At 63.8% G+C, this 57,671-nt stretch carries 46 protein-coding genes (1 of these 46 cut by a window edge); 25 read left to right on the forward strand and 21 right to left on the reverse strand.

All coding sequences use genetic code 11. From position 1 onward, the window contains the following. On the forward strand, positions 1–589 hold the 3' portion of the coding sequence (locus AC0IYS_RS16960; RefSeq protein ID WP_471706264.1) for a DUF6708 domain-containing protein. Its footprint begins 383 nt before the window's first position; 589 of the gene's 972 nt are visible here — the last part of the coding sequence; its start codon lies off the left edge, out of view; it ends in the stop codon at positions 587–589. Between the two features lie 787 nt (positions 590–1,376). Here AC0IYS_RS16960 and AC0IYS_RS16965 read toward each other — a convergent pair. Genes AC0IYS_RS16965 through AC0IYS_RS16990 form a run of 6 tightly spaced genes read right to left on the reverse strand, consistent with a single transcriptional unit; the run spans position 1,377 to position 8,705 of the window. Then, a complete protein-coding gene (locus AC0IYS_RS16965; RefSeq protein ID WP_471706265.1) occupies positions 1,377–3,389 on the reverse strand; it encodes a phospholipase effector Tle1 domain-containing protein in 2,013 nt (670 codons plus the stop codon). Continuing rightward, positions 3,379–3,867 carry a hypothetical protein gene (locus AC0IYS_RS16970; RefSeq protein WP_471706266.1) on the reverse strand — a complete coding sequence of 163 codons (489 nt, stop codon included), beginning with the start codon at positions 3,865–3,867 and terminating at the stop codon, positions 3,379–3,381. Before AC0IYS_RS16970 ends, AC0IYS_RS16965 begins: the two co-directional genes overlap by 11 nt. 53 nt (positions 3,868–3,920) lie before the next feature. Next, positions 3,921–4,808, reverse strand: a complete 888-nt coding sequence (locus tag AC0IYS_RS16975; RefSeq protein WP_471706267.1) for a DUF4123 domain-containing protein — start codon at positions 4,806–4,808, stop codon at positions 3,921–3,923. Positions 4,809–4,810: 2 nt separating this feature from the next. Beyond that, the gene (locus tag AC0IYS_RS16980; RefSeq protein ID WP_471706268.1) at positions 4,811–5,026 is read right to left on the reverse strand and encodes a hypothetical protein; all 216 of its coding nucleotides are present in this window, start codon (positions 5,024–5,026) and stop codon (positions 4,811–4,813) included. Between the two features lie 2 nt (positions 5,027–5,028). Then, complete coding sequence (locus AC0IYS_RS16985) at positions 5,029–7,884, reverse strand: type VI secretion system Vgr family protein (protein ID WP_471706269.1); 2,856 nt, start codon at positions 7,882–7,884, stop codon at positions 5,029–5,031. After that, positions 7,881–8,705, reverse strand: coding sequence for a hypothetical protein (locus AC0IYS_RS16990; protein ID WP_471706270.1), 825 nt, complete (start codon positions 8,703–8,705; stop codon positions 7,881–7,883). The genes AC0IYS_RS16985 and AC0IYS_RS16990 overlap by 4 nt, the downstream gene beginning before the upstream one ends. Before the next feature lie 233 nt (positions 8,706–8,938). Here AC0IYS_RS16990 and AC0IYS_RS16995 point away from each other — a divergent pair, with 233 nt between their 5' ends. Genes AC0IYS_RS16995 through tssA form a run of 7 tightly spaced genes read left to right on the forward strand, consistent with a single transcriptional unit; the run spans position 8,939 to position 18,429 of the window. Further along, a complete protein-coding gene (locus AC0IYS_RS16995) occupies positions 8,939–9,784 on the forward strand; it encodes a M15 family metallopeptidase (RefSeq protein WP_471706271.1) in 846 nt (281 codons plus the stop codon). A 9-nt stretch (positions 9,785–9,793) separates the two neighbouring features. Then, positions 9,794–10,063 carry a PAAR domain-containing protein gene (locus tag AC0IYS_RS17000; RefSeq protein WP_471706272.1) on the forward strand — a complete coding sequence of 90 codons (270 nt, stop codon included), beginning with the start codon at positions 9,794–9,796 and terminating at the stop codon, positions 10,061–10,063. Between the two features lie 36 nt (positions 10,064–10,099). After that, positions 10,100–11,545 (forward strand): hypothetical protein, encoded by a 1,446-nt coding sequence (locus AC0IYS_RS17005; RefSeq protein WP_471706273.1) that lies wholly within the window; start codon positions 10,100–10,102, stop codon positions 11,543–11,545. 49 nt (positions 11,546–11,594) lie between these two features. After that, a complete protein-coding gene (gene tssM, locus AC0IYS_RS17010; RefSeq protein WP_471708897.1) occupies positions 11,595–15,542 on the forward strand; it encodes a type VI secretion system membrane subunit TssM in 3,948 nt (1,315 codons plus the stop codon). Beyond that, positions 15,539–16,522: a type VI secretion system-associated protein TagF gene (gene tagF / locus AC0IYS_RS17015; protein ID WP_090313439.1), complete on the forward strand. Its 984-nt coding sequence runs from the start codon at positions 15,539–15,541 to the stop codon at positions 16,520–16,522. Before tssM ends, tagF begins: the two co-directional genes overlap by 4 nt. 35 nt (positions 16,523–16,557) lie before the next feature. Then, complete coding sequence (locus AC0IYS_RS17020; protein ID WP_471706274.1) at positions 16,558–17,337, forward strand: OmpA family protein; 780 nt, start codon at positions 16,558–16,560, stop codon at positions 17,335–17,337. A 27-nt stretch (positions 17,338–17,364) separates the two neighbouring features. Continuing rightward, positions 17,365–18,429 carry a type VI secretion system protein TssA gene (gene tssA / locus AC0IYS_RS17025; RefSeq protein ID WP_471706275.1) on the forward strand — a complete coding sequence of 355 codons (1,065 nt, stop codon included), beginning with the start codon at positions 17,365–17,367 and terminating at the stop codon, positions 18,427–18,429. Positions 18,430–18,652: 223 nt separating this feature from the next. Here tssA and tssH read toward each other — a convergent pair whose 3' ends face one another. The 8 genes from tssH to AC0IYS_RS17065 all read right to left on the reverse strand — a co-directional run bounded on the left by tssH (position 18,653) and on the right by AC0IYS_RS17065 (position 28,213). After that, positions 18,653–21,322 (reverse strand): type VI secretion system ATPase TssH, encoded by a 2,670-nt coding sequence (gene tssH, locus AC0IYS_RS17030; RefSeq protein ID WP_471706276.1) that lies wholly within the window; start codon positions 21,320–21,322, stop codon positions 18,653–18,655. 52 nt (positions 21,323–21,374) lie between these two features. Continuing rightward, entirely contained in the window at positions 21,375–22,457 is a 1,083-nt protein-coding gene (gene tssG / locus AC0IYS_RS17035) for a type VI secretion system baseplate subunit TssG (protein ID WP_471706277.1), read from the reverse strand. Next, positions 22,421–24,265, reverse strand: coding sequence for a type VI secretion system baseplate subunit TssF (gene tssF, locus AC0IYS_RS17040; protein WP_471706278.1), 1,845 nt, complete (start codon positions 24,263–24,265; stop codon positions 22,421–22,423). Before tssF ends, tssG begins: the two co-directional genes overlap by 37 nt. Before the next feature lies 1 nt (position 24,266). Next, positions 24,267–24,758, reverse strand: a complete 492-nt coding sequence (gene tssE, locus AC0IYS_RS17045; protein WP_471706279.1) for a type VI secretion system baseplate subunit TssE — start codon at positions 24,756–24,758, stop codon at positions 24,267–24,269. Between the two features lie 269 nt (positions 24,759–25,027). Beyond that, positions 25,028–25,519, reverse strand: coding sequence for an Hcp family type VI secretion system effector (locus AC0IYS_RS17050; RefSeq protein ID WP_090313453.1), 492 nt, complete (start codon positions 25,517–25,519; stop codon positions 25,028–25,030). A gap of 44 nt (positions 25,520–25,563) precedes the next feature. Next, complete coding sequence (tssC, locus tag AC0IYS_RS17055; protein WP_471706280.1) at positions 25,564–27,048, reverse strand: type VI secretion system contractile sheath large subunit; 1,485 nt, start codon at positions 27,046–27,048, stop codon at positions 25,564–25,566. A gap of 3 nt (positions 27,049–27,051) precedes the next feature. Beyond that, positions 27,052–27,561 carry a type VI secretion system contractile sheath small subunit gene (gene tssB / locus AC0IYS_RS17060; RefSeq protein ID WP_471706281.1) on the reverse strand — a complete coding sequence of 170 codons (510 nt, stop codon included), beginning with the start codon at positions 27,559–27,561 and terminating at the stop codon, positions 27,052–27,054. 67 nt (positions 27,562–27,628) lie between these two features. Then, positions 27,629–28,213: a hypothetical protein gene (locus AC0IYS_RS17065; protein ID WP_471706282.1), complete on the reverse strand. Its 585-nt coding sequence runs from the start codon at positions 28,211–28,213 to the stop codon at positions 27,629–27,631. A 272-nt stretch (positions 28,214–28,485) separates the two neighbouring features. Between AC0IYS_RS17065 and tssK the strand changes: the two genes are divergently transcribed. The 12 genes from tssK to AC0IYS_RS17125 all read left to right on the forward strand — a co-directional run bounded on the left by tssK (position 28,486) and on the right by AC0IYS_RS17125 (position 42,195). Beyond that, positions 28,486–29,832: a type VI secretion system baseplate subunit TssK gene (gene tssK / locus AC0IYS_RS17070; protein WP_471706283.1), complete on the forward strand. Its 1,347-nt coding sequence runs from the start codon at positions 28,486–28,488 to the stop codon at positions 29,830–29,832. A 10-nt stretch (positions 29,833–29,842) separates the two neighbouring features. After that, positions 29,843–30,625: a type IVB secretion system protein IcmH/DotU gene (gene icmH, locus AC0IYS_RS17075; protein ID WP_471706284.1), complete on the forward strand. Its 783-nt coding sequence runs from the start codon at positions 29,843–29,845 to the stop codon at positions 30,623–30,625. After that, complete coding sequence (locus AC0IYS_RS17080; protein WP_471706285.1) at positions 30,625–33,342, forward strand: type VI secretion system Vgr family protein; 2,718 nt, start codon at positions 30,625–30,627, stop codon at positions 33,340–33,342. The genes icmH and AC0IYS_RS17080 overlap by 1 nt, the downstream gene beginning before the upstream one ends. Positions 33,343–33,369: 27 nt before the next feature. Beyond that, positions 33,370–34,302, forward strand: a complete 933-nt coding sequence (locus AC0IYS_RS17085; RefSeq protein WP_471706286.1) for a DUF4123 domain-containing protein — start codon at positions 33,370–33,372, stop codon at positions 34,300–34,302. Positions 34,303–34,327: 25 nt separating this feature from the next. Beyond that, positions 34,328–35,335 carry a polymorphic toxin type 15 domain-containing protein gene (locus tag AC0IYS_RS17090; protein WP_471706287.1) on the forward strand — a complete coding sequence of 336 codons (1,008 nt, stop codon included), beginning with the start codon at positions 34,328–34,330 and terminating at the stop codon, positions 35,333–35,335. A 9-nt stretch (positions 35,336–35,344) separates the two neighbouring features. Continuing rightward, positions 35,345–35,992, forward strand: coding sequence for a GAD-like domain-containing protein (locus tag AC0IYS_RS17095; protein WP_471706289.1), 648 nt, complete (start codon positions 35,345–35,347; stop codon positions 35,990–35,992). Positions 35,993–36,481: 489 nt separating this feature from the next. After that, positions 36,482–37,105, forward strand: a complete 624-nt coding sequence (locus AC0IYS_RS17100) for a GAD-like domain-containing protein (protein ID WP_471706290.1) — start codon at positions 36,482–36,484, stop codon at positions 37,103–37,105. A 203-nt stretch (positions 37,106–37,308) separates the two neighbouring features. Then, positions 37,309–37,446: a hypothetical protein gene (locus AC0IYS_RS17105; RefSeq protein ID WP_471706291.1), complete on the forward strand. Its 138-nt coding sequence runs from the start codon at positions 37,309–37,311 to the stop codon at positions 37,444–37,446. Then, the gene (locus AC0IYS_RS17110) at positions 37,434–37,766 is read left to right on the forward strand and encodes a hypothetical protein (RefSeq protein WP_471706292.1); all 333 of its coding nucleotides are present in this window, start codon (positions 37,434–37,436) and stop codon (positions 37,764–37,766) included. The genes AC0IYS_RS17105 and AC0IYS_RS17110 overlap by 13 nt, the downstream gene beginning before the upstream one ends. A gap of 103 nt (positions 37,767–37,869) precedes the next feature. Then, complete coding sequence (locus AC0IYS_RS17115; protein ID WP_471706293.1) at positions 37,870–38,307, forward strand: hypothetical protein; 438 nt, start codon at positions 37,870–37,872, stop codon at positions 38,305–38,307. A gap of 302 nt (positions 38,308–38,609) precedes the next feature. Continuing rightward, positions 38,610–39,935, forward strand: a complete 1,326-nt coding sequence (locus AC0IYS_RS17120; RefSeq protein WP_471706294.1) for an MFS transporter — start codon at positions 38,610–38,612, stop codon at positions 39,933–39,935. Between the two features lie 127 nt (positions 39,936–40,062). Continuing rightward, positions 40,063–42,195, forward strand: a complete 2,133-nt coding sequence (locus AC0IYS_RS17125) for an ATP-binding protein (RefSeq protein ID WP_471706295.1) — start codon at positions 40,063–40,065, stop codon at positions 42,193–42,195. A gap of 15 nt (positions 42,196–42,210) precedes the next feature. Here AC0IYS_RS17125 and AC0IYS_RS17130 read toward each other — a convergent pair whose 3' ends face one another. The 3 genes from AC0IYS_RS17130 to AC0IYS_RS17140 form a co-directional block, all read right to left on the reverse strand. Next, entirely contained in the window at positions 42,211–43,206 is a 996-nt protein-coding gene (locus tag AC0IYS_RS17130; RefSeq protein ID WP_471706296.1) for a lipid A-modifier LpxR family protein, read from the reverse strand. A 136-nt stretch (positions 43,207–43,342) separates the two neighbouring features. Then, the gene (locus tag AC0IYS_RS17135) at positions 43,343–45,121 is read right to left on the reverse strand and encodes a glycoside hydrolase family 9 protein (RefSeq protein ID WP_471706297.1); all 1,779 of its coding nucleotides are present in this window, start codon (positions 45,119–45,121) and stop codon (positions 43,343–43,345) included. 98 nt (positions 45,122–45,219) lie between these two features. Then, a complete protein-coding gene (locus tag AC0IYS_RS17140; RefSeq protein WP_471706298.1) occupies positions 45,220–46,719 on the reverse strand; it encodes an efflux transporter outer membrane subunit in 1,500 nt (499 codons plus the stop codon). A gap of 91 nt (positions 46,720–46,810) precedes the next feature. Between AC0IYS_RS17140 and AC0IYS_RS17145 the strand changes: the two genes are divergently transcribed. The 3 genes from AC0IYS_RS17145 (at position 46,811) to AC0IYS_RS17155 (ending at position 51,757) form a co-directional block, all read left to right on the forward strand. Then, complete coding sequence (locus tag AC0IYS_RS17145) at positions 46,811–47,428, forward strand: TetR/AcrR family transcriptional regulator (protein ID WP_471706299.1); 618 nt, start codon at positions 46,811–46,813, stop codon at positions 47,426–47,428. An 85-nt stretch (positions 47,429–47,513) separates the two neighbouring features. Then, positions 47,514–48,641 (forward strand): efflux RND transporter periplasmic adaptor subunit, encoded by a 1,128-nt coding sequence (locus tag AC0IYS_RS17150; RefSeq protein WP_471706300.1) that lies wholly within the window; start codon positions 47,514–47,516, stop codon positions 48,639–48,641. Continuing rightward, positions 48,638–51,757, forward strand: a complete 3,120-nt coding sequence (locus AC0IYS_RS17155; RefSeq protein ID WP_471706301.1) for an efflux RND transporter permease subunit — start codon at positions 48,638–48,640, stop codon at positions 51,755–51,757. The genes AC0IYS_RS17150 and AC0IYS_RS17155 overlap by 4 nt, the downstream gene beginning before the upstream one ends. Here the strand turns inward: AC0IYS_RS17155 and AC0IYS_RS17160 are convergent. From AC0IYS_RS17160 to AC0IYS_RS17175, 4 genes are all read right to left on the reverse strand, one after another. Then, the gene (locus AC0IYS_RS17160) at positions 51,705–52,289 is read right to left on the reverse strand and encodes a TadE family protein (RefSeq protein WP_471706302.1); all 585 of its coding nucleotides are present in this window, start codon (positions 52,287–52,289) and stop codon (positions 51,705–51,707) included. The two genes, AC0IYS_RS17155 and AC0IYS_RS17160, sit on opposite strands and share 53 nt — an antisense overlap. Positions 52,290–52,292: 3 nt before the next feature. Continuing rightward, positions 52,293–52,748, reverse strand: coding sequence for a TadE/TadG family type IV pilus assembly protein (locus AC0IYS_RS17165; protein WP_471706303.1), 456 nt, complete (start codon positions 52,746–52,748; stop codon positions 52,293–52,295). Next, the gene (locus AC0IYS_RS17170; protein WP_471706304.1) at positions 52,745–54,211 is read right to left on the reverse strand and encodes a pilus assembly protein TadG-related protein; all 1,467 of its coding nucleotides are present in this window, start codon (positions 54,209–54,211) and stop codon (positions 52,745–52,747) included. Before AC0IYS_RS17170 ends, AC0IYS_RS17165 begins: the two co-directional genes overlap by 4 nt. 127 nt (positions 54,212–54,338) lie before the next feature. Continuing rightward, on the reverse strand, positions 54,339–55,205 hold the full coding sequence (locus AC0IYS_RS17175; protein WP_471706305.1) for a MipA/OmpV family protein: 867 nt from the start codon (positions 55,203–55,205) through the stop codon (positions 54,339–54,341). Between the two features lie 173 nt (positions 55,206–55,378). Here AC0IYS_RS17175 and AC0IYS_RS17180 point away from each other — a divergent pair, with 173 nt between their 5' ends. Both AC0IYS_RS17180 and AC0IYS_RS17185 read left to right on the forward strand, forming a co-directional pair. Next, positions 55,379–56,134 carry a 4'-phosphopantetheinyl transferase family protein gene (locus AC0IYS_RS17180; RefSeq protein ID WP_471706306.1) on the forward strand — a complete coding sequence of 252 codons (756 nt, stop codon included), beginning with the start codon at positions 55,379–55,381 and terminating at the stop codon, positions 56,132–56,134. Between the two features lie 143 nt (positions 56,135–56,277). Continuing rightward, positions 56,278–57,576 (forward strand): MFS family transporter, encoded by a 1,299-nt coding sequence (locus tag AC0IYS_RS17185; RefSeq protein ID WP_471706307.1) that lies wholly within the window; start codon positions 56,278–56,280, stop codon positions 57,574–57,576. Positions 57,577–57,671: the final 95 nt, after the last annotated feature.

The following is a 57,671-nucleotide window of genomic DNA, read 5'->3' on the forward strand; positions in this document are numbered from 1 at the left end:
TTACAGAATCTTGAGTGAGACTAAACCCGGATGGAGAGGATTGTTGGCATCGTGGCCACTCAAAGTAGTAATGCATGATTGGGATCTAGTGAAGGCAGAGCACCACGTGGCCTTCAATGCAGACGGCTCCACACTAAATCGTATGCATGCGCTAGTTTTCAGCGTTCAGAAGAGTGACAGTGATCAAACTATTATCGACAGCTTTATGTTAGGCAATAGTATCTATCATGGTGAGCAGACTGTTCCGGCGGTGTATGAACACGTGCGTAGATTTATGGAAGAAGGCGGTCCGCGCTTGCCACCAGGAGAAATGATCAGAAATATTGAAAAGCCAGCCAGCTTTCTCCAATCTATGGCGCGGTCTGGGCCATACGGTGAAAACTTCAAAAAATGGTGGAAGAACGCGAGATTCTTAACCATTCTTTGGCTATTTTTTTTTCCAATTACAATCCCTATATTTACACTGCTGGGCATATTTTCGTGGCTCAGCTACTCGACATCAACCTCAATAAGTTGGCCCGCTGAAGTGCTTACGGCGATAGGACCTGAGCTAAACGAGAGTAATAATCATGACTATAGTCTCAACTGATAAAACTTTGGGCAGCGCTGATCAGTTAGCTCGTTTATCATGATCCTCGCAGTTGTAATGTTCTTAGGTGCAGGCTTCTTGTTGCGAAAATCAGATTTCCTGTGTGGCGCTTTTAAGCGACGCCATCCTCCGAAGTAGCATGGGTTTTGGCAGTAACTGTCGCTATGAGTTGGAAGATTTTATTTCTTCCACACGGAACATCGACAAGGTGGCGGCAGCATTAGGGCTCGCGTTACCCATACAAATGGACATTAAATTGACGAAAAAATCCGAGAAGCTAGCTAAGCCGCCCCCCAATTGGAGATTATTATCTCTACGAAGCGGCCCTATGACGAAACTTTGAAGAAGTGTCGCAAAGACGCACGGTTTAGCCTATTTAAGGGATTTCGAGTCCTGAGCCCCAAGAACACGGGCATATTTCGTCCGATAGAATAAATTGAGGCACTGCCCGCTTGGATAGCACTTCAAGCGCGCCATAGTGCCAAGAGACCGAGGCACCGTGCCTGTCGCTGTCAAAGGTCATTTCAACTTTCGGATCACATCCGGATAGTCGGCCAGTACTGTGCTCTCCGGCACCACATCCGCATAACGCTCACTCTCTTCCCAATAACTCCGGCAAGTCGTACAACGGTAAAGACGCGAGTGTAGCTCTAAATTGGTGGCTAACTGCGGAGGCCGGCCGCCCGACTCCCACAGATGCCGGCACGCGGCACAACCTTTAGTTTGCCAAGTCAATATGCTCATTGATGAGTATCGGGCCATATCCTCGGAAGGTTGAAGACCACCATCACTGTCCCCTCACTGTACGCTTAATCCAGTTCATACCCCGGTCGTACAACCTCTCAGCCCCGTCCTCGATATCACCAATTTTTTTAGCCCCAGCAGCGGCCGCATCTCTACCGGCCTTGGTTGTGGCGTTATAGGCGCCCTCCACCGCGTCGGATGCCTCCTGCGCTTTCCGTCGCGCATAGGCCGCAGCCTCTTGCGCCTGGTGCTGGGCGGCCTCGGCAGCGTCATTAGCCGCCTTCGCGGTGGCGTCATACGCCCGCTTGGCCGCTGCTGCCGCCTCATCGGCTTTTTGCCGCGCATAGTCGGCCGCTTCCCGCGCTTTGCGCTGAGTGTAGGCCGCCGCCTCCTCGGCTTTACGTTTGGTGTACGCCGCTGCCTCTTCGGCCTTGCGCTGCGCCGCTTCGGCGGTGTCCTTGGCGGCCTTGGTAGTGGCGTCGACCGCTTCTCCGACCTGCTGTTTGCCGGAGTCGTAGGCATCCCCGACGGTTTTGCTCACGGCATCGCTCTTGGCAACAACCCAATTACCCCATTCGGTCCAGACACTGACGTTCGATTCCCAGACCCCGCGTGGTTTGAAGTAGCTGAACGGCTCGATATTGCCGATGAAGTCGACCTTCGAGTCATGGATGAACGTGGAGACGAAGTTCACCACGCCGTTGTTCGCCGGCTTATCCCAAGCGGACAATTGCCAGTCTTCGGGTTTAATATACTGCGCATAGCTATTGACGGCACTACCGCCAATCCGCAGCCATTCACCGGTTTTAGCCACTTCGCGGTAGCGGTCCACTTCCCATGCCATTCCTTTTGGGCCCAACGATTTAAACGTACTCGCCGCACGGCTGCGAGCGCCCGGCGTTTCGATACCTCGGCGATGTATGGTTCCACTGGCGCTGTAGAACACCTCGAGGTGGCGTTTCATCTGGTTTTCTACTGTCCCACTCATGGCGCCGCAGGCTGCAATATAGTCGCGATATGCAGCCTCCGTGGTTTCCAGACATTCAAACCGCTCAGTGAAGAGCATGTACGTCTTGGCCTCGATCTCCTTATAACTTTTCATGCGGACGCCGTTAAAGACGGCCTCGCGCATCATGTCGCGCATCGGAATTCGAGCGTAATTATTCTTGATGCCTTGGTCGTCCGCAGCATAACCGCCGCCGACATCGGAGTGGACGCCCGGATAAACGTTCTCCACCCACTCGCCGGCCAGCTTCCCATTTTTCCTGATCAGATCCACCGGGAATGCGACGCGCACCTCGTGCGCCGCTATATAGTGAACACAACGTTCTATCAACGGCGAAACGACCAGTTCACGATCACGGAAAGGTAGCTGGACATTGTGCGCAGGAAGTCCGAAAGACGCGACGGTGTCGAAAATGCCGAGGAAGCTGGGGCGCATCGGATAATTTTCGAGCAACAGATCATTGCCGCTTTTCTTGCAGTTCGTGATGATGCGATGGGAAAACGCCCTGGCTAGCGCCGCGCCGCGCGAGAAACCAAAGAAGGACATGTCGATCATTTTGATCAGACGGTGTTTTGCCAGGGCTTCGTGGACCTGCGCCATGCCCTTGGCGCTAGCGGCAGCGGCGTATTTTTCCACCTCAAGGCCTTGCGCTTTCGCCTGCACAAGAAGCGCATCGAACATGCGTTGGTTGACTGCGTCCTCACCCTGCCGAAGCCTGCGCTCGCCACCACCACCAAAGCCTAATCCTTCGATGTGATCTTCGATCCACACCCCGGCGGAATCCAGCCAATTACCAGCCGTGCCGTTGAATTTCGTACCCACGCCGGAGATGTAGACCGGATATACGTTGTCTTGCTGGCGCATGGCCATCAACAGACGTCCGACATTGCTCCATTTCTTGTCCGCGTTATCGGCCTCGCGATTGTTGCCGGTGCCATCAAAGAACAGGCTGATATGCACAACATCGCGACAGTCCTGGAATGGACCTGCCGGTTCATCGGGAACATCGCGGGAAGCAGCCGCTACCGCAGGTATCGCTTCATTTCCCATGCCGATCGTCCATTTTTGCGGCTACCTTTTCACCCCGCGCGGTTGCGCGGGGGAAGTGGGCCGAGGTTACGAGCTCAACTGTGTCGTCAGGATAAATGTGAACAGAGATAAACTTCGCACCGGGTACGATTTCGCTCTGGGTCAGCGCTAAAGCGTTCTTGTTATGAACCGTTTCGCCGTTGCGAGGCGTTCCTTTCGGTCCATCAAGCTTCCACGTGACGACTTTGGGGCCCAGCGTCAACGCAAAGCCGGTTGTCGTGCTTTTGCCGGTCTCTGGATAGGCGCCAGACACCTCGTAGCCGACACCGTCCACGTTCACCGCGAAAATCGGTCGGTCCAGGTAGTTGAACAACACCAAATCCAGTACGACACGCATATCTTTAGCCTCACAAGCGTTAAGTAAAAGAAAACCGCAAGCGGCAAGCATGATCTTGCGCCGCTTTGCTCCAGTAACCTTCGCCATTTTTGTTTTCAACATATTCCAATCCATTATTCAATGGGGGATCGAGATCAGTGGTCGATGCGCACCGACTATTCAGGCATCAGACTCATTGCGGCGGAGAACCGCATTTCGCCGCTTTTCACCCGAGCCAACAGCGCTAACAGGTCTTTATCTTCCCGCAGCCGAGAGCCATAGATCAGCGACACGCAAACGTAATTCACCAAATCTTGCATGGTCTCCAGACCAATTTCCCGCGCGCCTGTCAAAGCCTTCGCCACATAGGAATAGTGGTCTTTCGGCGGAATGTCGTTCAATAAGAATGGCTGGTTCAAGTCGACATAAAACAGCACGTGGTCGGGCAAGCTGGCCTCAACCAAGTCATCTACTTGTCCTTGCCCGAGCATCAATGGTTTTGTCAGGCGAACCGTGGGCGCCTCGCCACCGATTTCGACGGAATGCTGGGTGCCGTCGCGGTCCCAATACCACCAACCAGACAAGCCGCCGAACAACATCTTGCGCTGCTCCTCATCAAGCACCGGGCCTGGTACATGCAAGGTGGCATCGTCCTTTTGGCCGATCAGCGTGCCGAGGATGGCCGGGTCCCAGAAGGCGAAGAACATTTCGGTGCCGTCGGGCAGGCGGATCTCGGCAAACTGCTTTAACTGCTCGAAAAGCACGTCAAACGGCAACCGGCTGGCGATCACGGTCACACAAGGCTGACGCTTGGCTGTGTGGCCGATCCACTCCCAGGCACCGCCGCCTCGCGCAGGACTGGGCAGCGCGACCAGATGGGGCGACTTTTCCGCCAACGGACTGCCCTGCGTGGCGCCCAGCAGGCATTTCACCTCACCGCCGGCTGCCGTCAGCGCACCCGGCAAGTCACTATTCTGCGCGCTGTCAGCGATGGCGTACCAATTCCACTGGGGATGATTTGAAGCCACTGTGGCGAGCGCATCGACATGCTGATACTTTTCCATACTTACACCCACTTATTTATAAAGGCCGTGCGCTGCTTTGCGCGCTTGGCCAGACATTCGATGCACAGCTCCTGTGGCGGCGGCGCGGGCGCCGGCTTGGCAACGCTGTCACCCTCGCCCGCAGAAACGTTCTTCTTTCCGACGCCGAACACTAATAATAGACAACCGGCCGCGCCCAATAGCACGCGCCGGGTAAGCCGTTTAGATGCCTGGATCATGCCTACGACCCCTTGTTAATGAACGCGGTACGCTGCGCGGCCCGCTTGGCAAGACATTCCACGCACACGGATTGCGGCAAAATCGGCAACTTATAGTTGACCTCCTGACCGCCGGAGAAACTCTTCTTCGCCGCGTGAATCGTGATCTTGCCCGGGCACTGGATCGTGATGTTGCCGCCAGTGATGGTGATATTCGCCCCGCCCGCCGTCGACAGGCTGATGCTCTTGGCCGCCGCCCAGTCGATGTGCGCGTTGGCGCTGACGATGTTGACGTCGTCGCGCGCCTGCACGTTGAGCACGTCGCCCTGCGCCTGCAGATCGATCGCATCCTTGGCCGCGATCAGTTGCAGCCCCATGTTGTTCTCGCCGGCCTTGACGGCCCCGCCCAGCATGCCGATGGCCTGGCCGCTGTGCACGCGCATCTGGCCGCCGGTGACGAACTGCGTGTCCTGCCCGCTCATCAAGGTGATGGTCTCGCCGTTGGCCATTTGCAAATTCTGGCCGGCCAGAACGCCCAGCCCGGCCTTGGCGGCGATGGCGATGATGGCGCCGCTCGTGTGCGGCAGCTTGTCGTCGGCCGGCGCGATCGGCTTGTCCGGCGCGTCGGCCTGGGCCGCCTCGATGCTCTCCTGGCTCAACATGCCCGAGGCGGCGGTCAGCATCGCCTTCAATGGCGCGGCCTTCTCGTCGAGCTTGCTGGTGTCGGCCTTGGCCGCGCCCAGATGGCTGGCGTACGCCACCGTCTCGTGCGTCTTTGCCGCGCCGCTGAAGGTTTCACCCAGCTTCACGGCCTGCTTGAGCAACGCCATGCCGGCGACGTTGTCGCCGGCCGGCTCGCGCGCGTCGGCCGCGTGCGTGATCTTGTAGCTCGACACCAACAAGCCGGCGCCGGCGCGCACCGCGCCGTAGCCGTCGGTGCGCAACTCGGCGCCCGTGCCGCGCAGGCTGCCGCGATAGTTGTCGGCCGAATGGATCAGGTGGCCCAGATTCAATTCGCTGGCCGCGTGGCTGCTCTTGAGCTGGATGCGCCCCTGGTTGTCGGTGTCGTCGAACAGTAGCTGGTTGTAGCCGGCGCCGCCGAATTCCTTGCTGCGAATACCCCATTGCGCGGCGCTGTTGCGGTGGCCGGCGGTGTCGGCGGCGGCGCCGTGCCACAGCGGGCTGTTGCCGCCGGCGACGTTGCCCTGCCCCGAGACGCCATGGTCGTGCGCCGACTGGAACACGGCGGTGTCACTGTCGCGGTCGCTCTTGCCGCCCGGCGTGGGCGCTTGGCCGCCCTCGCCCTGCCCGTTGTAGAGCGCGCCGACGATGATGGGCCGGTCGATGTCGTTTTCGAGGAATTGCACCAGCACTTCCTGGCCGATGCGCGGCAGGAACTGGCTGCCCATGCCGCCGCCGGCCGAACGCTGCGCCACGCGCACCCAGCAGGTGGCGCTGGCGTCCTGCTGCCAGTGGTAGCGGATGCGTACCCGGCCCAGCTTGTCGCAATAGATCTCGTCGGCGCCGTTGGCGCTGCTGCCGCCGTCGACGCCGACGACGATGGCGCTCTGGCTGCCGTGCGCGGTCGGTTTCGGGTGGTGGCGCAAGCCGTTCTCGCCCACCACAGGACGCCATGGCGTGTCGGCGGCGATCGCCTCGAAGTGGTTGGCGTAGCCGCTGTCGCTGGCCTGCGCGATGACGGCGGCAAAGTTCTCCGGCTGCTCGCGCAGCGATTCTTCCAGCAATTCCGGTATCGGCCCGAACAATTCCTCCAGGCCCTGTTTGGCCGGCGTCGGCAGATTGTTCACGCCCACGCTGACCACGCGCAACACCACGTAGGCCGCCTCGGCTTCGCCGCCGGCCAGCGGGCCTTGCGTCAACGTGAAGCGAGTGCCGGGGCGCAATGTGCGCACCGTCGAGCGCGCGTCCCACAGGTGACGGCGCGCTTCGTTGGCCTCCATTTGCAGCAGAGCGTAGCGCTGCGCCTGCGCGCCGTCGGCGAAGAAATACTGGCCGGGCGTGTCATAGCTTTCCAGCATTGGCGCGTTGGCGCCGCCGATCGGCTGATTCGTTGGCACGCTGGCGCTGACGGCGCTCTTGGCCTTGTAGTCGTAGCTCAGAACGGTGCTGAGCGCGGCGCGCAGGCTGCGGTGGGCGCGCAGCGCCTGGATGGTGTCAAACGATTCACCGACGCGCGCGCCATGGAAGCGGATGCCGCCGCCGGCCGCGCTGCTGGCGTCCTCGGGCGTGGCGCTGGTTTCGACGCTATTGGCGAACAGCACCATGCCGTGGCCCTCGCCGGTTTCCTCGAAGCGCCAGGCCAGGCCTTCTTCGGTCAGCAGCCGGGTGATGAAGTCGAAATCGGATTCGCGGTACTGGCAGCAATAACTGCGCGCGCCGGCGGCGGCCATGAACGGCGCCGTCTCGTCGCTCCAGCGCCACACCGCCAGCGGCGCGTGCTCCTGGAACACCGCCTCAACGATCTCGATGACGGTTTTGTCTTGCCATACGCGGCTGTTGCGCACCTGGCTCAGGCGCCACAACCACGGCGTCAGGCGCAGGCGGTAGCGCGCCAGGCCGCCGAAGCTGCCCAGCATCGCCGCCTCGCTGACCAGGCCACTAAAGCGGGCGCGGGTGCCGTCGGCCAGGCTGGTTTCCAGAGTGGCCGGCTTGCCCAGCAAGGGCGCCAGGTCGATGTGGGCGTCGGTCGACAGCGCGATGATGTCGCGCGCGCCAATCGCCTGCAAGCCCTCGTCGGCGGCGAAAGCCTCGACCATCAGGTTCGGGCCGTCGTCGCCGAAGCTGAGCGCGTACAGCCGGGTGGCGCTGGTGAATTCCGCCAGCGCGCCGACAACCTGATCCACCAACGAAAAGCTCATCGCGCCACCTTGCAGTCGCCGGTTTTGGTACGGCCTTCGCAAATGCGCGCGCGGCATTCTGCAGCCTTGGTCTTGCCGAACTTTTTGCACTGGGCCAGCTGTTCTTTCACGCTGAGCTTGGGCTTCTTGGGCGCTTCGGCCTTCTCGGCGGCCTGTGCGTGCGCGACCAGTGCCGACAGCAGGGCGATATCGCTTTCCTGTTCGGGCGTGGTGGCCGGTTCGGCCGGGGCCTTCTTGGCTTCCTTGGGCGCCGGCTTAGGCTTGGGCTTGGGCACCGGCTTGGCCGCGCTTTTCGCTGGCGCCGGGGATGCGCCCGACGGCGTCTCCAGCGCTTTGCTGAGCACATCGTGGCCCGGCTTGGCGGCCGGCTGTCCACCGGCGTTGAGCATTTCGCTCAGGCTTTCCTGCTTCACGGGCGCCTGCTGGGCGGCTTTTTCGTCGTTGATGACGGCCGCCGGCGCGGCGGACGCCAACACTTCGTCGGCCGACACCTCGGCGGCGGCGGCCGGCGCGGGCGCGGCTGCGGATGCTGGCGCTGGCGCTGGCGGCTGATCCTTGCTGGCCGCCGCGACCGACGTCATCACTTCGTTGTTCGCGGTCTCGCGCGTCACCCATATGCCCATGCCTACCGCCGCCGCCAGCAAGGCGACGCCCAATCCCACCACCACCGGGCGCGTGCGACCGCGCTTGGCGGCCGGCTTGGCTGCGCCACCGCCGGACTCAAGCGTGGATAATATGCGGTTGCGGTCCGCCTCTTCCTGCTGCGCCGGGGTCAACAAACTCGGCCGCGAGGACTTGGGACTCTCATCTTTTCGTTGCAAAATACGAACTCCTGTCAGTTATTGCAATACTTTACTATATTCAACAGCGATGCGACGCATGTTAGAACGTTAACTGAACGCGCACTCAACCTGCGCACAATTGAACGGAATAGTCATCCCATTATCAGACTAGTAAGATATACTCTCAAGCAATAATTAATCTAGCGGTAAAGAAAGTTTATAAAAGTGGCCGCCGCAAGGCGCCGATGAACGTTGTCCGGGTTGAGGTAGTCGTGTTTTTACTGGCGGTGGTGCTCTATTTTCTGCTGGCTTGCCTGATCAGCTGGCTGGTGCTGTTCCCGGCCGGCCGTGCCTACGTGTTGCAGCGCGCGGCGCAAGCCGAATCCGCGCTGCACCGGCGCTTTGCCGGCATCAAGCGTCGGCAGACGGCCGGCGCCGAGGTGTTGCTGCAGTCGGGCGCCGCCTCGGCGCAGGGCGTGGCCGCGTTCGCCAAGCGCCACTACCTGCTGTGTTTGGCAGGACTCTTGCTGCTCAGCCTGCCGCCGACCCTGGCCTTCCTGGTAAGCGGCAAGAATATGCTGGGCGGCTACGACGTCTCGACGCGCGAGGTCAACACACAGGTGGCGGAATTGTTGCAGGGCGAGGAACTGGTGCCGCCGGTGGCGCTGCCGCCGACCGTGTTCGCCACGGCCGAAATCGAGCGCGAGCGTCCGATGCTGGTCTCGGCCAGCCGCAACTGGTCGCTGATGAATCAAGAGTACACGCAACGTTTGTTAACAGTATTTAAGATAATGAAAGAGCAACACGGTTATGATATGGCGATTCTGGAGGGCTACCGCAGTCCCGAGCGTCAGAACATGCTGGCTGGGATGGGCAGCAATGTCACCAACGCGGCCGCCTTCCAGAGCTGGCACCAGTATGGCCTTGCTGCCGACTGCGCCTTCCTGCGCGACGGCAAGCTGGTGATCTCGGAGAAGGATCCGTGGGCCATGCGCGGATACGAACTGTACGGCCAAGTGGCCGAGTCGGTCGGCCTGACCTGGGGCGGCCGCTGGAAGATGATGGATTTCGGGCACACCGAGTTGCGCGTGCCCGGCGTAATGAAACGAAAAGGTTAAGGAGACGACATGGCTGGTCCGGTGATACGGTTGGGAGACAAGACGTCGCACGGCGGCGTGGTGGTGAGCGCGTCGATGTTGAGCGACAGCGGCGGCATTCCGATCGCCCGCGTCGGCGACATGGTGGTGTGCCCGATTCCCGGACACACGCCGGGCGTGATCGTCAGCGGCGACTCGACCATGATCGTCGACGGCATGCCGGTCGCCCGCGACGGCGACAAAACCAGTTGCGGCGCCAGCCTGATCGCCAGCCAGCAGGCAACCAAGGACCAGGTCTAGACGCATGCACAGTATTCACATGGACGGGCGCCGCTGATGCGCCCCTGGCTCAGTCGTAGCCTGATCGTCGCCGCCACCTTCGCCGCCTGCTGGCTGGGTGCGGTATGGTACTGGCGCGAGACGCGCCGCATGCCCGGCACCGACGATCTGGTGATCTATCTGCTGCTGTTGCCACTGCTGCTGTTGCTGCTGGTGTGGGGCGGGCGCAAGCTATTGGCCGCCGGCACCAGTGCGGCCGCCGCATCCGCCGCCGCTGCGGCCAGCGCCGCCGACGCCGCCGCGCAAAGCGCCCCGGCCGCGCTCCCGGTCGCCGCGCTGACGGTGCTGGCCGGCGCGCTGCGCATGCCCCATGGCGACAGCGCCGCCCGGCTGGCCGACGCGCTGTTGTCGCGCAAGGCCAACCTCGCCCTCGACCCGGAACTGGTCGACGAGAGCGGCTACCCCATCCTCAGCGGCCGGATCGACGACGTCGATGTCGCCGCCCAGCAAGAGGAAATGGCCGACTGGCTGCGCGCCCACCATCCGGAACTCGACTTCGTCGACGAGCAATGGCGCGCGCTGGCGCTCGGCAGCGTCGTGGCCGCCGACCTGGCCGCCGAACTGGGCCCGCATCCGGCCCTGCCCGCCTACCTGGACGCCGTCGCCGACGGCAAACCGTTGCCGCCGCTGCCGGCGCTGCACGTGGTCACCCTGCTGCCGTCCGAATGGACGGACACCCAGCGTGCCGCCGCGTCCGGGTGGCTGCGGCACATCGTCGCCCGCCACGGCTGGCCGCAAGCCCGCCTGGCGCCGCCGCTGGTGGCCGCGCACGCCCAGCCGGCGCTGCAGCTGATCCGCCAATTGGCAATCCAGGCGCGGCAGGAGGAGCAACCGTTGCTGTGCCTGGTGATGGCGTGCGGCTCGCGCATCGGCGCGGCCAGCGTGCAGGACTGGGCAGACAATTTCATGCTGTTCGACAGCAACCATCCGCAGGGACGCATCCCCGGCGAAGGCGCGGCCGGCCTGCTGCTGGCCGACGCCGCCCAAGGCGCCCTGTTCGACGCCGCCGACGCCGCGTTGTTATATCCCGCCAGCAGCGCGCTGCGCGCCGCCTCGGCCGACACCAAGCCGCGCGGTGACACCAACCTGCTGGCCGAGTTGGCGACGCAGGCGATCGCCACCGCCGGCGTCAACCCCGCCGACATCGGCGTGCTGGCCGCCGACAGCGACCAGCGCGTCGGCCGCATGACCGAATTGCTGGGCATGGCCAGCGCCACCCTGCCCGAGCTCGACCTGGGCAGTCAGGTGCTGTCGGTCGGCGCGGCCTGCGGCGACGCCGGCAGCGTCTCGATCATTGCCGCGCTGGTGCTGGCGCAGCAGCAGGTGCGCGACGGCAAAGGCCCGGCGCTGTGCGTGACCAATCTCGATCCATTCCACCGCGGCGCCGTGCTGCTGGCGCCGCAAGCAGATACGGCCGCCGCGCCGGAAACAGCCACGGCATGAACCATTTCACTCAACCCAAGTACGCCTTAGCCCCTTTAGCCCCACTATGATGCAACGATTCTGGCTCTTTCTCACCGCTCGTTTCAGCCTGGCCGTGATCGGCTTCGCGGCCTTTGCCGCCGCGCTGCTGATCGCCGCCGCCGTCTTCGAGATTTCCTTTAAATGGGTATTGATCGTGCTGTTGGGCGCGCTGCTGCTATACGGCGCCGTCTGGCTGTTCAAGCGCTATCGCCGCCAGCGCTCCGGCGCCGCCTTTGGCGGCATGCTCGAGCAGCAGACCGGCGCCCCCAAGGCCGATGCCGCCCAGCGCGAAGAAAACGAGGCGCTGCGCAAGCGCATGCTCGACGCCATCGGCACCATCAAAACCTCCAAGCTGGGCCAGCTCTCGGGCGACGCCGCGTTGTACGAGCTGCCTTGGTACATGGTGATCGGCAACCCGGCCGCCGGCAAGAGCACGGCGATCGCCAGCTCGGGCCTGCAGTTCCCCTTCGCCGACAGCAAGATCGTCCAGGGCGTGGGCGGCACCCGTAACTGCGACTGGTTCTTCACCACCGACGGCATCCTGCTCGACACCGCCGGCCGCTACTCGGTCGGCGAAGAGGACCGTGGCGAATGGCTCGGCTTCCTCGGGCTGCTGAAGAAATACCGCAAGCGCGCGCCGATCAACGGCATCATCATCGCCGTCAGCGTTGCCGAGCTGACCGGCAGCCGTCCCGAGTTCGCCATCAACCTGGCCAAGAACCTGCGCCAGCGCGTGCAGGAGCTGACCGAAAAGCTGGAAGTGCACGCCCCGGTCTACGTGGTGTTTACCAAGGCCGACCTGATCACCGGCTTCAACGAGTTCTTCCAGGACGCCGAACGCGGCGAGCGCGACAAAGTCTGGGGCGCCACTCTGCCGTACAGCCAGACCAGTTCCAAGCAGGACGTGCTGGAACAGTTCGACCAGCGCTTCGACGAACTGTACGACGGCCTCAAGGACCTGAGCCTGGCCAACATGGCCTTGCAGTGGCGCGAGCGCATGCCGCCGGGCGTATTCACCTTCCCGCTGGAATTCAGCTCGATCAAGGGGCCGCTGCGCACCTTCATCGCCACCCTGTTCGAGGAAAACCCGTTCCAGTTCAAGCCGGTGTTCCGCGGCTTCTACTTCACCAGCGCGCTGCAAGAGGGCGAATCGGTTTCGGCCTCGTCCGAGCGCGTCGCCCACCGTTTCGATTTGCAGATGCTGCCGGCGGCCCAGTCCGAGGTGCACGACCAGCACGGCTACTTCCTGCTCAACCTGTTCCGCAAGGTGATCTTCGCCGACAAGGACCTGGTGGCGCAGTACGCCAGCCCGGCCAAGACGCGCATGCGCTACGCCACCTTCTTTGGCGCCATGGCGCTGGTCGGCCTGGCGCTGGGCGGCTGGAGCTGGTCCTACCTGGCCAACCGCCAGCTGGTCAACAACGTCCAGGCCGATCTGGCGCAGGCCGTCAAGGTGCAGGAAAAACGCCTGGACCTGGCCTCGCGCTTCGAGGCGCTGGAAATCCTGCAAGACCGCATCGAGCAACTCGAGTCGTATCGTACCGACCGTCCGCTGTCGCTGGGCTTCGGCCTGTACCAGGGCGAGTTCCTGGAGCGCAAGCTGCGTGAGGAATATTTCTCCGGCCTGAAGGAAGTCATGCTCAAACCGGTCGGCCAATCGATCGAAGCCTTCCTGGGCGAAGTCAACAGCGGCGCCGACAAGCTCGAGCCGATGTCGCGTCCGCCGCAATCGGGCGCCGTCAACGCCGCCGCCACCGCGCCGGTGGTTGGCGCGGTGGCCGGTGCGCCTGCCGCAGCCGCAGCCGGCAGCGTGCTGCCCGCCGTGGCCCCCGGCGCCGCGTCTGGCGCGCTGCCCGGCACGGTCGCGCTGTCGCCGGCCGCCGCCGTCAACTTCGGCGCGCTGCAATTCAAGGACGCCAACCCGGCCAACGTCGAGGACGCCTACAACGCGCTCAAGACCTACCTGATGCTGACCGACAAGTCGCGCGCCGAAGCGAGCCACCTGAACGACCAGCTGACCCGCTTCTGGCGCGTCTGGCTCGACAGCAATCGCGGCACCATGCCGCGCGAGCAAATGATACGCAGCGCCGAGCGCATGATCTCGTTCTACCTGAGCCAGATGAGCGACCCGTCGTGGCCGACCATCGAACCTAAATTGGCCCTGGTCGACCAGAGCCGCGACAACCTGCGCAAAGTGGTGCGCGGCCTGCCGGCGCGCGAACGCGTCTACGCCGACGTCAAGGCGCGCGCCGCCACCCGCTTCCCGTCGATGACGGTGGCCCGCATCGTCGGCGAGCAGGACAAGGAACTGGTGGTGGGCAGCTACGCCATCCCGGGCACCTTCACCCGCGAAGCGTGGGACAAGTTCATCCAGGAAGCCTTCCGCGACGCCGCCAACCGCGAGCTGCAAAGTTCGGACTGGGTGCTGAAAACCGCCGCCAAGGACGACCTGACCCTGGAAGGCAGTCCCGAGCAGATCCAGAAGGCGCTGGTCGAGTTGTATAAAAACGACTACGCCAAGGAATGGCAGAAGTTCATCCAGGGCGTGAGCATCCGCGAACTGAACGGCTTCGACCAGGCCGCCAGCGCCATGAACCGCCTGGGCGATCCGCAAGCGTCGCCGATCGACAAGCTGATCAAAACGGTCTACGAGCAAACCTCGTGGGACAACCCGTCGCTGATCGACGCCGGCCTGCAACGCGCCCAGCGCGGCGTGGTCGAGTGGTTCAAGCAAACCATCCTGCGCCAGAAGCCGTCCGGCATCGACGTCAACATCAACACCAGCGCGGCCCCTGGCGCGGCGCCTATCCCGATGGGTCCGGTCGGACGCGAGTTCTCCGGCGTCGCCAAGCTGGTGGTCAGCAAAGACAAGGGCGCGACCTTGATGGGCGGCTACATGGACGCGCTGTCCAAGCTGCGCGGGCGCTTCAACCAGATCAAGAACCAGGGCGACACCGGCCCCGGCGCCAAGCAGTTCATGCAGCAGACGCTAGACGGCACCGGCTCCGAACTGGCCGAGGCGCTCAAATATGTCGACGAGCAGATGCTGGTCGGCATGACCGACCAGCAACGCCAGGCCATCCGTCCGCTGCTGGTGCGGCCGCTGATGCAAACCTTCGCCGTCATCGTGCGTCCGACCGAGACCGAGGTCAACAAGGTCTGGACTGCGCAGGTGCTGGAACCGTTCACCCGCAGCCTGGCACTCAAGTATCCGTTCGCGCCGGAATCGCGGGTCGAAGCGACCGACGCAGAAATCGGACAGATGTTCGGCCCGGACGGCGCGATCGCCAAGTACTTCAACACCACCATCGGACCGCTGGTGGTGCGCCGTGGCGACACCCTGAGCGCCAAGACCTGGGCCAACATGGGCATCAACCTGGCGCCGGGCGTGATCAACAGCTTCCCGAGCTGGGTGGCGCCATTGTCGGCCGGCGGCGTGGCCGCCCAGGCCGGCGCGGCCGAGTCGCAGACGCGCTTCGACGTGCAGGCGCTGGGCGCCACCGGCGCCACCGAGTTCACCATCGAGATCGACGGCCAGGCGCTGCGCTGGCGCGGCCAGCCGCAGCCGTTCGTCCACATGGTATGGCCAAATCCGCAAGGCACGCCGGGCTCGCGCATTACCGCCATCACGCCGGAAGGCCGCACCGTGGTGCTGCTCAACGAGCCGGGCCATTTCGGCCTGAAGAAGATGATCGACGCCGCCAAGCGCACCCGCAAGGATAGCGGCGTGTTCGAGCTAAGCTGGGAGAACAGCAATGTCGTCGTGCGCGCCAACCTGAAGATCGTCGGCACCACGCAGGCGGCCCCTGCCGCCGCGCCGCCACCGGGCGCGGCCGCCGGCTTCCGCCGCATGCGCCTGCCGGAAATGATCACCGCACCGGCGCCGGTCGCGGCTCCCGCAGCCCCTGCCGCAGCCGCCACCCCGGCGGCAGCCGCGCCGGCGGCGGCCCCGGCCGCACCAAGGAGCCAGCCATGAGCCGTGCCACCCCGATCTCCATCGGTTACTTCGGCAAGATTCCCAGCCGGGGCGACTTCGTCAAGGCCAGCGAAAATCCGGCCCTGATCAACATCCTCGACGCCTGGCTGGCGCAGGCGATGGACCTGCTGAGCGCCGACACGCGCTGGAAGCTGACCTACGACGCCCTCGCGCCGCTGCATTTCGCCTTCATCGGCCCGCGCCGGGGACGCGCCATCGCCGGCCACATCGTCGCCAGCAGCGACCAGTCGAAGCGCCGCTTCCCGTTCCTCATGATGAGCACGATGGACGTGGAAGACCCGGCCGGATTCGTGCCCAACAGTCCGCTGGTGCTGTCGCGCCTGTGGAACCGGTTCGAATCGCTCAGCGCCGGCGTGCTGGCCGCGCCCGAGCCGGCCGGCGCGCTGCAAGCGGCCGCCGCCACCACCATCGACGTCGACTTGCGCAGCGCCGCCTACGAGGCCGCCTTCAACGATTTCCTCGACCTGCAAACGGTCGGCGGCCTGGACGCCATGCTGGCGCAGACCGGCTTCCCCGGCTCGGTGCGGCAAGTGCTGCTCGCGCTCGGCCTGCTGCTGCAGCCGGTCATGGCCAGCAGCTCGAGCCGGCTGGAGAAAAGCCTGGTGCTGCCGCTGCCGTCCGACCCGATGTACCGCAATTTGGTGGGCGCGTTCTGGATGCACCTGATCACGCCGTTCCTGATGCGCGCCGACTTCGAACTGTCGCTGTTCACCACCCGCCTGGGCGGGCGTCCGGCGCTGGTGCTGGGGTTTAGCGGCGCCTCGGCGCTGACCCTGCAAGCGATCATGGACCCGCAGGCCGGCCTCGAGCACCACATCGCCTTCGACGAGCTCGACTGGGTCGAGGAGCAGGTCGACGCCGACTACGCGATCAAAAAGGTCTCGACCTACCTGGCCCAGCCCAACCTTTCACTCAAATCGGCCTGCGACTCCGTGCGCGCGGCCTTTATCGGAACTTGATCATGCGTTTTATCCGGACAGCTGTATTAATTAGTATGACTGCGGGTCTCACAGTCGGTCTCGCCGCCGGCTTTGTTGGCACGGCGGCCGCGCAGGCGGTGCCGGCGGCGGCCACGCCGCAGCCCGGCCAGGTGCTGGCCAGCGGCACCGTGCCCGACGAAGCCACCAAGGCCGCCGTGCTGGCGCGCCTGCGCGACGTCTACGGCGCCGACAAGGTGGTCGACCAGATCGCCGTCGGCCAGGTGGCGCAGCCGGCCAACTGGAACAACTACGTGCAAAAGCTGATCACGCCCAACCTCAAGCAGATCAGCCGGGGCCAGCTCAAGATCGACGGCAGCACCGTCAGCGTGCGCGGCGAAGTGGCCAACGAGGCGCAACGGCAAAAGATCGCCAGCGACTTCGCCACCAGCCTCAATCCGACCTATGTCGTGAATAATGGCTTGCGCGTCTCGGCCGCCGAGCAAAACATCCTCGACAACACGCTGGGCAACCGCATCGTCGAATTCGAAAGCGGCAAGGCGACCTTGACGCCAACCGGCCAGGCCATCCTCGACCAGATGGGCGCGGCGATGCAAAAGCTGCAAGGCCGCAAGGTGGAAATCATCGGCCACACCGACAACCAGGGCTTGAAGGCCAGCAACCAGAACCTGAGCCAGGCGCGCGCCGAAGCGGTCAAGACCTACCTGACCGGCAAGGGCCTGAACGGCGACATGCTGACCGCGTCGGGCCAGGGTTCGGACCGACCAATCGCCAGCAACGACACGCCGGACGGCCGCGCGCGCAACCGCCGCATCGAGTTCCGCATCGCCCAGTAACCGGGTCACCACATTCAAAGGTAACGTATGTTTTCAGCAGAACAATTGCTCGCCCCGATCAGCCCTGGCGCGCCCGCCGGCCAGGATTTGTCGTTCTCGCCGGATCTGGACGCCATTGCCCAGGCGCGCCGTTTCGACGACCCGTCGCTCGACCAGGGCGAGTGGGTTACCGAACTGAAGGAAGCGGACTGGGACTTCGTGGTGCGCCGCTGCGCCGCCTTGTTGCAGGAAAAGAGCAAGGACTTGCGGCTGGCCGTGTGGCTGACCGAGGCCGGCGCCAAGACGGCTGGCCTGGGGGCCTTGGGCGAAGGTTTCAAGCTGCTGGCCGGGCTGTGCCGGGATTACTGGGACCAGGGTTTGTATCCGGAATCGGATGGCGACGACCACGACCAGCGCATCGGTAACCTGAGCTGGATCTTGGGACGTGTGCCGGCGCTGCTGCGCGAGATTCCGCTGACCGAGGGTCGCGGCACTGCGTATTCGACCATCGATTTCGAAGTGGCGCGCAAGCTGGCCGCCGCCGCCAACGGCAACAACTCGTCCGGCAATCCGGGCGCCAAACTGGCGGAGATGGAAACGGCGCGCAAGAATAATTCGGCACAGTTCGCGAGCGCATTCGCGGCCGATGCGCAAATGTGCCTGGATGCGTTGAAGGAGCTGGAGCTGGTCGCCGATGAGCGCCTGGGCGTGGACAGCCCGGGATTCTCGACGGCGCGCGATGCCTTGCAGACGTTGCAGCGGATGGTGCCGGCGCCGGTCGCCGGCGGTGGCGCGCCGGAGACTGAATTGGCGGACAACGCTTATGTGGGCTCGGCGGCGGTCGATTTCACGCACGATGGCGGCCAAGTGGCGGCGCCGGCCCCGTCCGGCCCGCCTGGCGCGATCCAGACGCGGGCGCAGGCCTTGGCGCAGTTGCGCGCGGTGGCGGCGTTCTTCCGCCGCACGGAGCCGCACAGCCCGGTATCGTATTTCGCCGACAAGGCCGCCGATGCCGGCGAGCAGTCGTTGCACGATTGGTTGCGGTCGGTGGTCAAGGATCCGAATTCGATGGCGCACATCGAAGAGTTGTTGGGCGTAAAACCGGCGGAATAAGATAGGGCCGCCGGCGGCTTACACATGGCGGATTACGGCGTTCCGCCTGATCCGCCCTACGTGTCTCTTCGTAAACGCGCACCACACGGGTAAATGCGGATGCGGCGGCCTTGGACCACGCCGCCCACGCGGATACACGTAGGGCGGATTAGCGTAGCGTAATCCGCCATGCATGAGCCACCACAAAAGCAAGACGCGGCCACCGGCCGCGCCCCACCTCCCATTACTTGATGGTGTACTTGAACTGCCCCTTCTTGTCCGCGCTGACCTTGATCTTGGAGATCGTGGCGCCCTCTGCCATCTTGGCCAACACCGATTCGGCGACTTCCGGCAACAAGCTTCCGTTCAGAATATTGTCGACATTGCGCGCGCCCGAATCCACCTCGGTGCAACGCGCCAGCACCGCTTCCACCAGCGCCTCGTCGTACGTCAACTCCGCCTTGTGGTTCTCGGAAATCCGGCGCGCGATCTTGCCCAGCTTGAGCTCGATGATCTTGACCAGCACGTCATCGGCGATCGGATAGTACGGAATCACCTTCAAACGCCCCAGGAAGGCCGGCTTGAACACCTTCATCAGATGCGGACGAATCGTCTGCTCCAGCTGCTCCGGCGTCGGCATGTCCTTCGGCTCCTTGTTCAGGCAAGCCTGCATCATCGTGCTCGACGCCACGTTCGACGTCAGAATGATGATGGTGTTCTTGAAGTCGATCTCGCGACCCTCGGCGTCATCCATCACGCCCTTGTCGAACACCTGGAAGAACAACTCCATCACGTCCGGGTGCGCCTTCTCGACCTCGTCGAGCAGCACCACGCTGTACGGATTGCGACGTACGGCCTCGGTCAGCACGCCGCCCTCGCCGTAGCCCACATAACCCGGTGGCGAGCCCTTCAGGCCCGACACGCTGTGCGCTTCCTGGTACTCGCTCATGTTGATGGTGATCAGCTTGCGCTCGCCGCCGTACAGCACATCGGCCAGCGCCAGCGCGGTCTCGGTCTTGCCGATGCCCGACGGGCCGACGAACAGGAACACGCCCTTCGGCTTGTTTGGATCGTCCAGATTGGCGCGCGAGGTGCGCACGCGCTGCGCCACCGCTTCGATCGCATGCGGTTGGCCCAGTACGCGTTCTTCCAGCATTTCGTTCAGCTTGAGCACGGTCTTGATCTCGTCCTTGACCATCTTGCCCAACGGGATGCCGGTCCAGCCGGCAACGATCTCGGCCACCACGTGGCCGTCGACCTGCACCGGCACCATCGGCGCCTCGCCCTGCAAGGCCTTCAATTCCTTGATCAGCGCCTGCACGCCGGCCGCCGCGTTCTTGGCCGGGGCTTTCTCGGCGCCGGCTGTTTCCAGTTCCAGGCGCGCCGCCTTGATCTTTTCGGTCAGGCCCTTCTCCAGTTCCCAGCGCGCGGCCAGCGTGCCGTGTTCGTCGCTCGCCTTGGCGCGCTCCGAGCGCAGTTCGGCCAGGCGCGCCGCATGGCTGCCGCCGCCGCTTTCCTCACGCGCCAGCGAGGCGATCTCGGCGTCGATGCGGTCCAGCTTTTTGACCAGGTTCTCGATCAGGGCCGGCGTGGCGTTCTGGCCCAGCGCGACTTTCGCGCAGGCGGTATCTAGCACGCTGATGGCCTTGTCCGGCAGCTGGCGGCCCATGATGTAGCGGTGCGACAGGCGCACCGCGTAGGTGATGGCCTCGTCGTAGACGCGCACGTTGAAGTGTTTTTCCATCAGTGGCGCCATGCCGCGCAACATGGCGCAAGCCAGTTCCTCGCTCGGCTCCTCGACCTTGATGACCTGGAAACGGCGCGCCAGCGCGGCGTCCTTTTCGAAGTATTTCTTGTACTCGCCCCAGGTGGTGGCGGCGATGGTGCGCAGCTCGCCGCGCGCCAGCGCCGGTTTCAGCAGGTTGGCGGCGTCGTTCTGGCCGGCCGTGCCGCCGGCGCCGATCATCGTGTGCGCCTCGTCGATGAACAGGATGATGGCGTGCGGGCTTTTCTTGACTTCGTCGATGACGTTCTTCAGGCGGTTCTCGAACTCGCCCTTGACGCTGGCGCCGGCTTGCAGCAGGCCCATGTCCAAGGTGTGGATCTCCACGCCTTTCAGCACGTCGGGCACGTCGTCCTGCGAAATGCGCAGCGCCAGGCCCTCGACCACGGCGGTCTTGCCGACGCCGGCCTCGCCGGTCAGGATCGGGTTGTTCTGGCGGCGGCGCATCAGGATGTCGATCGCCTGGCGGATTTCCATGTCGCGGCCGATCACCGGGTCGACCTTGCCGTCGCGCGCGCGCTGTGTCAGGTTGGTGGTGAACTGGTCCAGCGCCGGGGTCTTCGATGCGGCCTGGCCCGCCAGTTCGCCGACCGGGTCGCCACCGGCGTCCTGCTCGCCGGCCGGCGCGCCCTCGCCCGCCGCCACGGCTTCCTGCGAGCCCTCGGTCAGGTAGTCGAGCTTATGCTTGATCTCGTCGACATTGAATTTATTGAACAGCTTTGAGCCGCGATAAGCCAGCTGCGCCAGTTCGCTGTCGGTCAGCAATGCCTGCAGCAGGTGGCCGCTGCGGATGCTGCTCTGGCGGCCGGCCTGGATGTCGAGCGAGGCGATCAGCCATGCGTTTTCAAACAGCTTCGGCAGGCGCGCCGAGAACACCGGCGTGCGCGTGTTGCCGGTCTTCAGGCGCGACACCTCGGCTTGCAGGTCCGCTTCCAGCATCGGAATGCTGATGCCGTTCTTGCGGGCGATGACGACGAAGTCGCTCTTCGGCTGTTCCAGCAGCGCCAGGAACAGGTGTTCGAGGTCGACCTCGAATTGGCCGAGGCCCACGCAAATGCTGGCCGCGCGCGTGGCGGCGGTGCGGCTGGTGTCGTTCAGCTTGCCGATCAGCGTCTTCAGGTTGATGCTCATAGCGCGATTTTCCTTGTTCGATTAATTAAGTTCGGATTTGCAGAATGAAGTTTTACAGCGTATGAATTTCGTAACGCACGTCGGCGCGGTCGCGCGCCTCGCCCCCGGTGATGAGGAAACTGTCCCAGCCCAGACGGCCGCCGGCGCGCTCGTCGCTGAGGGTCACGCCCTCGACGTCGGCCGCGCGCAGCACCAGTTGCACCTCGTATTCGAGGGACAGGCCGGTGAACATGGTCAGCATCTTTTCCAGCGCCTTGGCGGCCTTGCCACCGGGCAGGAAGGAATCGAAGCTGGCGCGCGGCAGCGGACCGACCGTCAGCAGCATGCGCAGGTCGCGCTGCCAGACCCGCTGGCCCACCAGCGCGCTGGTGCCCAGCTGGGCGTTGGCGCCGCCCAGCGCGCTCTGCTGGCCCGGCGGCACGTCGTACCAGGCGCCGATGAATTGCGTCACCGTGATGCGCTGGCGGAAGTACTCGCTCAGCACGTGGCCGATCGACACCGCCGACGCCGGCCGATGCCGCATGGCCGCCGCGAAATAGCCGATCGATTCGTCGAGCACGCCCTCGCCGCCGTCGGACAGGCGGTGCTTGAGCGACTCGTTGCCGACGCCGGCCAGCGACAGCAGCAATGGCAAAAAGCGGTCCTTGCCGTCGATCTGGTATTTCAGTTCCAGCCGGTACTTGCGCCACGATTCATAGAACAGCGCCAGCGCCCGGTTGGAGAAGGTGTCCAGGAAAGCGCGCGGGCCGTCGTCCTTTTCGTACAGCGCATGCGCGGCCACGCGCTCGGTGTAATGCGCCGGCAAGGAACCGGCCGTGCCGAGAAAGCCCATGAAGGCCGGCGTGATGCGGATATATCTCAGTTCGCCGTTGCGGAGCGCCTCGCCCAGCGCCAGACTGTCGCGGCCGATCTCGCGCGGCTCGGTCTGCATCGATTCGAGCTGGCTGGCCGGAAAATTCAGCGACAGCGAGTTCTGGAAGCGCAGAAAGCTGGCCACGGCCTGGTCGTGCGGCAGGCCGTTGCGCTTGAGCCAAAGCTCGAGCATGCGCACCGCCTGGAAGAACTGGAAGCGGTACGGCTGCTCGAACAGGCGCTCGATTACACTAGGTTCAAATCGCCGCTTCGTGGTGTGCATCGCAACAGCTCCTCCCCTGATTTCTTGGATACGACCACCAATTGCGTGAAGCTGTTGGCGTGCACGTACAGGCCGAGGAAGCGCTCGACGATATGGGTGAAGGCGTGGATGCCGCTACCGACGAAGGCTTCCTCGTCGATGGTGATGCTGACCTCGGTGCCGCGCACCAGGCAGGCGAACGGATTGCCCGGCAGCCAGTGGTTGGCGGCCTTGCTGGCGATCGCGTGGATGCCGCGGATCTGGCGCTGCGACGTTGGCGAGCGCGGCAAATCGTACAGGGTCAGCATCTCCTGGAAGGCGTCGACGCCGCTGCCGGCCAGCGACAGGTGGTTGAGCGACAGGTGCGAGATCAGGCGCCAGTGGGCGCCACGGCCGCGCTCGAAACGGTGCGAGTCGGTCGGCCGCCGCAGGAAGGTGATGCTGCGCACGCTGGATCCGCCCTCGAGGAACAGGTCGCCGCCGCGCATGCCGTAGGTCAGCGACGCCGGCAGGTCGCGGTTGGTGCAGGTCAGCTCCAGGCTCAGGGTGTCGGTCTCGATGGCGGCGGGATCGAAGTCGATGTCGACGATCGATATTTCCGTCTCGTAGCCGGGGCTCTTGCGGGCGATGACCTCGTCGCGCCGCATGACCCAGTAGTGGCCATTCTTTTCCGGCGTCTCGCCGTGGCGCAGCGAATAAAACGGCCGGAATTCGATCACCGATTCGCCCTGCGGCGTCTGCCGCACCAGCTTGACCGAGTCGATCGATTGCACCTCGAAGGCGTAGGCGCGGCGGGCGTCGGCCAGCACAGGATAACTGGCGGTGGTGTGGGTCACGCGGATCGGCTCGCCACGCTGGCGGAACAGGTTGACCACCGGCGTGCAGCCCAGCAGCAGGTTGTTGGTCGACATGGTGCCCAGCATGCGGGCGGTGTTGGAATCGGTGCGCAGGCCGCTCATGCCAAGGTGCAAGGTGAAACGCTTGCAGCCGGCCGGCAGCGACACGCCGATCGCCGACAGGTCGATGTCGATGAAATTGAATTTTTCCGGGAAGCAGAAATACTCGGTCAGCAGCCGGTAGGCCGGATGCGAGCGGGCCGAGAACGGGATCAGCGATTCGTCCTCGCCGAAGCCGGCCGGCCATACGGGCACCGCCGCGAGCGACGTCCAGCGGCCGTTTTGCTCCGGTTCGACCCAGGCCTTGACGGTGCGCAGGAACAGCGCGTCGCGCAGCGCGGCGCAAAACGACGGCTCGCCGTCGATGAACACGCGCAGCATTTTGATGCCCAGCTGCGACAGCGTGACCTGCGCGGCGGTCGTTTCGATGGTGATGCTGAGGCCGGAGGTGACGTTGGGCGGCAGCATCACCGCCTCGGGCGCGTCGATGATGGCGGCGAACGATGCGTGCGACAGCGCGATCGGCGCCACGGTGACCGGATAGGCGGTGCGGAAAGTGCAGGCGACGCCCTTGACCGGGCGCGTGTCGAGCTCGGTGCCACGGGCGATCTCGGTGGCCGTGGTCAGCTGCGCGGCGGCGGCGCTGTAGTCCATGCGCGCGATCGAGCACGACGGGAACGGCCGCAGGTAGTGCGGATACAGCACCTCGAACAGCGCCTCGGTGAATTCGGGGTAGTCGTCGTCGAGCCGCTTGGAGATGCGCGAGTTGAGCAGCGCGAACGACTGGATCATGCGCTCGATGTGCGGGTCTTCGCAGACCTCGCCGCCCATCAGCAGGCGGCCGGCGATTTTAGGATAGCGCTCGGAAAATTCGCGCGAATAGCGGCGCAGAAAACCCAGCTCCCGTTCGTAGTACGGTAACAGTTCTTCCAAGTCAGACTCCCGGCGACGCCAGGCGGCGCGCCTTGCTAATAGTGTAATGTAGGCTCGACGGCTGCAGGACGGCGTCGAAATTGACCGGCTCTTGCGCCGCGCTCACCACCAGCAGCGCGGTGATGGCGAAGTTGAGGCGGTTGATCGTGCCCTCCTGGATCTCGAGCGAGGCGCGCACGTTGCGCAGGCGCGGCTCGTGGCGGCCGATGGCCTTTTCCAGGCAGGTGCAGATGTAGGCGCGGTCGTCGGCGCTCGACAGGCTGAGGCCGGCAAAATCGTTCAAGCCGTAGGTCAGGATCGAGCGGCCGCACTCGGGGAATTTTTTGATCAGCTCCTCGCTGATGACGGTGCGCGTGTTGAGCAGCGCTTCGAGGTCGCGGGCGACGGTGTCCTTCAAGTCCTCGATCGACATCCGGGACACGGTGGCACTGGTGGCGCCGTGGACGGGCGCGTCCATCAGGCGGTCGAACAGTCCCGGCGAAAAACCCTTCATGTGCATCCTGAATATCAGTGTTAAAACTCGATGTCGGAAATAGTGCGGCGGCCGCCACCGCGTCGGGCGGGGCGGTTGCCACAATAAGTCCAGCTTTCGCGTCCGTCCCCTACCCGTTCGCGGCGGCATGAAGCCGCCACAAGGGGAGCGGGCGCGATGGCGAACGGGGCGCGGCGAGCGTCATGGCGCACGCGCGTCGTCCCGTATCGCCGGCGTCAATTCCGCAGCGTCCCGACGACACCGTGGAATTCACAGCGTATTGGGGTAACTTAGGCCGTCTTGTTGGCCGACAGATCCCAACCGCCCGAGGTGTTGCCACCCGAACCGCCACCGATCTTCTGCTGGGTGTACTTCCACTTCACTTTCGAGTACTTGATCGACACGTGCTCGGACAGGATGTCGCCTGGCTGCACTTGCGGTGCGACGCTGCTGATCAGCACGTTTTCCAGTTCGATTTCGAAGTACTTGATGCGCTCGCCCTGGCCATCGGCGCGCAGGAACTCGAACTTGGCCTTAGGAATGGTTTTACCCGAGGAGCACGTCTGCAGCAGCAGAGGAGTCGACAGGTCGGCCAGCTTGGCGATCACGATCTCTTTGTGCTCGGTGCGCTCGGCGGTGTGGCCGCCGGCCGACGAGGCGGTCGCCGATTTAGGCTGCAGCACTTCCCACTGGACCGATTTGCACTCGATCCAATCTTTGTGGGTGCTGTCGGCGGACTCGCCTTTGATGCCGTCGATTTGCAGATATACGTCGATTGCCATGGTATTCCTTTCGGTTTTGGATTGAACAACTAAAAATTAAAACATTAAGACTTGGTCGATTGAGGCAGCTCCGCGACCAGACGGAGTGAAACGGACAGCTCGTCGAGCTGGAAGTGCGGGCGCAGGAACGACACGGCGCGGTACACGCCAGGACGTCCCGGCACTTCGGATACTTGCACCGACGCCTCACGCAGCGGGAACTGGGCTTTCTGTTCCTGGCTGGCGTTGTCGTCGAGTAGCACGTATTGGGTCAACCAACGGTTGAGGAAGTCCTCGACGTTGGAGGCGGCGGCGAAGCTGCCGATCTTGTCGCGCATCATCGCCTTCATGTAGTGGGCGATGCGCGAGACGGCGAAGATGTATTGCAGCTGGGCCGACAGCACGGCGTTGGCGTTGGCCGCGTCGGTGTTGTACTTCTTGGCCTTTTGCGTCGACTGCGCGCCGAAGAAGGCGGCGTAGTCGGTGTTCTTGCAGTGCACCAGCGAGATGAAGCCGAGGTCGCTCAATTCCTTCTCGCGGCGGTCGGTGATGGCGATCTCGGTCGGGCACTTGAGCGCCACTTCGCCTTCGTCGGTCTTGAAGGTGTGGGTCGGCAGATCCTCGACCAGGCCGCCGCCTTCGACGCCGCGGATGGCGGCGCACCAGCCGTAGTCCTCGAACGCGTTGGTCAGCTTGGTGCCGAAGGCGTAGGCGGCGTTGCACCACAGGTATTTGTGGTGGTCGGTGCCGTCGACGTCCTCGACGAAATTGAAGCCCTCGACGGTCATGCCGTCGGCCGGGTTGAACGGCTGGCGGCCCAGGAAGCGCGGCAACGTCAGGCCGACGTAGCGCGAATCCTCGGACTCGCGGAACGATTTCCACTTGGCGTACTCGACGGTGTCGAACACCTTCGACAGGTCGCGCGGCTTGCCCAGGTCGCTATAGGTCTCCAGGCCGAACAGCTCCGGCGAGGCGGCCGAGATGAACGGCGCGTGCGAGGCGGCGGCCACGTGCGACATCTGCTCGATGAAGTACATGTCTTCCGGCTGGCGGGTGATCTCGAAGTCGCCGATCAGCGAGCCGAACGGCGCGCCGCCGAACGTGCCGAACTCTTCCTCGTAGACCTTCTTGAACATGGTCGACTGGTCGAACTCGAGCGCGCTCTGGAAATCCTTGACCAATTCCTTCTTGGTCGCGTTGAGCATCTTGATCTTGAGGTTCTGGCCGGTCGAGGAATTCTTGACCAGATAGTTCAGGCCGGTCCAGCTCGATTCGAGCTTCTGGAATTCCGGCGCGTGCATGATGGCGCTGAGCTGCTTGGAGATCAGGCTGTCGAGCTCGGCGACGCGGGCGTCGATGGTGGCGGCCAGGTTGTCCGACACCACGACGGTGCCTTCCATGACCTGGCTGACCAGCTCGGAGATGATGTCCTTGGCGCGGGCGTGCTCGACGCTCGACTTGGCGACCTTGCTCTGCTCAACGATCTGGTCGAGCAGCGCCAGTTCGGTGGTGGCCGCGCCGGCCGACGTTGGGGAAGTTTGGACGGACATGGCTCAATCTTTCTTCGGGGTGGTTTGCTGGCCCAGTTCGGCCAGCTTCTCGGTGCTGTGCAGGACGTCGTTGAGGATGTCTTCGAGCTTGTCGTTGCCGGCCAGCTTGTTGCGCAGGTCGGCCAGCTTGGTGCGCGCCTCGAGCAGCTTGCGCAGCGGCTCGACTTGTTCGACGACCGCCTCGGGACGGAAATCGTCCATCGACTTGAACTTGAGGTCGACGGCGAACTCGCCGCCGCCCTCGCCCAGCTCGTTGGCCACGCGGAAGGCGGCGCGCGGCTCGACGCCCTTGAGCACCTCGTCGAAGTTGTCGCGGTCGATGTTGACGAACTTGCGCTCCTTCAAGCGCTTCTGTTCGACTTCGGAGTTGCCGCCGAAATCGCCCACCACGCCCATCACGAACGGCAGCTCTTTATTTTCGATCGCATCGCCGATCTCGACGTCATAGGTCATCTGGACCCGTGGCGGGCGCACCTTCTGCAGGCGCTTCTGAACACTCTCTTTTTTCGACATGACATCCCCATTTCAAAAATAAACAGCGGCGTCGCGGCGACGCCACCGGGTGGAATTACTTAAAAACTTACTTCAGCGCGTCGAAGGGGTCGGCCTTCGGTTCGCGGGCCGGCTGCTTGGCGCCCTTTTTGGCTGGCGTCACGGCGCGCTGCGCCGGCGCAACCGGCTTGGCCGGCGGCACCAGCACCTGCTCGCCCAGGCTCTCGCGCAGCAGCTTGGCCAGGTCCTGCGACTCGGTGCGCAGCGAACCGGACAGATTGTTCTGACGGCTCAGGTCTGCAAGCGCGCGGGTCGACAGGCGCAGGCCGCTGATGGCGATGATGCTGTTGGCCAGCTGGTCGTTGGGGTCGCGCACCAGGATTTCCTGGGCGTTGACGATGGCTTCGCCGTACTGGCCGGCCTCGTACTTGGTCTGCGCCATGCGGGTCCACGGGTCCTTGTCGGCGGGATAGGCGGCGGCGGCCTGCTTCCACAGCGCGATCGCCGCTTCCTTCTGGCCGGCGCTGTCGGCGGCGGCGGCCTTGCCCATGACTTCGGCGATGGTGGGTGGGGCCACGGGCACCTTGACCACCGGCGCGGTGGTACAGGCGCTCAGGGCCAGGATGCAGGCGGCACCGCCCAACAGGCGGCGAAGATGGATCGATGTACTCATGTGTTCCTCAAAAGTCAGGGGTGTTAAAGGCGGGAACAGTTGCTATAAACTGTTGCCAATTTCTCATTTTTCGGCAGAATATCATAAATTTAATTCTTTACCTCGTACAATACGAACTGAACCGTACACCGTTACCGAGAAGAAAGATTATAAAGCTTAGCACGTTACGCAGAAGAAACTCTCACAGTACGCCAGAAAATGTTATTGTTCTGGCAGTTGTGATTGGGCACTAATTTTTGACGGTCCGCAGGCATGAGGCGATAAGGCATTCGATGAGCATCACGGGAAAACTTTTATGGGGCGAGGGACTGTTCCTGCGTCCCCAGCATTTTCAGCAGCAGGACCGCTACCACGAGCAGCGGCTGCACGACAGCGTCAAGGCGCTGCACCCTTACGCCTGGGGCGTCAGCCAGTTGCAGCTCGACCGCGACGCCCTGCACAACAACACCTTGCGCCTGCTCGACCTGGCGCTGGTGTTCCAGGACGGCGAGATCTACCACGCGCCCGGCGCCGACGAGCTGCCGGCCGAGATCGACCTGAGCAATATTCCGCAGTCGCAGCAGGCGCTGACGTTCTACGCCGCCCTGCCCGCGTTCAAGCATTTCGGCGGCAACTTCGCCCCCGAGGGCCAGCCCAGCAACGCCGCCCGCTACGCCCAGAGCAACCTCGACACGCCGGACCTGTACACCCAGGCCGCGCACGCGCAGCTGACGTACCTGAAGAAAACGCTGCGCCTGGTGTCCGAATCGGAGCCGCGCGACTCCTACGTCAGCCTGCCGCTCCTGCGCCTGCGCCGGCTGTCGACCGGCGGCTTCGAACAGGACCCGTCGTTCATTCCGCCAAGCCTGTCGATCCGCAGCGCGCCGCTGCTGTTCCTGCAACTGCGCCGCCTGCTGGACGCGCTGCAGGCCAAGGTCAACGCGCTGTACGGCCACCACCGCGAGCCAAGCAAGCACGTCATCGAATTCCGCTCCGGCGACATGTCGTCGTTCTGGCTGCTGCACACGGCCAGCTCGGCGTATGCGTCGCTGAGCCACTATTTCCACCATCCGACCCTGCACCCCGAGCGGCTGTACGAACAACTTCTGGGCCTGTCGGGCGCGCTGATGACCTTCTCGAAGGGCATTTCGCTCAGCGACCTGCCGCAGTACGACCACCTCGACCCCGGTCCCGGCTTCGCCCGCCTGCACGGCATCATCCGCGAGTTGCTCGACACGGTGATTTCGTCGAAATACTTCGCCATCGCGCTCAACGAGGTCAAGCCGTCGTACCACCACGGCATGCTCGACTCGGGCAAGATCGACGCCCAGACCACGTTCTACCTCGGCGTCTCTGCCGATTTGTCCGGCGTCGAAATGGTCGACGTGGTGCCGCTGCGCTTCAAGATCGGCGCCCCGGACGACGTCGAAAAGTTCGTGCTCTCGGCCATGCCGGGCGTGCGCCTGACGCACGCGCCGCAAGTGCCGGCGGCCGTGCCGGTGCGCCCCGACACCTATTATTTCGCCCTCGAAGCCAAAGGTCAGATGTACGAGCGCATGCTGCAGGCGCAATCGATCTCGATCTACGTTCCCGCCGGCATGCGCGATCTGAAACTGGACCTCGTCGCCGTCACTTCCTGAAGACCAACCCATGACTACTAGCGCCCCTCCTTCCCTGATCCCCGGCGGCCAGCCGGCGTTTTCGCCGGCCATCGCCGCCGGCCCCGGCACCGAACACACGCTGATGGACCTGATGTACGACGGTTTCTACGCGCTGTTCATGCTCAAGAACGGCAACGGCCCGCAAGCGAACGCCGACTTCATCAACAAGATGACGCAGTTTCTCGACGACTTCAGCCGTGGCGCCAAGAAGCAAGGCGCCTCGGCCGACGACATCGACAACGCCAAGTACGCCTTCTGCGCGGCGGTCGACGAGATCATCCTGCGCTCGCCGTACGGCATCCGCGACGCCTGGGAGCGCCGCCCGCTGCAACTGGTGCTGTTCGGCGACCAGCTGGCCGGCGAGAACTTCTTCAACCGCCTGGAAAGCCTGCGCGCGCGCGGCAGCGCCCACCTGCAGGCGCTCGAAGTGTTCCACATGTGCCTGCTGCTGGGCTTCCAGGGCCGCTACATCATCGAAGGCTCGGAAAAGCTGGCCTACCTGACGGCGCGCCTGGGCGACGAGATCGCCCACATGAAGGGCAAGAAATCGGGCTTCGCGCCGCACGCCGAGCGCCCCGACCAGATCATCCACAAGCTGCGCAACGACGTTCCGCTGTGGGTGCTGTGCTCGGTGTTCGCGCTGATCGGCGCGCTCGGCTACATCGGCCTGCGCAGCATGCTCGGCCACGGCACCGAAACCAGCATGGCCGCGTACAACGACGTGGTCAAGCTCGCGCCCAAGCAAGCCAACCTGACCATCACGTTGCCGTGATGAGCATGCCCGACCTGCCGGGCTCGTCCTTGGTGGACGGGCTGTTCGGAACCGGCCTGAGCCAGCATGCGCGCCTGATCACGCTGGCCAGCGCGCAGGACTCCACCCTGCCCGAGTCGCTGATGCCCGAGCGCTTCACGGGCCGCGAAGCCGTCAACGAGCTGTTCCGCTTCAACATCGACGCGCTCAGCACCTCGACCGATCTGGAACTGGCCGACTTTATCGGCGAGGAAATCACGCTCAAGCTGCTGCAGGCCGACGGCACGCGCCGCGCCTGGCACGGCATCTGCACCGACGCCGCCTGGCTGGGCGCCGACGGCGGTCTGGCGCGCTACCGGCTGCGGCTGGAGCCGGGCCTGGCCCTGCTCGGCCTGCGCCGCGACAGCTATATCTTCCAGGACAAGAACGCGCAAGACCTGATCACCGAACTGCTGGCCGATTACAAGCAGGTGCGGTTCGAGTTCGACGTCACGCAAACCCTGGTGGCGCGGCCGATCTGGACCCAATACCGCGAAAGCGACCTCGAATTCCTGCAACGGGTGCTGGCGTCCGAAGGCCTGAGCTGGCGCTTCGAGCACGACCAGGAAGAAGGCGCGGCCGATGCCGAAGGTGGCGGCCAGCAGCAAGCCAAGCACAAGGTCGTCTTCTTCGACAGCAAGGCCGTCGCGCCGGAGACGGTGGGCGGCGCCGCGCTGCGTTTCCACGGCGTGCGCGCCACCGACAGCGACGACGCCATCGACGAATTCAACGCGCTGCGCCGCATCCAGGCCAACGCCGTCACCATCAGCAGCTGGGACCCGGCGCAACTGGTGGCCCCGGCCGCCGAGCAAGCGACGAGCCTGGACATCGGCGAACTGCCGGCCTTGTCGATTTACGACGGCAGCGCCGAGCGGCGCCACGCCGACAGCGCCGCCGCCGATCCGCACAGCCGCCTGATGCTGCAAGCGCTGGAGCTTGACAACAAACTGTTCGAAGGCCAGGGTTCGGTACGCCGCCTCGCGGCCGGCCACGGCTTCCAGCTGACCCAGCACGAGCACTATGCCGACGGCGCCAACAAGTTCACCGCGCTGTGGGTCGAGCACGAGGGCCGCAACAACGTCGAACCTGCCCTTGGAGGCTTGGGCAAGTTGATCGGCGCGGCCAAGGCCGGCCTCGCCACCTTGGCCAAGTTCGCCGGCGCGCAACTGGAGGCCGGCACCTACCGCAACCGCTTCGCCTGCGTGCGCGACACGGTCGCCATCGTCCCGCGCGCGGCTGCCGAGCGTTTCAGCGGCGCCTCGCTGGGACCGCAAACGGCGCTGGTGGTCGGCCTGCCCGACGCCATCAACACCACCACGCGCGAGCACCAGGTGCGCATCCAGTTCGCCTGGCAACGCGGCGCCGGCGCCAACGCAGGCGGCCTGCCGCACAACACCGACGACAAGGGCAACGCCCCCGGCAACGACGGCTCCGGCACCTGGGTGCGCGTGGCCGAAGCGCTGGCCGGCCCCAACTGGGGCTCGCAATTCACGCCGCGCATCGGCACCGAAGTGCTGGTCGACTTCATCGAAGGCGACATGGACCGCCCGCTGGTGGTCGCACAGCTCTACACCGGCGCCGACACCCCGCCCTACTCGGCCGGCGTCGACACCGACATCAACCACGCCGGCGTCATCTCCGGCATGCACAGTAATAACTTCGACGGTGGCGGCTACAACCAGTGGGTGGTAGACGACACGCCGGGCCAGCTGCGCACACGCCTGGCCACGTCGAGCGCCGCCACGCAGCTGAACCTGGGTTACCTGGTGCAGCAGACGCCAGGCTCGGCGCAGCGCGGCAGCTATCGCGGCCAAGGGTTCGAGCTGCGCACCGACGCCTGGGGCGTGCTGCGCTCGGGCGAAGGCATGCTGATCTCGGCCACCGCGCGCGCGCAGCAAGGCGCCGGCGTCACGTCGACCCAGCTCGACAGCGCCGAGGCCACCGGCCTGCTGCGCGCCGCCTCCGAACTGAGCAAGAATCTGGCCGACGCCGCCGCGCAGCAAAACGCGCTCGTCAGCAAGGACGCCAACCAGGCTCAGATCGACTTCATCACGCAGATCGATCCGGAGCAAAAAGGGAAATTCGAGGGCGCTGTTGGCGGGCACGATCCGTTGAAGGCCACGGCAGGAGCGCGCGATCTCGACAGCGGCGCGCCGGTGGAGAAATTCGGCCAGCCAGTGGTGCTGATGGAAGCGCCGGCCAGCATTAACTGGGCCACGCCCGCTTCCACAGTGCTGTTCGCCGGTGGGCAGTTGCAGTGGACCACGCAGTCCGACATGCACATGGCTGCCGCGTTCACGGTGGCGTCGGTGTCGGCCAACGCGACCGGGTTGTTCACGCATGCTGGTGGAATTCAGGCGATCGCGGCCAACGGGCCGGTGTCGCTGCAGGCGCATACCGATCAGTTGGAGATTCTGGCCGACAAGGCGATCACGATCGTGTCGGTCAACGACGTCATCGAAGTCAAGGCCAACCAGAAGATCGTGCTGCAGGCCGGGCAATCATCGGTGACGCTGGAGGGTGGGAATATCACCTTCGCCTGTCCGGGAAATTTCACGGTCAAGGGCGGACAGCATATCTTCCAGGGCGGCGGCAGCAGTGCGGCCTCCATACCTGCCCTGCCTAGTGCGAGCACCACGATCTGCCTTGAATGTTTGAAGAAAGCGGCACTGCAAGGCAGCAGCTTCTTGCGCCGCTAACGCCCTACTCGCACGGAAAATCTTACGATGAACAGCCATTCCTCCGCGCCCGACGAGGGCCAAAAAGTCGACAACACCTACGCGTTGATCGACTGCGCCGCGCACGATGACGCCTTCGCGCAGCTGACGACACGCTTTCCTGATGCGCAGTGGCGCTCGCTGTTCGCCGACACACCGGAGGCGCATCTGCAATCTGCCGCGCCGCTGCTGATTGCGCTCGACCCAACCGCCGAGGACAAATCCATCTTCATGTGGCTGATTGAGAAGGAACGCGCGCATCCGAGCGTCACCTGGATCAAAAGTCACTTCGGCCTGCCCACCTTGGCCATGATGTTGACACGCCGGCTGCAATGCCGGATCAACGATGACGAAGATGTCGTGCTCCGTTTCTACGACCCACGCATTCTGTTGGGCCTGTCCTCAGCGCTGACGGGGCCGCAAAAGAAATTCTTCTTCGCGCCGGTCAGCAGTTGGACCGCTTGGGAACCTCGGCGGGAGGCGTACTACGGCGTCGATCCGGAGCCGGCCACCCCTGCCGAAATCGCCGCGTTCTCGGTGGTTCCCATCAGTCTCGACGAGCGCCAGCGCGAGCAACTGATGTACTACGACAAGGAAGCACTGTACGACAGCATCATCGCGCACTGGGAGGAAAACAGCCCCGAAGCGATCGAGGGAATGGAAGCCGACATGCTGCGTAACATAGCTATTGCCGCCGTGGCGCGCTGCGCCGGTTACGGTATTCACAACGCCAACGACCAGCACCTGTTCGCGGGTTTGATGATGCGCGTGTCGCCGTCATTCGACGCCCATCCGATGGTGCGCAGCTACCTGCGCGACGAAGAAATAGCGCCCGAAGAGCGACTGAGCCAAATGATCGAGGAATTGCCGGATGCGATCTGGCGTCAGATCGGCGAGCAAAAACGCTACGAAGCGCTGTTCCAACACGCACTACCGGCATGACACAACTTACGCAAAACGAGAACTTATGACTGGCGGATTTAATCTAACCGAGCGGATACAGACCGTCACCAAAAAGCTGGCCGACGTCAACGCTGAGATGGCGTGGGAAGCGGCCGGCACTGCTGCGGACGTGGCCGGCATGGTCGATCCGACGCCGATCTCGGACGCGGTCGGTGCCGGCATTGCGATACGCAACGGCGACTTCCTCGGCGCTGGCTTGAACGTAGTGGGTATGATCCCCTACCTCGGTGACGCGGTGGCGAAACCGATCAAGGCGACGCGTGTCGCCAAGCGAGTTCTCGCGCTCAAAGAAAAAGCGACCTTGTTGACCAAGGAATTGGCCGACCTCAACGCGTTGAAAAAGAAAGAGGAAGCAGCGGAACTGGCGGCCAAAGAAGCTAAAATCGCAGCAGACGCGAAAAAAGCGAAGGACGCAGAAAAGGCCGCTGCGGAGCAAGAAAAAGCGGCAGCCAAGGCTAAAGATAAAGATTGCGAAGATTGCGCCAAGTCCGGTAAGCCTCTCAAAGAAATGAAGCAAGTCGAGGTCAAGCCTTGCTTTAGCGCTAAACGGCTAGGCGCATCCAGAGCTCAAGAATTTGCCGAGCAATTGAAGCGTCAGGAAGATGCCATTAACAAAATGACGGTGAAAGAGTTCCAAGATGCGCGAGCTTATTTCAGTAAGAACAAGAGAAAAGGGACAGGCGCAGCGCAAAAAGAAGCGCGGACCGAATACGAAAAACAGTTGGCGCGCAGTTTGAGGGAAAAATACGAAAAAACTGAGCTTCCGTCAATTGCAAGAGAAAAGGCGAAAGCTGAGGCTAAGCTGAAAATGCAGGATATAGCTGCACTTCACGAACCCGATATGATTGCCGGTGGCAAAGACGCAGTGACAAACATGGGTGATAAGCGAGTAAATTCGTCGATAGGTAGCCAGTGGAGAAATCGGGTTCCTGTTTTAGACGAGGCGGCCGCGAAAGTTGATCCCGCAGACGCAGCAAAAACAAAAATGAATGTAAAACTTGAAAATTGTTAAAGGATAATTATGGACGAGTACTTCGAGATGTTTCTTTCTGATTGGGGCCCCCAAGTTAGCAGAAGCCAACCCAAAGAGGCAGAGATAGAGAAATACAGAGGGAAATTGCCGAACAAATTACTTGAATATTGGCAAGAACATGGTTGGGGCGGCTACTACAATGGATTGTTTTGGATCACGAATCCAGAAGAATATATGCCAGCGGTCGAGGCTTGGTTGGATGGCTCAAATGTTCCCGATAAGCAAAATTATTTTGCTGTTGCCAGGACCGCATTTGGTCGCGTTTTCTTATGGAATAAGAAAAATGGGCAAAATATAACTATTGACGCGTTATCTGCACGGCTCATCACAACTCCGCCAGATGAAAAAGTCACATCAGGAGATGACACGAAGGCTCTTCAGTACTTTATTAGTGGAGAGGAACCTGATGAGCTTGACTACGAAGACGAGAAGGAAAAACCTCTTTTTAAAAAGGCATTGAAAAAACTTGGTCCCGTGGCACCTGACGAGATGTACGGCTTTGAACCAGCCTTATGTATTGGTGGCCTACCGAAGCTCGAGAACCTAGTCAAGGTAAAAATCGTCGAACATTTAATTCTTCTCGAACAACTAGCAGAAGTTGAAATTTTACATATCGATGTCAGTCGACATTTATAGGCTGTCTTCCTAAATGGTTACTGCAAGTCGTTCGGCCAGTTAGTATCTGAACAGGCGAAAACTTTGGTTTAATGAAACAAAAACTCAGTTTTGCATTCGGTAATTTCATCCAAAGACCGACTGCCAGAACGTGCAATGAAGCGGGCGGCCCTTATAGGTTTCACCAACGCTTCGTTGCGTTAGGTGTGATCTTCACCGTGGTTAAGTGTGGCTGAGCCGCTTCATCCCGCGCTTTTTTTAACCATAACGTTGAGAAATATTATCAAATCCAAATGAGATATTGATGGAATTTTCTTATACAAAACATCAAACCCGTCGAGGTGCCAAGCCCGACGCTGAAGTGGGCAATAAGTTATATCTGATTAAAAATGCATCTCAACTTCGTCTGACTTACCAGATAAGGATGCTGGCCTATATAGCAAAGACCCGCAATAAAAAATTTATCATTCAGCTAACAAAAACCACAAAAGTTCACGTTATGAAATGTTCTTGTCGCAGCTAGGCCCGCAATTTGTGAAGGTCCAGCCCTCGCCTCAGCAGATAGCAAAATTTGCGGGTCGTTTACCGGAGCAGCTTCTCGAATACTGGCGACTTTACGGATGGGGTGGATACTATGACGGCCTTTTTTGGCTGGTGAATCCAGACGACTACGTTCCAGTCGTCGAAGCTTGGTTGGAAGGCACTCAAATCGAAGACAAGAGCGACTATCTAGCAATCGCGCGCACTGCCTTTGGTCGTATTTTTTTGTGGAATAAGAAAGCCGGCCAAACTGTAACGATTGTTTCATTGGACTCGCAAATTATTACTTCACCGCCTAATAAAAGGGTAGCGGCTGGTGACGACACTATTCCATTACAGTCCTTCCTTATTGGAAAAGAGTCAGATCGTCTCGACATAGAAGACGTGAAAGAGAAGAAATTATTTAAACGCGCGCTGAAGAAATTGGGGCCCGTCGCCGAAGACGAAATGTACGGCTTCGAACCAGCACTCTGTATGGGCGGCATGCCCGTCCTGGAAAACATTCGCAAAGTCAAGATAATTGAAGATCTAATACTTTTAGAGCAAGTAGGCGAAATCGAAATAATGCATATAGATGTAAGCCGGCATTTATAATAGCTGTAGCCGGCTCGCGACTTTCGAGGTCCGATTGTGCTGCCCAAGGCCGTTGGAGATCGATCAATTCGGAAGAAAAACAGATTTGATTGTATCTGCAGGCAGTTATTGCGGAGAAGTTCTGGCTGCCGCGGAGTACGCATATGTTTAGCGGCAATTAATGCTAGTCGGGTCGGCTTCCAATTCCAATCCAGGAGTGCAACATGTTTCGCAAAGATGAAGCCAAAGAGAAGTTTGATGATTTTCTGTTGATCATGGATGACCAACTTGAAGCTGTCGAGTCAGAGGCTGGAAAAGAGATATTTTGCTTGCCGTCAATATGGAGTGTTTGGAAAATTTAGAGAAGCTTTTTTTCCAGGTGACGGAAAATTGCAATGAAGATGAAAAGCAGGGTTGGATAGTCATGTTTGCACGGTATGTCGGTGAAATCGTCAGAGAGACTTTCAACGGAAAATGGCACCTCTCTCTTGAAGACTCCAAAAATATTTACTTCAACACCCCGGTGATCATCAATCATACAAAGATAGAAAATTTGCAGTTCTCTCCGATATTCGCGGTGCGGGCCCTATCATTAAGAAAGAAAAGTGGCTTGTTACGAAAAATAGTCACGGCGGATATAAAACCTCGTGAACTAGACATTGATCATTTAGAAGAGAAATGATGTCTTAAACTGCATCGTCGCTATGCCGATTTGAATCTATTCTTCCGAATGCTATAGCCACGTTTAAGGATGTACACAGGGTCCCACGTCACCTGAGCAAATAATGAAACCCTTTATTCTCATACCGTACGTCGGGACAGAGCGCCTGTCGTTTTCCACGTCACAGATCGAATGTGAACAGACATTGGGAGAGCCAGTGCGCCGCACCAAGACTCTGAAAAATGAACTTAAACTTGTCTATGCCAAAGTTGAGCTCATTTTTCCTATGGATGGCTCTGAAATATTGGAAATTTCGTTTCGCCCAAATATCAAGCTGATGCTCAATGATATAGACATATTCCACGATACGACTGCACTAAGCAAGCTGATTAAAATCGATTCCCCACTGGAGTATGCCGGGATATTATTTTTCCCAATGTTGGGAATATCGGCCACAGGACTACACAATAAAGATGATCTGTCAGTTACAGCAGTAGCAAAAGGAAGGATTGATAGAATCATTCACAACTTCCTTCCCTACGAAGCATCAGGTCTCACTTAAGCGCGTCATCAGGGACGACTGAACCAAGCTTGCGATCACGAGCGAGTCGCTGGGGCGTTACCCTAGCCAGCCATCGGTGGCGAACAAGATGATCAGACATGCTACCAACCTACGCGGCCTGTGCCTTAAAACGGCGCCGGGAGCAGGTCTGGAAAAACGTGTGCCGACACCCACAAATAGCCGCCTCGGGCATTCGCCCTACCCCTACGATCGACTTTCTCTTTGTATAATGCTTTTGCCCAGCCGGCCACCGCAAAGCGAAGAAAAGCCGGCGATCGAACACTCCAACGAGGCGAAACCTTATGCAAAATAAAGAAAACAACAAAGCATCGCTCGCCAAGGCCGTACCCGGCCACAGCGCACCCGAACGACCGCTGACCCGCCAGGACTACAAAACCCTGTCGCTGGCCGCGCTCGGCGGCGCGCTGGAATTCTACGACTTCATCATCTTCGTCTTTTTCGCCACCTCGATCGGCGCGCTGTTCTTCCCGCCGACGATGCCGGACTGGCTGCGTCTGTTCCAAACCTTCGGCATCTTCGCCGCCGGCTACGTGGTGCGTCCGCTGGGCGGCATGGTCATGGCCCACTTCGGCGACCTGCTGGGGCGCAAGAAGATGTTCAACCTGTCGATCCTGCTGATGGCGGTGCCGACCTTGCTGATCGGCCTGCTGCCGACCTACGCCAGCATCGGGCTGGCAGCACCGCTGCTGCTGCTGTTCCTGCGCGTGTGCCAGGGCGCCGCCGTCGGTGGCGAGGTGCCCGGCGCGTGGGTGTTCGTGTCGGAACACGTGCCGGCACGCCACATCGGCTATGCCTGCGGCACCCTGACCGCCGGCCTGACCTTCGGCATCCTGCTCGGCTCGCTGGTGGCCACCGGCATCAACAGCGTGTTCACGCCGGCGGAGGTGCTGGACCACGGCTGGCGCCTGCCGTTCGTGCTGGGCGGCGTGTTCGGCCTCGGCGCGATGTATCTGCGGCGCTGGCTGCACGAGACGCCGGTCTTTGTCGAACTGCAACAACGCAAGGCGCTCGCCGCCGAGATGCCGCTGAAGGCCGTGCTGCGCGAGCACCGCAAGGCGGTCGCGCTGTCGATGCTGCTGACGTGGATGCTGTCGGCCGCCATCGTCGTGGTGATCCTGATGACCCCGGCGCTGCTGCAAAAGGTCTACGGTTTCGACGCCCGCACCGCATTGCCCGCCAACACGGTGGCGACCTTGTCGCTGGCTGTCGGGTGCGTGATCTACGGCGTGCTGGCCGACCGCTTCGGCGCGCGCCGCATGCTGATCGGCGGCGCCGTGCTGCTGGCCATTTGCACTTACGTTTTCTATACGACGCTCAAGACCCAACCGCAGTTGCTGCTGCCGCTGTACGCGCTGCTGGGGCTGAGCGTCGGCGTGGTCGGCGTGGTGCCGAGCGCGATGGTGCGGGCCTTCCCGGCGCCGGTGCGTTTTTCCGGCTTATCGTTCTCCTACAATGTGGCGTATGCGATCTTCGGCGGCCTGACGCCCATCATGGTGACGTTGATGCTGAAAACCCAGCCGCTGGCGCCCGCGTACTACGTCATGGCGCTGTGCGGCATCGGTCTGGTCACCGCGCTGTTCATCAAGGAAAGGCCGCTCAATACCTGAGCCAGGACGGGCGCACGGCACGGTACAAACCCCTCTCCGGGCGACAGGAAATGCTATCGTTCGCCTTTCGGGATGGGTTTGTCCATAACAAGCCCGCCACCAGCCACCGCCACCGGAACGTTTGCCCATGCCGCCTCACCAGTCCTCGCCCCACCCCGCCCACAGCATCGCCTTCGCCGCCGGGGGCGGGACCATGGGAGAGTTGCTGCGCTCGTTCGACTGGGCGGCGACGCCGTTGGGTCCGCTGGAGGCCTGGCCGCCGGCGTTGCGCACCACGGTCAGCATCATGCTCGGCTCCAGCCATCCGATGTACATCGCCTGGGGCCCGGGGCTGCACTTCCTGTTCAATGACGCCTACCGGCCCATCCTCGGCGGCCTCGGCGATCAGCCCGAGTTAATATTAGGCAAGCCGTTCAACGAGGTCTGGAGCGACATCTGGCACGTGGTCGGCCCGATGTTGAACGGCGCCATGGCCGGCGCCTGCACCTACGCGGAGGACCAGCCCTTCCTGCTGCACCGCCACGGCTATCCGGAGCAGATGTATGCGACGTTCTCGGTCAGCCCGGTGCGCGACGAGGCGGGCGCGGTCGCCGGCGTTTTCTGCGTCTGCTCGGAGACTACAGGCAAGAAGCGCGTCGAGGAGCGCCTGCGCCTGCTCGACACCATCGGCAAGGCCACCAGCATCGCCGCCGATGCCAAGACCATCATGGGCGAGGCGACCCGCCTGCTGGGCGAGCACCTGGGCGTGACCCGCGTGGCCTACGCCGACCTGGAGGCGGACAACGACCGCTTTACGATCCGCCACGACTGGACCGTTGCGGACGCGTTCAGCACGGTCGGCGTATACTCGCTCGGCCTGTTCGGCAGCCACGCCGCCGGCAATATGCGGGCGGGCAAAACCCTGCAAATTAACAACCTCGACGCCGAGGTGCCGGCCGGCGACGGCTACGAAATGTTCAACCAGATCGGCATCAAGGCCATCATCTGCTGCCCGCTGGTCAAGGGCGGCAAGCTGGTGGCGATGATGGCGGTGCACCAGAAGGATCCGCGCGCCTGGTCGGCCGACGAGGTGGCACTGGTGGAAGACGTGGTGGAGCGCTGCTGGGCGCACATCGAGCGGGTCCGTTCGACCGAGGCGCTGCGCGAAGCCGACCGCCACAAATCCGAATTCCTGGCCACCCTCGCCCACGAGCTGCGCAACCCGCTGGCGCCGGTGCGCAACGGCCTGGAACTGATGAAGCTGGCCGGCGGCGATCCGGTCGCCATGACCAACGTGCGCGCGATGATGGAACGCCAGGTGTCGCATATGGTGCATCTGATTAACGACCTGCTCGACATCGCGCGCGTCTCCAGCGGCAAGCTGGTGCTGAAGAAGGAGCACGCGGAGCTCAAGACGCTGGTCGCCTCGGCGGTCGAGACCAGCCAGCCGCTGCTGGACGCGGCCGGCCATACGCTGGCGATCAGCCTGCCCGACGAGGCGGCCATTGTCGATGTCGATGTGGTCAGGCTCAGCCAGGTGCTCAGCAACCTGTTGTCGAACGCGGCGAAGTACACGCCGAACGGCGGACGCATCGCCATCTCGGCGCGCGTGGCGGACGGCGGGCTCATGATCGACGTGGCCGACAACGGCATCGGCATCCCGCCCGAATCGATCGACAGCGTCTTCGAAATGTTTACCCAGGTCGGCCGCAGCATCGGCCACTCCAAAGGCGGACTGGGCATCGGACTCTCGCTGGTGCGCAAGCTGCTCGAATTGCACGGCGGCACTGTCAAGGCGGCTAGTCCCGGCATCGGCCTGGGCAGCACGTTTTCGATCCGGCTGCCGCTGGCCGCCATCGACAACCTGTCGCTACCGGCAACGCAGCCGCCGGCCATAAGCCAAAGGAACCCGGCAGCCCCGCTGCGCGTGCTGATCACCGACGACAACCACGACGCCGCCGACACCTTGCGCGATTTACTGGAAGGTGACGGCCATGTCACTCGCGTCGCCTACGACGGCGCCGCCGCGCTGGCCATCGCCGGGGAGTTCCAGCCGCAGGTGGTGCTGCTCGACATCGGCATGCCCGGCATGGACGGCTACGCCACGGCGCGCGCCATGCGCCAGCTTGCGGGCCTGGAAAACGTCACCCTCGCAGCGCTCACCGGCTGGGGCGCCGCCGAGGACCGCGCCCGTTCGCGCGCGGCCGGCTTCGACCACCATTTGCTCAAGCCGGTGGTGTTGACCGAGCTGCTGACGATGCTGCGCCGGACGACCGCCTGACGCGACGCGCCCGCATCACCACGGCATAGTCAAGGTCAGCGACCCGTAGGGTTCGCGCTTGCCGTTGGAGGTGATCAGCGGACTGGCGTCTTGTAACGAAAACGATACCGACGCGCTCTTGAAGCCGTAGGCGATGCCCGCCAGCGCCACGGTCTGGTTACGGCGCAATTCAGCGATATTGTTTTCCGGATAGTGGTTCCTGCCGATCCCCGCGTGCGTAAACACCCTGTCGCCGATCAAGCCCGCATACACGAACCAGCCGTTGCCCAGGAAAACCGGATCGCCGCCGCGTATTTCCTGATGGATGGCGCTGGGGAAGTTGCGTTGAAGTCCAGTGCCGTAGCGCAGCAGAACGCTGGCGCCGATCGACGACTGCAGGTTGCCGGCGGTTCCGCCGGCGGACACGATCGCGTCCGCATGCGGCCGCCCGTCGTCGGCGCCGGCCGAAGCCAGGCGCCACGCCCTGTAGCGCTCCACACCAAGCAGCAGACGCGTCGGCCCCTGCGAATCCCAGCCTTCCGGACGATCCGAGCCGATCACGCGGTGGATCAGCGTTTGCGCGCGGCGCCCGCCGGCCGCCGGCCCGATGACGCCGAGGCGCATACCGAGCATGTCCGCCACGTTGCCGTCGACGGATACCTGCCCGGCCCCCAGCCACAGCGCGCCCAGATAAGGCGCGTCAAACGGATCGGGCTCCTTGCGGGTAATATCGCGCGGCGTCACCAGGATCTGGCTAAGCGAAAACCGTGTCAGCGCGGCCGGGCCGACGCCGAACCACGGCGCCACCGTTCCAACCACCGGCAGCGGCGCGATGGACGCCTCGCCGGGAGACACGCTGCGCAGGCGCGACAGCGTGATGCCACTGGTGTAACCGCCGCCATCGCTGCCGACGAACACATCGTTTTGCACCATGAGGGAAAGATGGCCCTCCTCCGCGCTCACCGGCGCGGAGGAAAGCATGGAGCAGAGAAGAAGACTCGACAACAGGAATGGGCTTGGGCGTATTTTCATTATCCGGGCATGTCACACTAGCAACGAAGCCCATCATAATCGAAATCCCACGCCACCGAATCCCGCACAAGTAGTACGCGCCTTGCATTTTCCCAGTATGTGCGCCAGCGCACACCACACGCGCGCTGGCGGCCCGCTATTGATTCGCCGGCGCCGGCGTCAACACTTGGATCGCCCCCGACACATACACCAGCGGCGCGTTCCAGTTGATGGCGATTTCATTGCTGGCGTAGGAGCAGGCGTGGTCCAGCCAGGACTTGGCCGGCACCGCCGACGGATAGGACGCGGGGCAATCGCCCTTGTCCTGCTGGCCCGGCTGAGGCCCGCCGACCAGGAAGCCGGGTACGGGCGCGACGACGCCGTCCGCCACCGATGGCCGGTGATGCGGGTGCTGCGCCGACCGGGAACCATAGCCGGTGACGAAGGAGGTGCCGACCGCGTTGCGGCCAAGCACATAGTCCAATCCGGACTGCGCCGCCTGCAGATAATCGCGCTTGCCGTTCAGGCGGTAGCCTTGCAGCAGCATCATCGACTGGTTCAACACCACCGCGCTGCTGCCCCAGACAAAGTCGCCGGTTTGCATGGTGATGCCGTAGGCCGAGTCCTTCCACACCTTGGCCAGACCGTCGGCCAGGCCGTCGATCCTGGCGGCGATCAGCGCCTGGTCGGCGGCCGGCGTCAGCTGCTTGCGGTGGCGCGCCAGCGACATCCAGGCCAACCCGCCGACGTCGCTCCACGAGGGAATGGTCGCCTTCAGCGCGGGCGCCGACATCGCCTTGTAATAGGCGTCGTCGCCGGTGGTGATATACAGTTCGGCCGCCGCCCATCCGAACTCGTCGCTCACGTTGGCGTCGCCGTACTCGCCGGTGCGGATGTCCTTGGGCTGGCGATACAGGACGGCCGGGTTTTTCTGCGCCCACTGCCAGGCGGCCTTGGACGCGGCCAGCGCGCGCGCCGAGATCCCGTTCAACTTGGCGTCGTACGGTTTCAGCACCCGGCTGGCGGTCGCCATGACGGCGGCGAAGTCGAGCGCGGCAGCGGTGGTCTTCTGCACCACGTAGCGCTGCTGCCTCGCTTGGTCGGGCATCACCATGCCGTCGAACGACTTGTCGGTCAGCTTGTGGTAGACGCCGCCATCGGCCGGATCTTGCATGGTGAGCATCCAGTCCAGGTTCCACAACACCTCGTTGAGGAGGTCGGGAATGCCGTTGCCGCTCTCGGGGATGTTGAGGTTCTGCGTCTTGTAAAACTGCGGGAAGTCTTCGTAGGCCGCCAGCAAGGTATAAGTGGTGATGCCCGAGTTGACGATGTATTTATTGTAGTCGCCGGCGTCGTACCAGCCCTTGGGACTGGAAATGGCGGTGCCGGCCGGACGCGCGGCGCTGGCGGCCGATTCGTGGATCAGAACGTTGGTGTCGGGATGGCCGGCCTTCCTGGCGAAGATCCCCGCATGTTTTTCGGGCAAGGCGATGCCGGCGCGGTTGAGGTAATAGGCCTTGATGGCGGCGGCGTTGAGCGCCTGGTAGGCGTCGGCGCCGACTGTGAACGGCGCCGAATCCGGCACGCCGGCCACACGCAACTGATAGCGTCCCGGCGTCGCCAGCGCGCTAAAGTCGGCCAGGCGAACGGTCTCGGCGGCCGGCGCGTAGGCCGCCGCCGCGCCCAGCGTGCCGCGCATCACCACGGTGTCGCTGCCCGCCTTGACGACGGTGAAGGCGGCGCCGTCCACGTTCGGGACGACGGCGACTTTGGCCGATCCGGGGAGATAACCGATCTGGTCAAGCTTGATCTCCAGGTTGCCGGGCGATGCGGCGGGCGCCGCATGGACGTGGCCGGCGGCAGCAGACAACGACAGCGATACCATCATGGCGTTGATTGCGCGCGCGGCGGCTAAGCGGATTGGGACTGGTCTCAACTGTGCTCCTCTTTATTGTGAAAACGTTTTCACAATATAGTCTCGCGCTTTGAGGGAAAAGTCAAACGGGCGCCCCATCGGTGAGGCGCCCAACCGGCTTATCTGGCGGCGACCGCCTTCGCTGGTTCCGCTGGTTCCGCTGGTTCTGCTGGCTCCGCCTGCCAGCCGCCGCCGAGCGCCTTGAAGGCCGCCACCGCCGCGCGGGCGGACTCGGTTCGCGCCTGGGCTCGCATATCGGTGGCGCGCAGCAGGTTTTCGTCGGCTTGCAGCACCTCGATCAGGCTGACGACGCCTTTCTGATAGGCCGCGAACGAGGCGCCCCTGGCCCTGGCGAGCGAGTCCACACCCTGCGCCAGCACGCCGGCCTGGCCCTCGCGTTTGACCAGCGCCGAAAAGGCGTTCTCCACCTCTTCGGCGGCGCGCAACACGGCTAGGCGGTAGGCGGCCAGGGACTCGGCCTCCTGGCCCTTGGCCAAGTCGATCTGGGCGTTGATGCGGCCGAAGTCGAACAAGCGCCAGCGCAAGCCCAGCACCCCAGCCGCCTGACTGGCGCCGCTGGAGAACAGGTTGCCGCCGGACACAGAGGTGGCGCTGCCGATCAATCCGCTCAACGACAGCTTGGGATAGTACTCGGCGATGGCAACGCCAATGCGCGCGTTCGACGCCGCCAGGCGGCGCTCGGCCACGATCAGATCGGGCCGGCGCCGCAGCAGGTCGCCCGGCGAACCGGCGGCCGCGATACGCGGGGCGGCCGGTATCGGGGCCGGTGCCGCCGCCCCCTGCTGCGCCAGCTCTTCCCGATGGGTACCCGGCGCCGTGCCGAGCATCACGTCGAGCGCGTTCATGGCCGTGTCCAGCGCCGCTTCGAGCACCGGCACCGAGGCGCGCACCTGGGCCAGCGCGCCCTCGACCTGCCGCACCTGCAGTTCGGCGGCCAATCCTTTGCCGTATAGCAGGTTGAGCGTTGACAGCAGTTCCTGCTGCGCCCTCACCTGCCCGCGCGCGATGTCGAGGCGGGTTTGCAGGCCGCGGATGCCAATATAGATATCAGCGGTTTGCGCCGCCACCGCCAAACGGGTCGCGACGGCGCCGGCCTCCGAGGCTTGATAGTCGGCCAGTGCCGCCTCGCGCCCCCGGCGCAGGCCGCCGAACGCGTCCAATTCCCAGCCCACACCCAGATTGGCCTCGTAGGAGTTACCGTAACGATCAAAATCCGGCTGCGAATTCAGGACCTGCCCCAACGGTGTTTCCACCGACTGGTAGGCGCGCGTGCCTTGCGCGCTGACGGTGCCGGACGGCAGCAGCGCCGCGTTCGCCGCGCCGACACCGGCCCGCGCCTGGGCCACCCGGGCCGCCGCCTGCGCCAGATCCAGGTTCTGCGCCAGCGCCAGCGTCACGTAGCGGGTCAGCTGCGCATCGCCAAAGCCGTCCCACCAGGCGGTGAGGTCGGCCTCGGCGGCGGCCTGGCGCTGCTCGACGGCAGCTTGTCCAAGGTAGCGCTCCGGCAAAGGCGTGGCGGGCCGGGTGTAATCCGGTCCGACGGCGCAACCGGCCGCACCGGCGGCGACAATTATCAGGAGAGAGCGTTTGAGCAGCATGGGGTTTTCCACGACGAGTGACGATTCAGTGACTATATCACTAAATCGTCACTAGTTGTACAATCTTGAAACACCGAGTAAGCTAAACCACATGACCAAACCAAGCACCCCTTCGGCCAACGCGCGCGGCCCCGCCGACCACGACGTGCGCGACCAGATCGTCGCCGCCGCGACCGACCATTTCCGTCTGTACGGCTACGAAAAAACCGCCGTCTCCGACCTGGCCAAGGCCATCGGTTTTTCCAAGGCGTATATCTACAAGTTCTTCGAATCGAAGCAGGCCATCGGGGAGCAGATCTGCGCCAATTGCCTGCGCGAGATCGAAGCCGATATCCGGACCGCCGTCGACGGCGCCGAGCGGCCGCCCGAGAAGCTGCGACGCCTGTTCAAGACCGCCGTCGAATCGAGCCTGCGCCTGTTCTTCGAGGACCGCAAGCTGTACGACATCGCCGCCTCGGCCGCGACGGAGCAATGGCCGGCGGCGCGCGCCTACGAGGAACGCATCCGGCTGCTGCTGCAGGACGTGCTGCGCCAGGGCCGGGAGAGCGAGGATTTCGAGCGCAAGACCCCGCTCGACGAGGCGGCGGCGGCGATCCATCTGGTGATGCGTCCGTATCTGAACCCCCTGCTCTTACAGCACAGTCTGGATCACACCGCCGAGGCGCCGGCGCTGCTTTCCAGCCTGGTGCTGCGCAGCCTGTCGCCGTAAACATCACGCCATTTGAATGTGACCGTTGACAAATTTGGTCACTAGTTACAAAATGGGGCCCTGTTCAGTTCTTCACGGGATTCCCATGCTCGGCCATCGCTTCGCTCTCTCCACCGTCTTCGCCGTCTTGCCGCTCGCGCTCGCCGCCTGCGGCGACAAGACGCCGCCCGACCCGCGCACCGCCGCACCCCTGGTGCGCACGGCCATCGTCCAGGGGACGGATGACGCCGCCTCGCGCAGTTTCACCGGCACCGTCGCCGCGCGGGTGCAAAGCGATCTGGGCTTCCGGGTCTCCGGCAAAGTCCTGGAGCGGTTGGTCGACGCCGGGCAACACGTCAAGCGCGGGCAGACATTGATGCGGATCGATCCCGTCGACCTGAAGCTGGCGGCCAATGCCCAGCTCGAGACGGTCGCCGCCGCCCGCGCACGCGTACGGCAAACGGCCGACGAGGAAGCGCGCTACCGCGACCTGCGCGGCACCGGCGCGATTTCGGCCTCCGCCTATGACCAGGTCAAGGCGGCCGCAGACGCCGCCAAGGCCCAGCTCAATGCGGCCGAATCCCAGGCCGAGGTGGCCCGTAACGCCAGCCGCTACGGCGAACTGCTGGCCGACGCCGACGGCGTCGTCATGGAAACGCTGGTCGAGCCCGGCCAGGTAGTCGCCGCCGGCCAAGTCGTCGTGCGCCTCGCCCGCGCCGGCCAGCGCGAGGCCGTCATCCAGTTGCCGGAAACCTTGCGCCCGGCGCTGGGCTCGACTGGCCTCGCCACGCTGTACGGCAAGGAAGGCGCCCCAGTTCCCGCCAGGCTCCGGCAGCTCTCCAACACAGCCGACCGCCAGACCCGCACCTTCGAAGCGCGTTATGTGCTCGACGGCGAGCTGTCCGGCGCGCCGCTGGGCACCACGGTCGCCATCCGGATACCGGATGGCCACGCGGCCGCCGAGGCCGGCTGGTCGGTGCCGATCGGCTCCCTGTTCGACCATGGCAAGGGACCCGGCGTCTGGGTGGTCCAGGGCGAGCCGGCAAAGGTCGGCTGGCGGCCGGTGACTGTCCAGCGCATTAGCGATGACAGCGCGCGTATCGCAGGGCAGTTCAAGCAAGGCGAGCGGGTGGTCGCGCTGGGCGCGCACATGCTGCGCGAGGGCGAGGCGGTGCGTTTGGCCGGCCAGCAGCCCGCAGCGGCGACAGCCGCCACGGCGGGAGCGCGGCCATGAGCGCAGGTCGTTTCAACCTGTCGGCGCTGGCCGTGCGCGAGCGCTCCGTCACCCTTTTCCTGATCTGCCTGATCACCTTGGCGGGCGTCGTCTCATTCTTCAAACTCGGACGGGCGGAAGACCCCGCCTTCACGGTCAAGGTGATGACCGTGATCACCGCCTGGCCCGGCGCGACCGCGAAGGAAATGCAGGACCAGGTCGCCGAAAAGCTCGAAAAGCGCCTGCAGGAGCTGCGCTGGTATGAACGGGCGGAAACCTATACCCGGCCCGGCCTGGCCTTCACCACCTTGACCCTGCTCGACAGCACGCCACCGGCCGAGGTACAGGAGCAGTTCTACCAGGCCCGCAAAAAGGTCGGCGACGAGGCCGCCAACCTGCCGTCCGGCGTGATCGGACCGATGGTCAACGATGAATACGCGGACGTCACCTTCGCCCTGTTCGCGCTCAAGGCCAGGGGCGAGCCGCAACGCCTGCTGGTGCGCGACGCCGAGGCGCTGCGCCAGCGCCTGCTGCACGTGCCCGGTGTCAAAAAGGTCAACATCGTCGGCGAGCAGCCAGAACGCATCTTCGTCGAGTTTTCGCACGAGCGGCTGGCGACACTGGGCATCGGCCCGCAGGAAGTATTCGCCGCGCTCAACGCCCAGAACGTGCTCACGCCGGCCGGCTCGGTGGACACCAAGGGGCCGTCGGTGTTCCTGCGCCTCGATGGCGCCTTCGACGAATTGCAAAAGATCCGCGACACGCCGGTGGTGGCCCAGGGCCGAACCCTGAAACTGTCGGACATCGCCACCGTCAGGCGCGGCTACGAGGACCCGGCCACCTTCATGATCCGCAACGGCGGCGAACCGGCCCTGCTGCTGGGCATCATCATGCGCGACGGCTGGAACGGCCTCGACCTGGGCAAGGCGCTCGACAAGGAAGTCGGCGCCATCAACGCCAACATGCCGCTGGGCATGGCGCTGACCAAGGTTACCGACCAGTCCGTCAATATCAGCTCGGCCGTCGACGAATTCATGGTCAAGTTCTTCGTCGCGCTGCTGGTGGTGATGGTGGTGTGCTTCGTCAGCATGGGCTGGCGCGTGGGCATCGTGGTCGCCGCCGCCGTGCCGCTGACCCTGGCGGTGGTGTTCATCGTCATGGCCGCCACCGGCAAGAACTTCGACCGCATCACGCTCGGCTCGCTGATCCTCGGGCTGGGCCTGCTGGTGGACGATGCCATCATCGCCATCGAAATGATGGTGGTCAAGATGGAGGAAGGCTACAGCCGCATCGCCGCCTCGGCCTATGCCTGGAGCCACACGGCCGCGCCGATGCTCTCGGGCACCCTGGTGACGGCGGTCGGCTTCATGCCCAATGGCTTCGCCCGCTCCAGCGCCGGCGAATACACCAGCAATATGTTCTGGATCGTCGGCATCGCCCTGATCGCCTCGTGGGTGGTGGCCGTGGTGTTCACGCCCTATCTCGGCGTCAAGCTGCTGCCCGAGTTCAAGCAGGTCGAAGGCGGCCACGAGGCGCTGTACGACACGCCCCGCTACAACCGCTTCCGCCGGGTGCTGGCGCGCGTCATCGCCCGCAAGTGGCTGGTCGCCGGCGCGGTGGTCGGCCTGTTCGCGCTGTCCGTTGCGGGCATGGCCGTGGTCAAGAAGCAGTTCTTCCCGATCTCCGACCGACCCGAGGTGCTGGTCGAGGTGCAACTGCCGTATGGGGCCTCGATCGCGCAGACCAGCGCCAGCGCCGCCAGGGTCGAAGCCTGGCTGGCGAAGCAGCCGGAGGCGAAGATCGTCACCGCCTACATCGGCCAGGGCGCGCCGCGCTTCTATCTGGCGATGGGACCGGAACTGCCCGACCCGTCGTTCGCCAAGATCGTCGTGCGCACCGACAGCCAGGAACAGCGCGAGGCGCTCAAGCACCGCCTGCGCCAGGCCGTTGCCGACGGCGTCGCCCCCGAGGCGCGGGTGCGCGTCACCCAGCTCGTATTCGGTCCCTACTCGCCGTTCCCGGTGGCCTACCGCGTCAGCGGGCCTGATCCGGACAAGCTGCGCGCCATCGCCGCCGAGGTGCAGCACGTGATGAACGCCAGCGCGATGATGCGCACCGTAAACAACGACTGGGGCACGCGCGCGCCGACCTTGCATTTCACGTTGCAGCAGGATCGTTTGCAGGCTGTCGGCCTGAGCTCGAGCGCGGTGGCGCAGCAGCTGCAATTCCTGCTCAGCGGCGTGCCGCTGACCGCCGTGCGCGAGGACATCCGCACCGTGCAGGTGGTGGCCCGCTCGGCCGGCGACCTGCGGCTGGACCCGGCCAGGATCGCCGACTTCACTCTGAGCGGCGCCAACGGCCAGCGCATTCCGCTGTCGCAGGTGGGCACGGTCGAGGTGCGCGCCGAGGAGCCGGTCATGCGCCGGCGCGACCGCGTGCCGACCATCACGGTGCGCGGCGACATCGCCGAGGGCTTGCAGCCGCCGGACGTCTCGGCCGCCATGACCACGCAACTGCAGCCGATCAAGGACAAGCTGCCGGCCGGCTATCGCCTCGACGAGGCCGGTGCCATCGAGGAATCGGGCAAGGCGATGCAAGCGATGTTGCCGCTGTTCCCGATCATGCTGGCGGCGACCCTGCTGATCCTGATCTTCCAGGTGCGCTCGATGTCGGCGATGGTGATGGTCTTCCTGACCAGTCCGTTAGGCCTGATCGGCGTTGTGCCGACCCTGCTGCTGTTCGCGCAGCCGTTCGGCATCAACGCGCTGGTGGGGCTGATCGCGCTGTCGGGCATCCTGATGCGCAACACGCTGATCCTGATCGGCCAGATCCACCACAACGAACAGGCGGGGTTGGCGCCGTTGCAGGCGGTGGTCGAAGCCACCGTGCAGCGCGCCCGGCCGGTGGTGCTGACCGCGCTGGCGGCGATCCTGGCCTTCATCCCGCTGACCCATTCGGTGTTCTGGGGCACCCTCGCCTACACCTTGATCGGCGGCACCTTCGCCGGAACGATATTGACCTTGGTATTCCTGCCGGCGATGTATTCGATCTGGTTCAAGATCCGCGCCGATCAACCGCCGCCGCTCACGGACACGGCGCCTGCCCCGGGGGCGCTCCCAGCGTCTCGACCGGCCTGAGCGCCGGCGCCCTCGACAAGCGCAGCGGTATGGCGATGAAGGAAAACAGCGGCTGGTAGGCGACCCTGGCGCATTGGCTGGTGTCGGCCGGATCGCAGATGCGCGCCCGCACCAGCCGGATGCAGCTCTGGCCGTACGGGTTTTCCATACAGTTGACGCGGTTGTTGGCCGGGCATGACGGCATCTGCGCGCTCGGGATCTCGGTGATGACGGTGCCGCCGGCGTCCGCCAGCGACAGGTAGTCGATGCGCACGTGCGCGTCCGTCACCGGCGTGCCGAGGGCCAGGGTGCCGGCGGAACCGCGAAAGATGGCGCGCTGGCGCACGCCGTTCATGGCGGCGGCATCGGTGAAGTCGGTGTTCGCCGCCGCCGCCGCCGCCCGCTGCGTGACAACCTGCAGCGTATTAAAAATGTACAACAAGCGCGCGACCTCGACGACGCCGCAGACGATCGCCAGGAACACGATGATCACGATAGCGAATTCGGCGGTCACTGCGCCGGCACGGAAGCGTGGGGGTTGGCGTCGCGACATGCATTATTCTCCGACGTAGGGATGGGTGACGCTGACGATCAGCTGTAGATTCAAGCCCGTGTAGCTGGCAAAGAAGATATCCTCCATCAACATCGTGATAGTGACGCGCACCACCGTGGTCGTGCCGAAGCCCACGCACGGCACGTTATTGCAGGTCACATCGATCGCGTAGCCGAATTCCCCGGGCGCCAACTCGGCCAACTCCTTCTCCACGAGCGCCTCCGCCATCGCGGCCACCGCGCCAGCCCGCGTCGGATTGCCCAGCTCGCTGGCCGGCGCCTTGGACAAATAGCGCGCGGCATCCTGCGCCGCGTACTGGACGGCCGTGTAATGCCAGAACACCCGCCCCAGATACAAGGGAAACACCAGCAACAGCACCAGCACCGGCATCACCAGCGCCAGTTCGACGGCGGCAATGCCGCGCTGGCGCCGGGCGTCGCGTTGGCCGGCGCGCCTCATGGATAGAGCTCCACCGCGCCGCCCAATGCCTGGTCGGAAACCAGACCGCCGAACTCGGCGCGCACGCTGGTGGCGGTGGCCGGCACCGTCATCAGAAACTTGCCGACGCCGAGCACCGTGGCCGCCGCCAGCGCGCCGGCCGGCACCGGGCAGGCCAGCAGCGCCACATTCAGCACGCGGCGTCCCGCCACACCCCGGCGCGCCGCCGGCGGCTGCACGGCGTTGGGGCTGCCCGTAGAGCGGTAAGGCGTCGAAGTCCCCGTCGGGTACCCGGAGCCGGCCGTGGGCGCGCCCGGTCCGTACAGCGTGCTCCAGGCGCTTGGGGCGAACGTCGCGTAGCCGGCGGCCGGTTCGGCCGCGCCTGCCACATAGGCGCTGTACGGCACGGCCCTGGCGTAGGCCCACAGCGGCCCGTACATCGGCCCGGTGGTGCCGGCCGGCTGCGTGGCGGGATCGGCGACGGTCCACAACTTGCCGCCGACGGTGCTCGCCTGCGCCACCTGCCCGGCCGGGGCCACACTCATCCATGGCGTACCGCTGCCGGCGCCGCCGAAGGTGTACTGCCGGATATTGGTGTCGGGCGGCGCGCTGGCATAGGCGCACGGCGTGCCGAGGTAATCGAAGCGGGAATTGAAATGATTGAACAGCGACGCCAGCGGGAACGGCCGGCCCACCGTCAGGGCGCCCCCGGTCACGCGCGCCATGGCCAGTTGGCCGGTGCAGACATATGGCCCGACCCGGCCCGGCGCGACGTTGGCCGCGGCGCCGGCGACGCCGGGCGGCGCAAACGGGTCGATGACGAAGTTCTCGGCGGCGGTGCCGTTGGGATTGAGCTGCATCAGGTCGTAGGCGACGCCGCGGCGGAAACCGTATTGCACCAGCTCGACGTTGGCGGGCGGACCCGGGTTGGCGCGCGGGGCTGCCTCGACGTTGGACAGCGCGCACACCGCCAGCGGCACGACGCCGATCGTCGAGCGTCCGGCCACCGCCGTCACTGCCACGTCCATCGACGCCAGCGACGCGGACAGCAAGCGCAGGAAAAACAGCTCGATCCTTCCCATGGCGCCGGCCAGATCGGCGGTGGCGGCGCGCGCGTAGATCAAGCCGTTGGGCGCGGCGCGGGCGGTGTCGGCATCGACCCAGCCGCCGTTCGGCGAGGCGCTGAACGACAGCGCCTTCGCGTCCCATGCGATGGCGCGCTGGTTGTATTGATACCTGAGCACCGCCATCGCGGCCAGCACCTGCGCGGTGGCGGCATCGATGCCGGCCACGGTGCCGTTCAACTGGCGCGCCGCCGTCAGCGCCGCCACGTTGGCCACCGCCTGCAACTCGGCCCGGCGGTTGTACACCCGCGACAGATCGAGCGCGATGCCGAGGAAGCCGATCAGGCAGGCGAGCATCAGTCCGAAGACGATGGCGATGGCGCCGCGCTGCCGCATCTTGCTGTTGACGCCCCGCTTCATACAATTGGCCTCCGTCCGCGACGGGCCTGGCGGACCGTCGAGCGACACATGGTAGAGAGACTATTGTAGTGCGGCAATTAATGCCGATTATTGACGACGGACAATAAACCGGCAAGCGCGGCGGCGCTTATTCCCAGGCCCGCGCCGCCGAGCGGTGTATCGTCCACGTGAAGCCGGCGCCGACCGACAGGCCGCTGTTGCGCAGGAACAGCGGGCTGTCGCGGTTGCGCGCGTGACTGTAATTGTCGTAGCGGGTGAATCCGAACACGCGCCAGTCCGGCGACAGCCGGCGCGACAGGCTCAGGCCCAGCCTGGTCATCAGCAAGCCGCCCGACGCCGCGTGGTAGGCCGGGCGGGTCGCCGTCGCGTACTGCGGTTCGACCTCATAGAAATACTGGTGCAGGCGGGCGTTGCCGAACACCGCGCCGACATTGGCGTCGGCCTGCCACTTGCCGGTGCCGTCGCCGGCCTCCAACACCAGGCGCGGTTCAAACACCAGACCCTGGCGTCGAAAACCACTTTTGAGCTCGATCGGCACCCGCAGCGGCAACTCCAGCCGCACGCGGCTCGTCGCCGTCGGCTCGGCCAGCAACACCTTCACGCGCGGGCCGAATTCCAGCAGCGAACGCAGATCCGGCATGCCGGCGCGCGCGGCGACGTCGTCGGAGCGCGCCGGCAGCGACAGCGCGAAGCCGAGGTCAAGCTCGACCCGCTCGGTGTTGATCAGGCGGGCGCCCACGCCGGAGCGGTCGGCGCGCAGCACCTTGCCGCGATAGATCACCATCGGCAGCGCCAGCGCGCGCGTGGAGCGGTCTTCGGAGCCGGGATAGGCCGGGGTGGAGGCGGCGCCGCCGAACAGGCCGACCTCCCACAGCGGTAAATCGGGGTCCGGCGTCGGCGCCAGCTGCTGGGCGGCTGCCGGCGCCATGAGCGCCACCATGGCCAACGGCGCCAGCGGCGCCAACGCTGAATTCGTCCGGACGTGCAGCGTCATGGTTGTACTCCGAGCGGGTTGCGATACATGGGATTCCTTCGACGTTATGCGTGATGTAAAACGAGCACGATACCACGCCCATCCCTCCCCCGGCAGGGCCGTTCCTCCGGTAAGATATCGGCACCGACCATCGGCACCGGCCATCGGCACCGACCGCACAAGGTTAAATTTTAATGAGCGTCTTATTGCAAGAGCACCTGTATTGCCTGGATTGGCCTATCGACAGCGCGACCACGCTCCCTGTGGCCTGCATCCGCTTCCAGCCGACGACAATCGACGCCGACAGCTTCCGTTCAGCCGGTATCGATTGCCCCGCCGACATCGCCGCCGCCGTGCCCAAGCGGCAACGGGAATTCTTCTACGGCCGCCTGTGCGCAAGATCGGCGATGGGGCCGCTGCGCCGCGACCTCCCCCAGATCGGCACCGGCCGCATGCGCGAACCGCTGTGGCCGGCCGACCTGATCGGCAGCATCACCCACGCGGCCGACATGGCGGCGGCGCTGGTGCTGCCCCTGTCCAGGGGCTATCACGGCGTGGGCATCGACATTGAGAATATCCTCGACGGCCAAGGCGCGCGCGAGGTCCGCGCCATCGTGGCCAAAGACGGCGAATTGCGCTACCTGGCCGGATTTGAAGACACGCTGGGTCCAGACGTCCCCCTGACCCTGGTTTTTTCCGCCAAGGAAAGCTTCTTCAAAGCGGTGCACGGCGAGGTGCGGCGCTACTTCAACTTCGACGCGATCGAGCTTGAGCACATCGATGTAGCCGCGCAAAGCATGCGCTTCCGCGTGTGCGAAGACCTCACGCCCCGCTTGCGGCGCGGCGGCCGCTGCGAGGTCCGCTTCCGGATACTGGACGCCACGCACATCGCCACGCTGTGCCTCTGGCGGCGCGAGGCAGACGGCGCGGAAGGCGCGGATGGCGCTTAGGCCGGACGTTGGCGGCATGGGATCGGCCCCGAACCTAACGCGCCAGCGGTTTCAGCCAGGATACTTTACAATCGCAACCCATATTGCGGCCCCATCATAGTGCGCCGCACTGAAAAGCATCCAACACTCTCGCAAGGAAACCCATGGCCGCCACTGACCAACCCCACTACACCGCAGAAGAAAAACGCAAGCGGGTATTCGCCATCATCAGCGCGTCGTCCGGCAATCTGGTCGAATGGTTCGACTTCTATGTCTACTCGTTCGCATCGATCTACTTCGCCAGCCAGTTCTTCCCGAGCGGAAACTCCACCGCCGAATTCCTGAAGGCGGCCGCCGTCTTCGCGGTCGGCTTCCTGATGCGCCCGATCGGCGGCTGGATGTTCGGCCGCATCGCCGACCGCGTCGGCCGCAAGAAGTCGATGGTCATCTCGGTGCTGATGATGTGCGGCGGCTCGCTGGCCATCGCCGTGCTGCCGACCTACGCCACCATCGGCGTCGCCGCGCCGATCCTGCTGCTGATCATCCGCATGTTCCAGGGCCTGTCCGTCGGCGGCGAATACGGCACCACCGCCACCTACATGAGCGAAGTGGCGTTGCGCGGCCAGCGCGGCTTCTTCTCCTCGTTCCAGTATGTGACCCTGATCGGCGGCCAGTTGCTGGCGGTGTTGACCGTGGTGGTGCTGGAGCAGTTCCTCAGCGATGCCGAGCTCAAGTCGTGGGGCTGGCGCATTCCATTCGTGATCGGCGCGATTGCCGCCGTGGTGTCGCTGATGCTGCGCCGGACGCTGCACGAAACCATCAAGCCGGAAGACAGCAAGAACAAGGATGCCGGCACCCTGGCGGGCATCTTCAAGAACCACCGTGCCGCCTTCATCACCGTGCTCGGCTACACCGCCGGCGGCTCGCTGATCTTCTACACCTTCACCACCTATATGCAAAAGTATCTGGTCAACACCTCCGGCATGCCCGCCAAGACCGCCAGCGTGGTCATGACCGGCGCGCTGTTCCTGTATATGTGCATGCAGCCGCTGTTCGGCATGCTGGCCGACCGCATCGGCCGCCGGCACTCGATGATGCTGTTCGGCGCGCTGGGAGCGCTGGCGACCTACCCGATCCTGGCTATCCTGCGCGGCAACACCAGCCCGTACATCGCCTTCGCGCTGATCACGGTGGCGCTGGCGATCATCAGCCTGTACACCTCGATCGGCGGGCTGGTGAAGGCCGAAATGTTCCCGCCGGAAGTGCGCGCCCTGGGCGTGGGGTTCTCGTACGCCATCGCCAACGCCATCTTCGGCGGCTCGGCGGAATTCGTCGGCCTCACGTTCAAGAACCTGGGCCACGAGAACTGGTTCTTCATCTATGTCACGGTGATGATGGCGATCGCGTTCCTGTTCAGCATGCGCCTGCCCAAGACGCCGTCGTATCTGCATACCGATCATTAACGCGAGACGCTCCCGGGCCAGTCCGGGCGGGAGCACAGTGCCACATCCCGGCCGTCATGGTCGACAGTTACGGTAGCATGTCACAAAACCTGCCG

Source organism: Duganella sp. AC237 (assembly GCF_979254035.1).

Bases quoted from the DNA above. Each gene is read 5' to 3' on its own strand.
- AC0IYS_RS17185 (WP_471706307.1), top strand. From the start codon at position 56,278: ATGGCCGCCACTGACCAACCCCACTACACCGCAGAAGAAAAACGCAAG.
- AC0IYS_RS17090 (WP_471706287.1), top strand. From the start codon at position 34,328: ATGACTGGCGGATTTAATCTAACCGAGCGGATACAGACCGTCACCAAA.
- AC0IYS_RS17175 (WP_471706305.1), bottom strand. From the start codon at position 55,205: ATGACGCTGCACGTCCGGACGAATTCAGCGTTGGCGCCGCTGGCGCCG.
- AC0IYS_RS17085 (WP_471706286.1), top strand. From the start codon at position 33,370: ATGAACAGCCATTCCTCCGCGCCCGACGAGGGCCAAAAAGTCGACAAC.
- AC0IYS_RS17020 (WP_471706274.1), top strand. From the start codon at position 16,558: ATGACTGCGGGTCTCACAGTCGGTCTCGCCGCCGGCTTTGTTGGCACG.
- AC0IYS_RS17105 (WP_471706291.1), top strand. From the start codon at position 37,309: ATGTTTCGCAAAGATGAAGCCAAAGAGAAGTTTGATGATTTTCTGTTG.
- AC0IYS_RS17095 (WP_471706289.1), top strand. From the start codon at position 35,345: ATGGACGAGTACTTCGAGATGTTTCTTTCTGATTGGGGCCCCCAAGTT.
- AC0IYS_RS17155 (WP_471706301.1), top strand. From the start codon at position 48,638: ATGAGCGCAGGTCGTTTCAACCTGTCGGCGCTGGCCGTGCGCGAGCGC.
- tssH (WP_471706276.1), bottom strand. From the start codon at position 21,322: ATGAGCATCAACCTGAAGACGCTGATCGGCAAGCTGAACGACACCAGC.
- AC0IYS_RS17145 (WP_471706299.1), top strand. From the start codon at position 46,811: ATGACCAAACCAAGCACCCCTTCGGCCAACGCGCGCGGCCCCGCCGAC.
- AC0IYS_RS17160 (WP_471706302.1), bottom strand. From the start codon at position 52,289: ATGTCGCGACGCCAACCCCCACGCTTCCGTGCCGGCGCAGTGACCGCC.
- tssK (WP_471706283.1), top strand. From the start codon at position 28,486: ATGAGCATCACGGGAAAACTTTTATGGGGCGAGGGACTGTTCCTGCGT.
- AC0IYS_RS16975 (WP_471706267.1), bottom strand. From the start codon at position 4,808: ATGGAAAAGTATCAGCATGTCGATGCGCTCGCCACAGTGGCTTCAAAT.
- AC0IYS_RS16985 (WP_471706269.1), bottom strand. From the start codon at position 7,884: ATGAGCTTTTCGTTGGTGGATCAGGTTGTCGGCGCGCTGGCGGAATTC.
- AC0IYS_RS17140 (WP_471706298.1), bottom strand. From the start codon at position 46,719: ATGCTGCTCAAACGCTCTCTCCTGATAATTGTCGCCGCCGGTGCGGCC.
- AC0IYS_RS17065 (WP_471706282.1), bottom strand. From the start codon at position 28,213: ATGAGTACATCGATCCATCTTCGCCGCCTGTTGGGCGGTGCCGCCTGC.
- tssE (WP_471706279.1), bottom strand. From the start codon at position 24,758: ATGAAGGGTTTTTCGCCGGGACTGTTCGACCGCCTGATGGACGCGCCC.
- tssM (WP_471708897.1), top strand. From the start codon at position 11,595: ATGCAACGATTCTGGCTCTTTCTCACCGCTCGTTTCAGCCTGGCCGTG.
- AC0IYS_RS16965 (WP_471706265.1), bottom strand. From the start codon at position 3,389: ATGGGAAATGAAGCGATACCTGCGGTAGCGGCTGCTTCCCGCGATGTT.
- AC0IYS_RS17180 (WP_471706306.1), top strand. From the start codon at position 55,379: ATGAGCGTCTTATTGCAAGAGCACCTGTATTGCCTGGATTGGCCTATC.
- tssA (WP_471706275.1), top strand. From the start codon at position 17,365: ATGTTTTCAGCAGAACAATTGCTCGCCCCGATCAGCCCTGGCGCGCCC.
- AC0IYS_RS17120 (WP_471706294.1), top strand. From the start codon at position 38,610: ATGCAAAATAAAGAAAACAACAAAGCATCGCTCGCCAAGGCCGTACCC.
- AC0IYS_RS17005 (WP_471706273.1), top strand. From the start codon at position 10,100: ATGCGCCCCTGGCTCAGTCGTAGCCTGATCGTCGCCGCCACCTTCGCC.
- tssG (WP_471706277.1), bottom strand. From the start codon at position 22,457: ATGCACACCACGAAGCGGCGATTTGAACCTAGTGTAATCGAGCGCCTG.
- AC0IYS_RS17170 (WP_471706304.1), bottom strand. From the start codon at position 54,211: ATGAAGCGGGGCGTCAACAGCAAGATGCGGCAGCGCGGCGCCATCGCC.
- AC0IYS_RS16970 (WP_471706266.1), bottom strand. From the start codon at position 3,867: ATGTTGAAAACAAAAATGGCGAAGGTTACTGGAGCAAAGCGGCGCAAG.
- AC0IYS_RS17050 (WP_090313453.1), bottom strand. From the start codon at position 25,519: ATGGCAATCGACGTATATCTGCAAATCGACGGCATCAAAGGCGAGTCC.
- AC0IYS_RS17150 (WP_471706300.1), top strand. From the start codon at position 47,514: ATGCTCGGCCATCGCTTCGCTCTCTCCACCGTCTTCGCCGTCTTGCCG.
- AC0IYS_RS17000 (WP_471706272.1), top strand. From the start codon at position 9,794: ATGGCTGGTCCGGTGATACGGTTGGGAGACAAGACGTCGCACGGCGGC.
- AC0IYS_RS17115 (WP_471706293.1), top strand. From the start codon at position 37,870: ATGAAACCCTTTATTCTCATACCGTACGTCGGGACAGAGCGCCTGTCG.
- icmH (WP_471706284.1), top strand. From the start codon at position 29,843: ATGACTACTAGCGCCCCTCCTTCCCTGATCCCCGGCGGCCAGCCGGCG.
- AC0IYS_RS17080 (WP_471706285.1), top strand. From the start codon at position 30,625: ATGAGCATGCCCGACCTGCCGGGCTCGTCCTTGGTGGACGGGCTGTTC.
- tssC (WP_471706280.1), bottom strand. From the start codon at position 27,048: ATGTCCGTCCAAACTTCCCCAACGTCGGCCGGCGCGGCCACCACCGAA.
- AC0IYS_RS17130 (WP_471706296.1), bottom strand. From the start codon at position 43,206: ATGAAAATACGCCCAAGCCCATTCCTGTTGTCGAGTCTTCTTCTCTGC.
- AC0IYS_RS16980 (WP_471706268.1), bottom strand. From the start codon at position 5,026: ATGATCCAGGCATCTAAACGGCTTACCCGGCGCGTGCTATTGGGCGCG.
- tagF (WP_090313439.1), top strand. From the start codon at position 15,539: ATGAGCCGTGCCACCCCGATCTCCATCGGTTACTTCGGCAAGATTCCC.
- AC0IYS_RS17165 (WP_471706303.1), bottom strand. From the start codon at position 52,748: ATGAGGCGCGCCGGCCAACGCGACGCCCGGCGCCAGCGCGGCATTGCC.
- tssB (WP_471706281.1), bottom strand. From the start codon at position 27,561: ATGTCGAAAAAAGAGAGTGTTCAGAAGCGCCTGCAGAAGGTGCGCCCG.
- AC0IYS_RS17125 (WP_471706295.1), top strand. From the start codon at position 40,063: ATGCCGCCTCACCAGTCCTCGCCCCACCCCGCCCACAGCATCGCCTTC.